The following is a 56,685-nucleotide window of genomic DNA, read 5'->3' as shown; positions in this document are numbered from 1 at the left end:
CTCCACGCGGCGATGATCCGCCCGATGTCCTTGCGGAAGTAGATCAGTACGGCCGCCTCCGTGCCGATCTGGGTGATCGCCGTGAAGGCGGCGCCCGGGTCCTCCCAGCCGGAGAACGCGGCGGTCAGCCGCAGGTGCGCGCTGGAGGAGACGGGGAGGAACTCGGTCAGCCCCTGGACGAGTCCGAGGATGAGGGATTCAAACCAAGACATGAGGTTACGGAGTCCAAGTGCCGATCGGAGAGGGGCGGCGGCGACGGCAGACGGCCGCGCCCGAAGATCAAGGGTGTGCAAAGGAAGGGTAGCGGTCCCGTAAGGCGGGTACCGCACAGGGGTTTGAGGAGCGGGCGCCCGGCCCCGCTCGCGAGACGCACACCGGGAGCCGGTCCGGGTCGCCGGGGCACGCCGCCGAGCCGTTCGTCCGGGGCGGGCGCGGTCGATCCGATGGCGCGCCGGGTCGCGCCGGGACGCGGTGCGCGAGGCTGACCGGCGGTGTTGCCGGGCCGACCGGGCCGCAGGTCCCGGCGCACGGACGGTTGACCGGTCGCCCGGCCGCCGCATACGTTGCTGCCGACGGGAAAGCGCTTGCTGTGCACAGGTGCCGCCGGTGCACGCGTACCGCCGCCGCACGGGTACCGCCGGTGCCGGGCGCCTCCCGCACGCTTGCCGGACCCGCCAGGTCCACGGCCGTACGTCGGAGGAGTGCTGATCACGCCCATGTCCCCCACCACTCCGCCGCCCGGTCCGCTCGACGGCCGGCGCATCCGGGCCGCCGTCGTCGGCGCCGGCGCGATCGCCCGCGACTCGCATCTGCCCGCCTTCCGGCAGCTCGCCGCGGAAGGCGAGACCGAGGTCGTGGCGGCCGTTGACATCGATGCCAACGCCGTGCGGGCGTTCTGCGCGGAGGGCGGCGTGCCGCACGCCTACACCGACCTGGACCGGATGCTGGCCGAGCAGCGGCCCGACCTGGTGACCATCTGCACCCCGCCCACCCTGCACCGCGAGCAGAGCGTGGCCGCGCTGCGGGCGGGCGCCTGGGTGTGGTGCGAGAAGCCGCCTGTGCCGACCCTGGCCGACTACGACGCCGTGGCGGCCGAGGAGGGGGATCCGGGAGGCCCGTACTCCTCGATCGTCTTCCAGCACCGCTTCGGGTCGGGAGCCCGGCACGTGCGCCGGCTGCTCGGCGACGGGGCCCTCGGCCGGCCGCTCGTCGCCCACTGCCAGACCACCTGGTACCGCGACACCGCCTACTACGCCGTGCCCTGGCGCGGTCGCTGGCGCACCGAGGGCGGCGGCCCGGCGATGGGCCACGGCATCCACCAGACGGACCTGCTGCTCGACCTCCTCGGCCCGTGGAGCGAGGTGCGGGCGATGGCCGGGCGGCTCGTGCACGACGTGGAGACGGAGGACGTGTCCACCGCCCTGCTCCGCTTCGAGAGCGGCGCCCTGGCCACGGTCGTCAACAGCGTCCTGAGCCCCGACGAGGTCAGCCGCATCCGGATCGACTGCGAACGCGCCACCGTCGAGCTCACCCACCTGTACGGCCACTCCAACGCGGACTGGCGCCTCACCCCGGCCCCGGGCGTCCCGGCCGACGAGGCGGCAGGCTGGCGGGACTTCGGCGCCGACGTCCCGAGTTCGCACCTGGCCCAGCTGCGCGAGCTGGTCGCCTCCCTGCGCGCCGGCCGGCGACCGCGCAGCAGCGGCGCCGACGGCCGCACCAGTCTGGAGCTGATCACCGCGCTGTACCGGTCGGCGTTCACGGACACGACCGTGCGGCGGGGCGAGATCGGTCCCGGCGACCCCTATTACACGGCGCTGCACGGCGGCGCTCCGGGATGGGCGCCGGCGGCCGCGCCCGCGGAGGTGCCCGCATGACCGCGGAGCTGCGGCTCGTGCACGTCCACGGCGACCGCGTCACGGTGACCGACCCAGGCACCGGCGTCGAACTCCTCTCCTACGTGTACCGGCCCGAGGCGGCCTGGGAAGCGCCCAAGCCGTACATCCACCCGCTGCGGACGCTCGCCGGGGACGTCGTCACCGACTACCGGCCCCACGACCACCGCTGGCACAAGGGGCTGTCCCTGACCGCCTCGCACCTTTCGGGCGCCAACCTGTGGGGCGGCAACTCGTACGTCCACGGCGAGGGGTACCTGGAACTGCCCGAGCGGGTCGGGTCGATGGCGCACGTCGGCTTCGACGAGGTCGCCGCGGGCGCGGGCCGGGCCGTCATCGCCGAACGGCTGACCTGGCATCCGGCCGGCGGTGAACTGTGGGCGGAGGAGTCGCGCCGCGTCGAGGTGCACGACGTCGAGCACGACTCCGGTTCCTGGGCGCTGACCTGGACCAGCGCCGTCACCAACCGCCGTGCCGAGCCGCTGCGTTTCGGGAGTCCGACCACCGCCGGGCGCGAGATGGCCGGATACACGGGCCTGTTCTGGCGCGGCCCGCGCGCTTTCCGGGACGGCCGGATCATCGGACCCGACGGCGAGGGGCCCGGTCTGATGGCCTCGCAGAGCCCGTGGCTCGCCCTCAGCGGGGAGCACGACGGCGCCGACGGCCACGCCACCGTCGTCTTCGAGCACGCCCCCGCGAACGACCACACCGGCGCGGGCGGGAGCCACCCCGCCCACTGGTTCGTGCGCAACGAGCCCTTCGCGGGCATCGCCCCGTCCTGGGCCTTCTTCGACGAGCTGGAGCTGGCGCCGGGTGACACGCTCACCCGCGGCTACCGGGTGGTGGTGGCCGACGGCGCGTGGGAGCGCGAGGAGATCGCCAAGTACCTGCGCACGCACCCGTGGTGAGCACGTACGGGGGACTCCCCGGCGGGGTCGCCGTCTCGCGCCTGCGCGTCTACGACTGGCCCGCCGCGGACGGTCTGCGCGGCGGAACACCCCATGTGCACCTGGCCTGTTCGGAGGGCTACGTCGTCACCGGCGGACGCGGGGCGGTGCACACCCTCACCCTCTCCGGCCATCGGGTGACGCCGCTGGCGCCCGGCGCCGTCGCCTGGTTCACCCCGGGCACGATCCACCGCCTGGTCAACGAGGACGAGCTGCGCATCACCGTCCTCATGCAGAACGGCGGGCTGCCCGAGGCGGGGGACGCGGTGCTCACCCTGCCGCCGGAGCACCTCGCCGACCCGGAGGCGTACGCCGCCGTGACCGCCATCCCCACCGACGCGCAGCCGGAGGAGCAGGCTCGGGCCGCCCGCGCGCGGCGCGACCTCGCGCTGGAGGGCTACCGGATGCTGCGCGCGGCGCCGGACCCCCGGGAGGCCCTGACCGCCTTCCACCGGGCCGCCGCGGCGCTCGTCCGGCCCCGGCTTGCCGAGTGGCGCGAACGCTGGGCGCACGGTGCGCGCGCGGCCGCCGAGGCCACCGGGGAGCAGCTCGACCGGCTGGCCGAGGGGGACGTCTCCCATCTCGCCGAGGCCGCGGTGCGGGCCGAGGGGCCGTCCGCGCGGGGGAGATTCGGCATGTGCGGACGGCTGGACGTGTACGCCTGACGCCCGGTCGCGGGTGAGCCCGGTCCCGGCTCGGCACCGCCGGCGCAGGCGGTCACCGCGGTGCGGGCGGAATCACGGCGGGCCGGTGCGGAGGCGGCGGCAGGGCCCGCCACCGTCCAGCCCGGCGTCCGCGGGCGGGCGCTCACGTCGTCGTGGCGCACCGCGTCCCCGCAGGACGTCGCCGCAGGACGCCGAGCAGATGACCACTCCGACGCGATGGTCCTGGAGTCCGTGCAGCCGACCGCCCCGAGGGCTTCCACGACCGCTCCGGCCCCCCGCTCCGGCTGCGGCCACGGCTCCCGCTCCGGCGCTCCCGGTGGACGCGCCGGACGACCGTGGACGGCAGGACGGCGGCGAACAGCCCTGGATGGATCCCGCGCATCGGCTGACGGCGGCTCGTCGGCGGCCGCGGCCGCCGACGGAGAGAGCCCCCGACGGCTACGGCCGGCGCAGGTGGTGGCGCTTGCGCCAGGCCACCGCCGCGCCGACCAGTGCCGGCAGGGCGATGCAGAACATCGCGATCAGGAAGGCCGGCGAGGTCGGGGAGGAGGCGCGGGCCCCGGCGACGACGTAGGCGGCGGTGTTGGGGATCGAGCCGAGCGCCGTCGCCAGCAGGAAGGACGGCCAGGTCATGCGGGAGACCGCGGCGCAGTAGTTCGCGGCCCAGAACGGCACCCCCGGGAACAGCCGGGCCGCCAGCATGGAGCGCAGGCCGTGCCGGCTGAGCTGGCCGTCCGCCGCCTTGAGGAGGCGGCCGCGCAGCAGGGGCCGCAGTGCCTCCTGGCCCAGTACGCGACCCAGTCCGAAGGAGATCCCCGCCCCCAGCACCGTGCCGGCCAGCGCCGCGCCGACGCCCCACTGGGAGCCGAACAGCGCGCCGGCCGCCAGGTTCAGCAGTGGTCTCGGCACGAAGGCCACCGTGCACAGCCCGTAGGCGGCCGCGAAGAGCGCGGCCGCCGACGCGCCGCCCGACTGGGACGGCCAGCCGTCCGCGAGGAGCTTCTGCGGCTCGAAGAGCAGCACGCTCGCCGCGGCCGTGGCCAGCAGCGCGACCAGCAGCGCCAGCCGTGCCCAGGGCGACAGCAGCACTCTGCCGCAGCGCGCGGCGAGGCCGCCGGGAACGGCAGCCGAGGCCGGGACGCGCGCGACGACGGAGGCGGCGAGGGGCGTGATCACGGGCAGGGGGGTGGGCGTGAGCAGCGGAACGACGAAGTCCGTGCCGGCGGCCCGGGGAGAGGCCGTGGCGGTGCCCCCAGAGCGGGTGGTGGCATCGAGCATCCCGTGACACTAACGGACGAACACATGTGATCGCCGTATGGTCCGTCTCATGACCGTCACCGGCGCGGGCCCGGCGGGCGCGCCGCACAGTCGTGCGCGAACGCGGCGGGTTCGCGCCCCTGACGGTCCGTGAGGCCCTGAAGGACATCGGCGCCGCCCCGGGCCGCTCCGACGGTGCGCACGGGACGCGGGGCGGACAGGTGAGGCCGGACAGCGGGCGCGAACCCGTGCGATCCGGCGAAAACCATTCGACACCTGACGAACCGTCGACGAGGATCGACCTCATGTTCCGGCAGTCCTTCCCTCTCGCAGCGCCCGCGGTCGCGGACGCGCCGAAGGCTGCCGTCCTGATCCTCGCGGCCACAGCCGGCGGCGCCCGAAGCTGACCCTCCCCGGACTGCCCGGCGGACCCCTCAGGGGGAGGGTCGGACCGTCCTCGGGGTCCCCCCTTCCACGGCATCTCTCCATGGGCTTCTCCATGGATCTCCCACGGACACGCTTCGAGGTACAGCCATGCCCAAGACCGCTTACGTGCGGACCAAGCCGCATCTCAACATCGGCACCATGGGTCACGTCGACCACGGCAAGACCACCCTGACCGCCGCCATCACCAAGGTTCTCGCCGACCGCGGAACCGGCTCCTTCGTGCCCTTCGACCGCATCGACCGCGCCCCCGAGGAGGTCGCGCGCGGGATCACCGTCAACATCGCCCACGTCGAGTACGAGACCGACACCCGGCACTACGCGCACGTCGACATGCCGGGCCACGCCGACTACGTCAAGAACATGGTCACCGGCGCCGCGCAGCTCGACGGGGCGATCCTCGTCGTCTCCGCGCTCGACGGGATCATGCCGCAGACCGCCGAACACGTCCTGCTGGCCCGGCAGGTGGGGGTGGACCACATCGTGGTCGCGCTCAACAAGGCCGACGCGGGCGACGAGGAGCTCGTGGACCTCGTCGAGCTGGAGGTCCGCGACCTGCTCACCGAGCACGGCTACGGCGGCGACACCGCGCCCGTGGTGCGGGTGTCGGGGCTGAGGGCCCTGGAGGGCGACCCCCGCTGGACCCGCGCCGTCGACGCCCTGCTCGACGCCGTGGACACCTACGTGCCCGTGCCCGAGCGCTACCTGGACGCGCCGTTCCTGCTCCCCGTGGAGAACGTGCTCACCATCACCGGCCGGGGGACCGTGGTCACCGGCGCCGTGGAGCGGGGCACCGTCCGCGTGGGCGACCGGGTCGACGTGCTCGGCGCGGGCCTGGAGAGCGTCGTCACGGGCCTGGAGACCTTCGGCAGGCCCATGACGGAGGCCCAGGCCGGCGACAGCGTGGCCCTGCTGCTGCGCGGCGTGCCGCGTGACGCCGTCCGCCGGGGGCACGTCGTGGCCGCGCCCGGAAGCGTGACGCCGCGGCGGCGGTTCGAGGCGCGGATGTACGTGCTGTCGACGCGGGAGGGCGGGCGTGCGACGCCGGTCTCCACCGGATACCGGCCGCAGTTCTACATCCGCACCGCGGACGTCGTCGGGGACGTGGACCTGGGCGAGATCCCGCTCGCGCGGCCCGGGGACACCGTCGCGGTGACCGTCGAACTCGGCCGCGACGTCGCGCTGGAGCCGGGCCTCGGCTTCGCCGTCCGCGAGGGCGGGCGGACCGTCGCCGCGGGCACCGTGACGGCCGTGCTGTAGGGCCGCGCCGTCACGCGGGGGGCGGGGGCGTGGCCCGGTGGGCGGGCCACGCCCGGCACAATGAGCGGGTGAACGACGAGCCCGTACCCGTCACCCGAGCCGTCGACCACGGCACCGCCAAGCTGATGCCCGACGTCGACCGGGACCGGGCGTGGCTGCTGACGGTCGACGGGGCGCCGCAGTCGTACGTCGACCTCGACGACCCCACGCACCTGGAGTTCGAGTACGCGCGCCGGCTCGGCCACGTCCTGGACGTCGTCGCCGAACCGGGCCGGCCCCTGGACGTGCTGCACCTCGGCGGCGGCGCGCTCACCCTGCCCCGGTACGTGGCCGCGACCCGGCCGGGTTCCCGGCAGGACGTCGTCGAGTTCGACCGCGCCCTGCTGGACCTGGTCGTCGAGCACCTGCCCCTGCCGTCGCGGGCCGGTGTCGCACTGCACGCGGCCGACGCGCGGGCCTGGCTGGAGGCGGCCCCCGACGACCGCGCCGACGTCCTCGTCGCCGACGTCTTCGGCGGCTCCCGGGTCCCCGCCCCGCTGACCTCCCTCGCCTACGCGCGCGAGGCGGCCCGCGTCCTGCGCGGCGACGGGGTCTACCTGGCGAACCTCGCCGACGCGGCGCCGTTCGCCTTCCTCAGGTCCCAGCTCGCCAACCTGGCCGAGGTGTTCGGGGAACTGGTGCTGATCGCGGAGCCGGCGGTGCTGCGCGGGCGGCGCTTCGGCAACGCGGTGCTGGCCGCCGCGCACCGCCCGCTCGACCTGCCGGCCCTGGCCCGCCGCACGGCCTCCGACGCGTTCCCGGCCCGGGTGGAGCACGGCCCGGGCCTGCGCCGTCTCATCGGCGACGCGCGCCCGGTCCGTGACGAGGACGCCGTGCCGTCGCCCGAACCGCCCGAGGGCGCGTTCGGCATCGGCTGAACGGCCGGCGAACGGCCGGGCGCGGACCCTAGTTGTGGGTGGGCGTACCGTGCAGCCGTACGGTGCTGAGGATCTGCATGATCGTGGCCTTCGGCAGCTCGTCCTTCACGCCCTTGGCCCCGTACAGGTTCCAGGACACGTAGTCGCTGTTGCCGTTCTTGAAACCGAAGGTGATCGCCTTGCCGTCGCTGTCGCACTTGCCCTTCTGGGGCGTGTTCGTCGACTGCGCCCAGGCGTAACTGCCCTTGATCCCGGAGGCCGTCGTGAAGGGCGTGGCCTTCTTGTCGAAGGTGAGGCTCTTCTTGTCGGGCTCGGTGTAGCCGCCGAACACCCACCACGCGGGCGTGTTGATCGCGATCTCGTCGGTGCTCTTGGCGCCCTCCGCGCCCTTGCTGCCGACCGTGGCCAGGGCGGTGTCCTCGACCTTGCCGTCCTTGTCGGAGTCCACCGAGCACCACTTCGACTTGTACTCGGCCGTGCCTCCCTGGAGGATCCGGTCGTAGCCGTCGGACTTCTTCTTGTCCTCCCACTCGAAGCCCTGGCTGAGCCCCGGCGACTGGACCTCCCAGTCGCCCGGCACGTCGAAGGCGATGCCCCACTTGGGGTTCACGACGACCTTCCAGCCGGCGACGGTCGGCTTCTCCGTCTCGCCGCTGCGCGGGTTGTCGTCCGTGCCGGCCGACGCGGACGCCGGCGCGGAGCCGGAGACCGAGGGGCTGGAGCTGCCCTTGCTCACCGGGGCCGGATCGTCGTCGTCGCCGCCCAGCACCAGGAATCCGGTGACTCCGGCGGCCACGACGACGGCCGAGGCCGCGATGATCGCGACCAGCTTGGTCCGGTTGCCCCCGCCGCCGGGCGGCGGTGTGGGCGCGCCCCACATCGGCTGCGTCGCATACGGGTTGGGCTGCTGCTGGTAGCCGGGTTGCTGATACGGATTCGGCTGCTGGTATCCCGGCTGCTGGTACGGATTGTTCTGCGCCTGCGGGTTCTGCTCTCCCCCGGGCGGCTGCTGTCCTGGCCACATGGCCAGAAACACTAGTGCCGTCCCGGACACGGTTCGGTCACCGCCCCCAGACAGGGATGTACCGAATCGGGGCCGGGCGGCGGCGATCCGCGCACAGTGCCCCGGTACTTCCGGAATGCGGGCGTCCGGTGCCGGGCCGCCGCCCGCGTCGCCGGACGGGGCCGTGGGGGAGGGCGGGCGGCCGTGCGGCGAGCGTCACATCGGCTGGTCAGTTGAAGCTACTCACAGGTAACCTCACGGCATGAGCGCAGACCAGATGTCCATCGGCGAGATGCTCGCCGCCACGGTGCCCATGGCCAGGACCCTGAACCTCGAGTTCATCGAGGCCGGCCCGGAACGGGCCGTGGTCGCGCTGCCGGACCAGGGCGACTTCCACAACCACGTCGGCGGCCCGCACGCCGGGGCGATGTTCACGCTGGGCGAGTCCGCCAGCGGCGCGATCGTCCTCGCGGCCTTCGGCGACCAGCTCTCGCGGGCCGTCCCGCTCGCCGTCGGCGCGGAGATCGCCTACCGGAAGCTGGCGATGGGCGTCGTCACCGCCACCGCGACCCTGGGGCGACCGGCCGCCGAGGTCGTCGCACAGCTCGACGCGGGGGAGCGCCCCGAGTTCCCGGTCGCCATCGAGATCCGCCGCGCCGACGGGGCCGTCACCGGCGAGATGACCGTGACGTGGACCCTGCGCCCCAACGGCTGACCCCGCGCCCCGTCCGCCCCCGCCCACGCCTGACGCGGGGGAGTCGGCCGTCGTCCGGGTCGTCCGGGTCGTCCCGTCAGGCGGCCGGCCGCCGGCGCCGCTCGGCGCCGCCCTCCTCCAGGCCCGCCACGAAGTCCTTGAGCCAGGCGGTGAACTCCGGTCCCAGGTCGGGCCGGTCGCAGGCCAGGCGGACGACCGTGCGCAGATAGTCGGCCTTGTCGCCGGTGTCGTACCGGCGACCCGAGAAGACCACCCCGCGCACCTCGCCCCGCGCCGCCAGCACCTGGAGCGCGTCGGTGAGCTGGATCTCGCCGCCGCGTCCCGGCCCCGTGCGCTCCAGGACGTCGAACACGGCCGGGTCGAGGACGTAGCGGCCGATGACGGCGTACCGGCTCGGCGCGTCCTCGCGCGCGGGCTTCTCCACGAGCCCGGTGACCCGCACGACGCCGTCCTCGCCGAACGGTTCCACGGCCGCGCAGCCATAGAGATGGACCTGCTCCGGCGCCACCTCCATCAGGGCGACCACGCTGCCGGCGTACCGGTCCCGGACGTCCAGCATCCGGCTCAGCAGCGTCTCGCGCGGGTCGATGAGATCGTCCCCGAGGAGGACGGCGAACGGCTGGTCGCCCACGTGGTTGCGGGCGCACAGCACCGCGTGCCCGAGACCGAGCGGGTCGCCCTGCCGGATGTGGTGGATGTGGGCGAGCCGGGCCGGGTCGCGCACCGCGTCGAGCCGCACGGTGTCCCCCTTCGCGGCGAGCGCCTGCTCCAGCTCGAAGGCGTGGTCGAAGTGGTCCTCGATGGCCCGCTTGTGCCGGCCGGTCACCATCAGCACGTCGTCCAGACCGGCGGCGGCCGCCTCCTCGACGACGTACTGGATGGCCGGCTTGTCGACGACCGGCAGCATCTCCTTCGGGGTCGCCTTGGTGGCGGGCAGGAAACGGGTGCCGAGACCGGCGGCCGGAACGACCGCTTTGCGGACGCGGTATGCGGAGTGGAGGGCGCTCATGCGGACGATGCTGGCCCGTGCGGATGGGAGTACGCCGGGAGCCGCATGGGAGTCTCCTGTGCGCCGCCGTGCTGCCCGCAGTGGCCAGTGGGCCGGTGAGTCGACCGGGGCACTGAGTCGGCCGAAGGGCCGGGGGGCCGAGGGCCGGTGGGTCGCTACGTCGGGGCCGGCCCCGTCGGTGCGGTGCGGGGGCGGCTGATTCGAATCGGAGCGGATGACGCGCGCGGGGCCGAACTCGGAGATTTTGTGCCTCATCCGGCTTTCCGTGTGCGTGAGTTGAGCCCGTCGCTCAGGGGCATTTTCGAATGCGGGTGCGGCTACCGCCGGTAACTTATCTGAAATTCCCTCGCTTTGAACTTGGGTCACTCGAACTCCTTGTTTCCTGTCAGGAGCGTGTGCAAAGGTGAGCCTCCCCTTACGGATGGGTCCGATCGGGTCAACGTGCCTGGTCAGACCAAAGGTACGCACCAATCCGGCACCTGCTTTCCGATGACGTGTTTTCCGTGCCGTTCGTCGGCTTGGAAGGAAATGGTTCCGTGCAATCCCCCAACCCCCCACGCCCGCCCCACCCGCCCCGCCCCGGCTGGACTCCCGGGGATTCCGACCCCGAACTCGTCGCACGGCTGGCCGACCCCGACGGCCGCGCCCATGCGATAGCGCTGCTCTTCGCCCGTCACTGGCGACCGGCCCACGACTACGCCACCGTCTGCCTGGCGGGCACCGAGGACACGGCGCGCCTCGTGGCCGCCGCCGCCTTCCACGACGTGCTCGGCCGACTGGCCGACGGGCGCACCGCAGGGGCCCTGCGCCCCCAACTCCTCGTCGCCGTACGGGAGACGGTGCGGGAATGGGCCGGCGAGGACAAGGTCGCGGACGTTCTGCCGGAACTGCGGAAAACCGTCGGCGGCCGCGGACTGCGCGCCGCGCGCACGGTGACCGCCGAAAGGCGGCAACTGGCGGAAAGGGCTTACCAGTTGCTGCCGTCCGCCTCGCAATGCCTTCTGTGGCACACCGAGGTGGAAGCGGAACCCATATCCGTACCGGCCGGTCTGTCGGGGATGGACGGCGTCGCCGCGCCCGCCGCTCTGGAGCAGGCGAGGGAACAATTGCGGGCGGGTTGTGTACGCGCCCACCGGGAACTCGCGCCGACGAGCGAATGCCGTTTCTACAACCGTCTCCTCGACGTTCCCCTGCGACGCGGGGGAACGCTGCTGCCCGACGTCCGCCGTCATCTCGCGCACTGCCGCTTCTGCCGCCACGCCGCCGAGCAGCTCAGCCATTTCGAGGGCGGACTGGACGTGCTGCTCGCCGAGACCGTGCTCGGCTGGGGCGCCCGCCGGTATCTCGACTCCCGACCCGCGCGCACGTCCGCGGACCCCGCCGACGCACCGGTGCGCCCGGCCGGGGCGCTCCGGCCCGCCGGCGGCGGCCGGCACCGCACCACCTCCGCGGGCCTGCTCGACCTGCCGGGCAGGCGTCCCCGGGCCGTGTTCGTCGGCGTGGGGCTGACCTCCCTGGCGCTGCTCGCGACCGTCTTCGTGACCAAGGGCTGGTCGGACGACGGCGCACCCGCTCCCGGCGCGACCTGGGGCGCGCCCATCGGCCGGACCAGCACCCCGGCCGACGGCGGGCAGCGGTTCCCCGGCGGCTCCCGCGACGCCCCGCCCTCGGGCTCCCCGTCGGCGGCCTCCGCCTCCCACAACGTCGAGATCGCGCTCGGCGGTCTGCGCGGCCCGGACTCGACGCTCTGCCTCGACGCCTCGGGCGGCCGGGCCGAGGCCGGTGTGGGGCTCGTCCTGGCGGACTGCTCGGCGGCCGCGACCCAGCAGTGGACGTTCCAGCACGACGGGCTGCTGCGCAGCGCCGCCGATCCCACCCTCTGTCTGGCCGCCGACCCGGGCCGGCGCACGACCGCCCTGGCCCCGTGCCTGGTGCACGCGGGCGAGACGTTCTTCGATCTGACCGTCCGGGGCGAGCTGTTGCTGCGCCGCGACGACGAACTCGCCGTCGCCCGGGACGCCGAAGGGGCCGGGGCGTCGGTCGTCGTCGCCGGCCGGGACGGCTCGGCCGGACAGCGGTGGGTCTTCGACACCGCCCGGACCGCGCCCGGCGCGCCCGGCGCCTCCGGCCCGCAGGTGCGCAGGCCCGATGACCCGCCGGCCGCGGATGCTCCGGACTCCTCGCGGCCCCCGGCCCGTCCGGTGGCCCCCGCGACGCCCGGCGGCGCCCCGACCGCGGCCCCCGGCGGCGCTCCCGCGCCCGACGGGTCGGCTCCGTCCGGTCCGGGGCTGCGGACCGGGATCGCCCAGGTCGGCTGCTGTGACTCCCCGGCCGGCCCGGCTTCCCCGGCGGTCCCGGCCGAGCCCGCCCGGCAGGTCGCCGCCGCCGTGGTGAACGCCCTCCCCGCGTCGGCCGCCGAAGCCGCCGGGGCCGTCACGACCGAGGCGTCCGGCGTGCTCGGCGGGATGGGCGGGGACGTGCGGAACGCGGGCGCCTTGCTGGGGCGCTGAACCGGCGACCGCCGTCAAGCCGAAGGAGGGGCCGCACGAGGGGATGGCCCCTCCTTCTTCCTTCGCCCGCCCCAGCCGTGGGCGGACGTCCGCCCTCCCCGCCGTCGGTGGCCGGCCCTTCCCCGGTCGCCAGTGGCCGGGCCTCGCGCCGCCGGTCTTCGCGCCGCGTCGCCGGTGACCGCCGGCACCGGAGGGCGGACCGGTCCGAGGCGACCCGGTAGGCTTCCCGGGAAGGGCAACAGGGCCGGGACGTCAAACGGGAGGAACCCGCGGTGCACGTGCAGGAATGGCTCGACACGGTGCCCGCTGCGGCCGTCTACGCCGTGGTCGCCCTGGTCATCGGCCTGGAGAGCCTCGGCATTCCGCTGCCCGGCGAGATCGTCCTCGTCTCGGCCGCGCTGCTGTCCTCCCAGCACGGCGGCGTGAACCCGGTCGTGCTGGGCGCGTGCGCCACCGCCGGCGCCGTGATCGGCGACTCCATCGGATACGCCATCGGCCGCAAGGGCGGACGACCGCTGCTGGCCTGGCTGGGCGCGAAGTTCCCCCGCCACTTCAGCGAAGGGCACATCGCCACCGCCGAGCGCTCCTTCGAGAAGTGGGGCATGTGGGCGGTCTTCTTCGGCCGCTTCGTCGCCCTGCTGCGCATCTTCGCCGGACCGCTCGCGGGCGTCCTGCACATGCCGTACTGGAAGTTCCTCACGGCCAACCTGCTCGGCGGCATCGCCTGGGCGGGCGGCACGACGGCCGTCATCTACTACGTCGGCGTCGTGGCGGAGTCCTGGCTGAAGCGGTTCTCGTGGCTGGGCCTGGTGCTGGCGGTCCTGATCGGCCTGACGTCGATGCTCGTCATCAAGCGCAAGGCCAAGCGCGCCGCGCAGGAGACCGCCGGAGCGGAGGCCGGGGCCGAGCCCGCGGTCGCCGCCGAGCAGTAGGCCGGGCACCGGACGGCGGGGGAGCGACGCAGGGCGCGGCGCCCCCCCCGGTGGTGCCCGCGCCCCGGCGACGCCGGCCCCTACTCGTGGATCTCCCCGTGGGCCTTGGCCAGGTCCGCATAGAACGTGCCGTTCAACGTCACGCCCTGCCGCTCCTCCTCGCTCAGCTCCCGCTTCACCCTGGCCGGCACCCCGGCCACCAGCGATCCCGGCGGGATCTGCATCCCCTGCGGCACGAGCGCCTGTGCGGCGACGAGTGAACCGGCCCCGATCACGGCCCCGTTGAGCACCGTCGCCCCCATGCCGACGAGGCAGTCGTCGCCCACGGTCGCGCCGTGCACCACGGCGTTGTGACCGACCGAGACCCGCTCGCCGATGGTCACCGGGAAGCCGGGGTCGGCATGCAGCGTCACGTTGTCCTGGATGTTGGCGTCCGTGCGGACGGTGATCCGTTCCACGTCCCCGCGCACGACCGCGCCGTACCAGACACTGGCCCCCGCCTCCAGGGTGACGTCCCCGATCACCGAGGCGGTCGGCGCCACGAACGCCTCCTCGTGGACCTGGGGTTCCCTGCCGCCGATGCCCACGATCAGCGCCCTGTGCGTCATCACCGTCTCCTCGCGCCCGACCCGCCGCGACCCGCCCCGACCCGACCCGCCGCGCGCGGGTCCGTCGATGTCCGGCCGGTTCCGTCGGTTCCGTCGTTTTCCCCGCACCGTACGCCACCGGGTGGGGTGAAGATCACAGGGCCTTCGGCCGTCGGCCGCGGTGCGCGCTGAGTACGGTGAGCGGGTGCCGAAGCGCAAGAACACGTTCTCATCATGGCGGCGCCGACAGGTGCAGCGCGCCGTCCACGCGGGCTGGTCCTGGGTGCAGCGCACGGCCTCCGTCACCGCCGAGCGGCCGGGGCGCCTGCGCTTCGGCTCGATCGGCGTCGGCACCCGGCTCGCCTTCCCCCTCGGCACGGTCTTCGGCGAGCCCTGGATCCACCTCGGCGCGCACTGCATCGTCGGCGAGCAGGTGACGCTGACCGCGGGTCTGATGCCCGATCTCGACCTCGGCCCCGACCCGATCCTGCGCCTCGGCGACGGAGTCGTCCTCGGCCGCGGCAGCCATGTCATCGCCGACACGACCGTCACCATCGGCAGCGACTGCTACTTCGGCCCGTACGTGTACGTCACCTCCACCAACCACTCCTACGACGATCCGCACGAGCCGATCGGCAAGCAGTGGCCCCGCATGGAGCCCGTGGAGATCGGTCCGGGGTGCTGGATCGGCACCGGCGCCGTGATCCTGCCGGGGGCGCGCATCGGGCGGAACGTCGTCGTCGCGGCCGGCGCGGTCGTGCGCGGGACCGTGCCCGACCACGCTGTCGTCGCGGGGGCGCCCGCCAGGGTCGTCCGGCGCTGGACGCCCGCCGACGGCTGGCAGCCGCCGCTGCGCAGTCCCGCCCCGGTGCCGATACCGGACGACGTGACGCCCGACCAGCTGGTCGCGCTCTCCGAGCTGGACGAGGAGACCGTGGCGAAGCTGGCCCGGCTGGAGCCCGGCAGCTGATCCGGGAGCCCGAGCGCGGCACCCCGGCGTGCATGCCGGCCTCGGTGGCCGTGCGGGCGGGCCCCGGACGGAGCACCTGGCTAGCCGGTGGCCAGCAGCAGGGTGCCGAGCAGGGCCAGCCCCGCGCCCGCCGCCTGGACCGCGCGCAGCCGCTCGCGCAGGAAACCGCGCGCCGCCAGCGCCGTCACCACCGGATACAGCGAGGCCAGCACGGCGGCCACCGTGACCGGCCCGTGCTGGGCGGCGACGGCGTAGGTGCCGTTCGCGGCGACGTCGGCGAGACCGACCAGCCCGTACGCCGGCAGCGAGGCCAGGGGCAGACCGCCCTCCGGCAGCGCGGGCGCCCCGCGCCGGACGGCGACGTACAGCGCGGCGCCGCCTGCCGCCACGTTGGTCACACGCTGCACGAACAGGGCGAGGAACAGCCCGGTGACGGTCGTGGAGGCCTCGGTGATCAGCACGAACACCGTGCCGAAGCCGAGCGCCGCGACCAGCGTGAGCAGCACGGCCCGGCGCTGCACCGGCGCTCCCCGCAGCTGCGGGCCGCCCGCGAGGACGATCCCGACGACGGCGACCGCGATGCCCGCGACCTGGACGAGGCCCGGCCGTTCGCCGAGGACCAGCCCGACCGAGACCGGCACGGCGACGCCGAGCGCGGCGAGCGGGGACACGACCCCCATGGGACCGAGCGCGAGCGCCTTGTAGAAGGAGAGCAGGGCGACCGGCCCGACCAGCCCGGCGGCGACCGCGAACCACAGCCGGGGACCGGCCTCGCTCCAGCCGCCGGTGACGACCACGACGCCGCCGAGGACCAGGGCCGGGATCGACTGCGAGACGACCACCACGATGAGGGCCGGGGCGCGCCGGGTCAGCAGACCGCCGCCGAAGTCGGCCAGACCCCACAGGAGGCTGGTGGCCAGGGCGAAGAGTGCTGTCACGGGTCCCTCGCAGTACAGTTCGGTGCACGATCTGGTGCACCACACCGTAGTTCAGGAAAGTGAACTCTGTCATCCATCATGTTGGACTCCGGTCTCCTGGCGGAACCGGACGGAAAAGGGCGGAACAGGAAGCCACGTGTCGGATCTCGACCTGCTGACCCAGTCCCTGGCGCGCAACCTCAAACGGTGGCGCACCGAGCGCGGCTTCACCCTCGACGCGCTCGCGGCGCGCGCCGGGGTCAGCCGCGGCATGCTGATCCAGATCGAGCAGGCCCGCACCAATCCCAGCCTCGGCACGGTCGTCAAGATCGGCGACGCGCTCGGGGTCAGCATCACCACCCTGCTCGACTACGAGCGCGGCCCGAAGGTCCGTATCGTCCCCGCCGACCAGGCCGTGCGGCTGTGGCACACCGACGCGGGCAGCTACAGCAGGCTCCTCGCGGGGGCGGAGGCGCCGGGTCCGCTGGAGATGTGGGACTGGCTGCTGATGCCCGGCGAGAGCAGCGGCTCGGACCCGCACCCGCTCGGCACCGTCGAGATCGCCCATGTCACCGCCGGCGAGCTGACGCTCACCGTCGACGGCACCGAGCACCGCGTCCCGGCCGGCGCGAGCGTCACGTTCGAGGCCAACGCCGCGCACCGGTACGCCAATCTGGGCGAGACCCCGATGCGGATGGTCCTGACGGTCTCGGTGCCCCCGCCGGCGCCCGCCCCGCACTAGACAGGCCGAGCGCTCACCCTCACGTCCGCGCGGCCGGCTCTCCTGGGCGCGCGGCGGGACGCGGACGGGGGCGATGACGATGACGAGGGCGGGGTGTCGGCCGGCTCGCGGGCGGGTCGTCAGGCCAGGCGGGGGATCTCGATCGCGGGGCAGCGGTCCATGACCATGTCCAGACCGGCGGCCCTGGTGCGGCTGTAGGCGGCCTCGTCGACGACGCCGAGCTGGAACCACACCGCCCGAGCGCCCGTGGCCACCGCCTCGTCGGCCACGGCTCCCGCGAGGTCGCTGTTGACGAAGACGTCGACGACGTCCACCGCGAAGGGGATGTCGGCGAGGGAGGCGTATCCCCGCTCGCCGTGCACGGTCTCCGCCTTCGGGTGGACGGGCACCACCCGCTTGCCGAAGCGCCGGAGCACCTCGGCGACCCCGTAGGCCGCGCGCCCGCGGTTGGTCGACAGGCCCACCACGGCCCAGGTGTCACCGGTTGCGGTGAGGATCTTCCGGATCGTCGCCTCGTCGCCGTACACCGGCAGCCTCCTTGGCAGTCTGGATGGGTTCGGCAGTCTGGATTGGTCAGAATCGGTCATGAACGATCGCGATAACTTCTGCATCGAACAGGATCCGACGCGGGCTTCAACAGTGTGCGACGGATCCTGATTCCTGACCCCGCCTTTGCGGCCCCTGCCTGCGGATTCGCCCGCGTCCGCCTAGGCTCGGGCACGTGCTGCGCCTCATCGACGCCCGAACCGGCGAACCCGCCCTCGCCGCCCCCGTCCGGCGGGGCCTCACCCGTGTCGAGGCGCACGCCTCGGGATACGGGGCCGCGTCGCTCAGGGTGCTGCTCGTCGCGGACCTGCTGGTGCGCGCGCTGGAACTGGGCGGCACGCCCGCCTGGCTCCTGCTCACCGGAGACCGCGACCAGGCCGAGCTGCGGGCCGGCGCCACCGCCCTCGGTATGCACCCCTTCGAGGACGGCCGGGACCTCGGAGCCGGTGTGGGCGAGGCGCAGATCCTGCGCGTGGTGGGCGAGGACGGCCCGAGCCCCGACGACGCGCTGCGCATCGCGGTCGCGCCGGCCGAGGGCGCCGTGCCCGGGGCCGCGGAGCGAAAGGCGGTACCGGACGCCGACCCGGCCGTCCTGCGTCTCGCGCTGCTCTCCGTGCGCCGCACACAGCCGCTCCGGCTCGACGCCACGGCACTGGCCGAGGCCCGTGACACCCTCGCACGCTGGCGGCGGACCGTCGCCGACTGGGCGCGGCAGCCGTCGCGACCGGTCCCCGAGGAGCTTCGCGCACGGCTGCGCGCCGCCTGGGAGGACGACCTCGACGTGCCCGAGGTGCTGCGCGTGCTGCGGTCGGTGCGCGACGCCGGCCCCGACCTCCCGGCGGGCGCCCGCTTCGAGACGTACGCCTACGCCGACCGCCTGCTCGGCCTGGAACTCACCCGCGACCTCGGATCCCCGGCGTGACCGCACCCGGCACCGGATCGCCGAACGGCGGCGCGCCGCGTCGGCTGGTCGTGCTGCGGCATGCCAAGTCGGCCTGGCCGCACGGCGTTCCGGACCACGAGCGGCCGCTCGCCCCGCGCGGCCTCAGGGACGCGCCGGCGGCCGGCCGCGCGCTCGACGAAGCCGGCTGCCGCCCGGATCTCGCCCTGTGCTCCACCGCCGTCCGCGTCGGCCGGACCTGGGAACTGGTCCACGCCCGCTGGGACCCGCCGCCCCCGGTGCGCTTCGACCCGCGGCTCTACGGAGCGGACGCGGCCGCCCTCCTGGACATCGTCCACGAGACGCCCGACGAGGTCGGCACCCTGCTGCTGGTCGGGCACAACCCCGGCCTGGCGGAACTCGTCCTCCACCTGGCGGGAGAGGCCGCCGGCGACACGCTCGACCAGGTACGGCTGAAGTTCCCCACGTCGGCCGTCGCCGTCCTGACCTGGCACGGCCCGCACTGGCGGGCCCTGACGCCCGGCGCGGCCCTGCTCACCTCGATGACCGTGCCCAGGGGCGCCTGACCGGCGTGCGAAGGCGCCGGCCGGGCCGCCCGCGGGCACGGCCGTCGTCGCGAGCGTCGCCGTCGGCCCCCCGTAGTGGCCCGCCCGGCACCGCGCGCGAGTCGGCGGTCCGGTCACCGCATAGTCTGACCGGATGCAGGACGAGTACCGCACCGTCGCCCGCGCGGGCGTGCACGAGAGCGAGGTCAACCGGTCCCGCTTCCTGTGCGCCCTCGCTCCGGCCGCCACCGAACGGGAGGCCCAGGACTTCCTCGCCTCCGTCCGCAGGGAGCACGCCGACGCCACCCACAACTGCTGGGCGTACGTCATCGGCGCCGACGCCGCCGTGCAGAAGGCGAGCGACGACGGCGAGCCCGGCGGCACGGCCGGCGTCCCGATGCTGCAGATGCTGCTGCGCCGCGACATGCGGTACGTCGTCGCCGTCGTCACCCGCTACTACGGCGGTGTCAAGCTCGGCGCGGGGGGCCTGATCCGGGCGTACGGCGGCGCGGTCGGCGAGGCGATCGACTCCCTCGGCGTCCTCACCCGCCGCCGCTTCCGGCTCGCCACGGTGACCGTCGACCACCAGCGCGCCGGCAAGGTGCACAACGACCTGCTCGCGACCGGACGCCAGGTGCGCGACGTCCGCTACGGCGAGGCGGTGGCCATCGAGATCGGCCTGCCGGACGCCGAGGTGGACGCCTTCCGCTCCTGGCTGGCCGACGCGACCGCGGGCACGGCCGGCTTCGCGCTGGGCGACGAGGCCTACGGGGACGTGTGAGCGGGACGGACCACGGGTGAGGGATGGCCGACCGGTGACGGGTGACGGGTGACGGGTGACCGGTGACGGGTGGTCTGCGGTCGGTGGTGCGTGTGTGAGGTGCGCCGCGTCCGGTGGCGGGATGAGTGAAATGTCCGTAAAGACCGTGTGTGGCGACTGTCGTGACGGTGCGATACGGGAGTAACCGCCCGTGCTGTCGGACCCGGCCGTTAGTCTCGGGGATCATGAGGCTCCTGCACACTTCCGACTGGCATCTCGGCCGGGCGTTCCACCGGGTGAACATGCTCGGCGCCCAGGCCGAGTTCATCGGTCACCTCGTCGCCACCGTGCGTGAGCGCGAGGTCGACGCGGTGGTCGTGTCGGGGGACGTGTACGACCGCGCGGTGCCTCCGCTGGCCGCGGTCGAGCTCTTCGACGACGCCCTGCACCGGCTGGCCGGTCTCGGGGTGCCCACGGTGATGATCTCCGGCAACCACGACTCCGCCCGCCGGCTCGGCGTCGGGGCCGGCCTCATCGGGCGCGCGGGCGTCCACCTGCGCACGGATCCGGCCGCCGCCGGCACGCCCGTGGTGCTGACGGACGCCTTCGGCGACGTCGCCTTCTACGGCCTGCCCTACCTCGAACCCGCGCTGGTGAAGGACGAGTTCGGTGTGGACACGGCCGCCCACGAGGCCGTCCTCGCCGCCGCGATGGACCGGGTCCGCGCCGACCTCGCCGCCCGCGCGCGGGGAACGCGCTCCGTCGTCCTCGCCCATGCCTTCGTCGCCGGCGGCGAGCCCAGCGACAGCGAACGCGACATCACCGTCGGCGGCGTCGCCTCCGTGCCCGCCGGAGTCTTCGCCGGAGTCGACTACACGGCGCTCGGCCATCTGCACGGCTGCCAGACGATCACCGAGCGGGTGCGCTACTCGGGCTCCCCGCTGCCCTACTCCTTCTCCGAGAGCGCGCACCGCAAGACCATGTGGCTGGTGGACCTCGGAGCCGGTGGGGAGATCACCGCCGAGCGCGTCGACTGCCCGGTGCCCCGAGCGCTTGCCCGCATCCGGGGAACACTGGAGGAACTCCTCGCCGACCCCGCGCTCGCCCGCCACGAGCAGGCGTGGGTCGAGGCCACGCTCACCGACGCCGTCCGCCCCGCCGACCCCATGGCCCGCCTCACCGAGCGGTTCCCGCACACGCTCAGCCTCGTCTTCGCGCCCGAGCGAGCACCCGACGACCCCGGCGTGTCCTACGCCCGCCGCCTCGCCGACCGCAGCGACCAGGAGATCGCCGAGGACTTCGTCGCCCACGTGCGGGGAGCGGGGCCCGACGCGCGCGAGCAGGGCGTGCTGCGCGACGCCTTCGACGCGGTCCGCGCGGACGACATGGCCGGGGAGGTGGCGCGATGAGGCTGCACCGGCTCGACCTGACCGCCTTCGGCCCCTTCGGCGGCGCCCAGAGCGTCGACTTCGACGAGCTCTCCGCCGCCGGCCTCTTCCTGCTGCACGGGCCCACGGGCGCGGGCAAGACCTCCGTCCTCGACGCCGTGTGCTACGCCCTGTACGGCTCGGTGCCGGGCGCCCGCCAGAACGGCCAGGGCACGAACCTGCGCAGCGACCACGCCGCGCCCGGCACGCGCACCGAGGTCACCCTGGAACTCACCGTCGCGGGACGTCGGCTGGAGATCGTCCGGCAGCCGCCCTGGGAGCGGCCCAAGAAGCGCGGCGCCGGCACCACGGTCGACAAGGCCCAGAGCCTGCTGCGCGAGTACGACACCGCGACCGGCGCCTGGAAGGACCTCAGCCGCTCCCACCAGGAGATCGGCGAGGAGGTCACCCAGCTGCTCGGGATGAGCCGGGAACAGTTCTGCCAGGTCGTGCTGCTGCCCCAGGGCGACTTCGCCCGCTTCCTGCGCGCCGACGCCGAGGCGCGCGGCCGGCTGCTGGGCCGTCTCTTCGACACCGGGCGGTTCGCCGAGGTCGAGAAGCGGCTGACCGAACGCCGGCGTGCCACCGAGGCACGCGTGCGCGAGGGCGACGCCGCGCTGCTCGCGGAGGCCCACCGGATGCAGCAGGCGGCCGGCGACGCCATGGAGCTGCCCGAGCTGGCCCCCGGCGAGCCGGGCCTGGCCGGCGCGGTGCTCGCCGCGGCGGCCGTCGCCCGCAGCACCGCGCGCGAGCTGCTGACGACCGCGCACTGCGGCCGCCTCGCCGCCGAGTCCGCGCAGGCCGCGGCCGAGCGGGAGCTGGCCGACGTCCGCGAACGCGACCGGCTCCAGCGGCGGTTCGCGCAGGCGCGCGAGCGGGCCGAGGCGCTGCGGGAGCGGGCCGGAGCCCACCGGGAGGCGCAGGCGCGCATGGAGCGGGCGCGCAAGGCGGAGACGGTGGCCCCGGCCCTGGACCTGCGCGAGGCCGCCGACGCCGAGCACCGGGACGCGGCGGCCCGCGCCGCCCGCGCGCGTGCCCTGCTCCCCGAGCCGTTCGCCGACTCCGGCGCCGCCGGGCTCGCCGCGGCCGCCCGCCGGGCCGCCGAGGAGCTGGGCGGTCTGGAGTCCGCCCGCCGGGGCGAACGGCGTCTCGCCGACCTCGCGGCCGAGCGGGCGGACCTGGACCGGCGGGAACGCGACGACGAGGACGTCCTGACCGAGGCCGAGACCTGGCTCGCCGGCTGGGACGCCGTCCGCACGGATCTGCGCGCCCGGATCGAACGCGCCCAGGAGGCCGCCGCCCGCGCCGAACAGCTCGACGGGCGGCGCGAGCCCGCGCGCCGGCGCCTGGAGGCCGCCCGGCGGCGCGACACGCTGACCGGCGACCTCGACACCGCACGACAGGCCGCCCTCGCCGCCCGCGAACGGACGCAGTCGGCCCGCGAGCACTGGCTCGACGTCAAGGAACAGCGCCTCAGGGGCATCGCCGCCGAACTGGCCGCCACCCTCGCCGACGGCGAGCCCTGCACGGTCTGCGGCGCCACCGAGCACCCCGCGCCCGCCCGCAAGGACGCCGGGCACGTAGGCCGCGAGGCCGAGGAGCGGGCGCTCGCCGCCTACCGGCGCGCCGAGGAGAGCCAGGCCGAGGAGGAGCGCGCGCACGGCCTCCTGCGGGAGGCGCTCGCCGCCGCCACGGCCGAGGCGGGCGACGCCCCGGCGGACCGGCTCGCCGCCGAGGCCCAGGAGGCGGAGCAGGTCTATGCGCAGGCCCGCGCGCAGGCCTCGGCGCTGCACCCCGCGCGCGAGGAACTGCGCCAGGCCGAGCAGGAGCACGAGCGCCGTGCGCACGCCCAGCGCGAGGCGGCCGTCAGATCCGCTTCCCGGGTGGGCCACCGCGAGCGCATGGAGCGCGAACGGCTCACCCTGGAGGAGGAGTTGACGTGGGCGCGCGGGACGGCGGACAGCGTCAGCGCGCGGGCCGCCGAACTGGAGCGCCGGGCTGCCCGGCTCACCGAGGCGGCCGAGGCGGCCCGCGCCGCGGAGGAGAGCGCCGCGCGGCTCAAGGCCGCCGACGGCCGCCTGGACGAGGCCGCCTTCCGGGCCGGCTTCGACACGCCGCAGGCCGCCGCCGACGCCCTCCTCGACGCGACCGCCCACCGCGAACTGCAACACCGCCTCGACGCCTGGCAGTCGGAGGAGGCCGCCGTACGGACCGCCCTCGCCGAACCCGACACGCTGGCGGCGGCCGGGCAGCCGCCCGCCGACCTCGCGGCCGCCGAACGCGCCGCGGCCGAGGCGGCCGAACGCCTCCGCGCGGCCGCCTCCGCCCAGGACGCCGCCGCCCGCCGCTGCGCCCAGCTCGACGAGCTGTCCGCGCGCGCGGAGAGCGGCGTCCGCCGGCTCGCCCCGCTGCGCGAGGAGTACGACCGGGTGGCCCGGCTGGCCGGTCTCGCCGCGGGCACCTCCGCGGACAACGAGCGCAAGATGCGCCTGGAGGCGTACGTCCTGGCGGCCCGGCTCGAACAGGTCGCCGCCGCCGCGACCGCCCGGCTTCAGCGCATGTCCTCCGGGCGCTACACCCTGGTCCACTCCGACGACCGGGCCGGGCGCGGCCGCAGCGGGCTCGGACTGCACGTCGTCGACGCCTGGACCGGCCGGGAGCGGGACACGGCCACGCTCTCGGGCGGCGAGACGTTCTTCGCCTCGCTCGCGCTGGCGCTGGGCCTCGCGGACGTCGTCACCGACGAGGCCGGAGGCGTCCGGCTCGACACCCTCTTCATCGACGAGGGCTTCGGCAGCCTCGACGACCAGACGCTCGACGAGGTCCTCGACGTCCTGGACTCCCTGCGCGAACGCGACCGCAGCGTCGGCATCGTCAGCCACGTGGGCGACCTGCGCCGTCGCATCCACGCCCAGCTGGAGGTCGTCAAGGGCCGCTCGGGGTCCACCGTGCGGCTGCGCCCCTAGCGGCCGAGCGGGCGGCGGGGGAGCGGCGAGGAGTAGACCACGCTCGTGGTGACCGACCCGAGCGCGCCGATCCGGCCCGACACCTCCTCCAGGTGGCGCATCGACCGCGCGGTCACCTTGATCACGAAGCAGTCGTCGCCCGTCACGTGGTGGGCTTCCAGGATCTCGGGCGTCACGGCCACCAGGTCGTGGAACGGCTTGTAGTTCCCGTTGGGGTAGCGCAGCCGCACGAACGCCAGGATCGGCAGGCCCAGCCGCTCGGGGTCCACGACGGCCGCGTACCCCTGGATGACGCCCGCCTCCTCCAGCCGTCGCACCCGCTCGGTGACGGCGCTCGCCGACATCGCCACGGCACGCGCCAGGTCGGCGAAACTGGCCCGTCCCTCGCGCTGGAGGACCTCGAGAATGCGCCAGTCGGTGGCGTCCGGGGAATACGCGGTCATCCCCGATGAGTAGCAGGGGATTCCCCGGTCCGGCAAGGTCCACGCCGGGGAACGCCCCTTCAGGGAGCCGGTCGGCGACCGTAGATTTCCGGTCGTCGACCACCACCACCGACGGAAGAGGCCCCGCGATGACCGCCGCCCCCAGCGTGACCGACGTCAACCCCGTCCTGCGCGTGGCTCCCGCGTCCCCCGCCCGGGCCGCCGCCCACTTCCGGGCGAGCCTCGCCTTCCACGCCGACGTCTCCGACGTGGCCGCGGCCCTGGCGGCCGGCGGCGACCCCGGCTTCGTCGCCCTGGACTCCCGCTCCACCGAAGCCTGGGACCAGGGCCATGTCCCCGGCGCCGTGCACCTGCCCACCGCCCTCATCCCCGAGCAGGCCGGGCGGCTCCTCGACAAGGACGTGCCGGTGGTGACGTACTGCTGGGGCCCCGGCTGCAACGGCGCCACCCGCGCCGCCCTCGCGCTCGCCGAACTCGGCTACCGGGTCAAGGAGATGCTCGGCGGCTTCGAGTACTGGGCGCGCGAGGGCTTCGCCTACGAGACGTGGCAGGGCCGCGAGCGGCGTGACGCCGACCCGCTCACGGCCCCCGTGGACGCGGCGGACTGCGGCTGCTGACCGCCGCGGCCCCGCCCGCCCCGCCCGGCCCCGTCAGCCCCGTACGACCGCGGGGGACCGGCCGCGGGAAGCGCCGGTCCGCCGCCGCGAAGCAGCCCTCGGGGCGGGACGCGTGCGGGCCGGCCGCCACGGGCCGCCCCGCCCGCCCGGCGGCGGGGTCAGAGCCGGGCCAGCTCGTCCACCAGGTCGTCGAGGCCCAGCGAGCCCTGCGAAAGGGCCGCCATGTGCCAGGACTTGAGGTCGAAGGCGTCCCCCCGGCGCTCGCGGGCCTTCTCCCGGCCCAGCAGCCAGGCCCGTTCGCCGAGCTTGTAGCCGATCGCCTGGCCGGGGATGGACAGATAGCGGGTCAGCTCGCTCTCGACGAAGTCCGCCGGACGGCTGCTGTGCCCGCCGAAGAACTCCTGGGCCAGGTCCGGCGTCCAGCGCTCGCCCGGGTGGAACGGCGAGTCCGCCGGGATCTCCAGCTCCAGGTGCATGCCGATGTCGACGATGACCCGCACCGCGCGCATCATCTGCGCGTCCAGGTACCCCAGCCGCTGCTCGGCGTCCGTGAGGAAGCCCAGCTCGTCCATCAGCCGCTCCGCGTACAGCGCCCAGCCCTCGGCGTTGGCGCTGACGATGCCGACCGTGGCCTGGTAGCGGGAGAGGTCGCCGGCGACGTGCGCCCACTGCGCCAGCTGGAGGTGATGGCCGGGGACGCCCTCGTGGTACCAGGTGGAGACGAGGTCGTACACCGGGAACCGGGTCTCGCCCATGGTGGGCAGCCAGGTGCGGCCCGGCCGGGAGAAGTCCTCCGAGGGGCCCGTGTAGTAGGGGGCGGCCGCACTGCCCGCCGGGGCGATCCTCGACTCCACCTTGCGCACCCGCTCGGCGAGTTCGAAGTGGGTGCCGTCGAGCGACTCGATGGCCTGGTCCATCAGGCCCTGGAGCCAGTCCCGCACCTCGTCGACGCCCTCGATGTGGCGGCCGTGCCCGTCGAGGTGCGCGAGCGCCTCCCACGGCGTCCGGGCCCCCGGCAGGATCTTCTCGGCCTCCTTGCGCATCTCGCCGAGCAGCCGGTGGTACTCGGCCCAGCCGTACGCGTACGCCTCGTCCAGGTCGAGGTCGGTGCCGTTGTAGAAGCGCGCCCAACGGGCGTACCGCTCCCGGCCCACGGTCTCCGGCGCGCCCTCGGCGGTCGGCGCGTACACGTCGCGCAGCCAGTCCCGCAGCTCCACGACCGCCGCGGTGGCCCCGCGCGCCGCCTCGTCCAGCTCGGCGCGGCGCGCCTTCGGCCCCGGGGCGACGAAGCCCTCGAACCAGGCGCGGCCCTCGTCGTCCGGGTCCGACCACTGCGTGAGCTGCTCGACGAACGTGGCGGTCGGCCGCGGGGCCGCGTACAGCTTGCGCTCCAGGCCGAGCGCCAGGGACTCCCGGTAGCCCGCGAGCGCCGCGGGCACCGCGCGCAGCCGCTCGGCGATCGCCGCCCAGTCCTCGTCGGTCTGCGTGGGCGTCACCGTGAACACCTCGCGCACATGGTGCGCCGGCGTGGCCATGTTGCCGACGGCGCGCAGCCCCTCGTCCGCCTCGTGCACCGCGAGTTCGGCGGTCAGGCGCTCGCGCAGCAGGCGGGCGCACCGGCGCTCGATGTCACTGTCCGCGCCGGGCCCGCGCTCCGCCTCGTCGAGCCCGGCCAGGGTGTCCCGCGCGAGTCGCGCGAGCGCCTCCTGCCCCGTGGGCGAGTAGTCGGGCAGACGGCTCGAACTCTCCTGCACGCCGAGATAGGTGCCGGTCACCGGGTCGAGGGCGATGAGATCGTCGACGTAGGCGTCGGCGATCTCGCGGGGCAGCGGGTTGTTGGTCTGTGACATGCGCCCCATCCTCGTACGGGCCGGCGGCGCACGTCACGGCGTTTGTCCTGAAGCCGTCGGCGGCGCGCGTCAGGGCGTCGGCCGCGACGCCGTGGACGGCAGCAGCGGCCCGCAGTCCCACTGCTGGAATATCAGCCGCGTCTCGACCCGGGCCACCTCCCGCTGCGAGGTGAACTCGTCGAGGACGAGCCGTTGCAGATCGGCCATGTCCGCGACGGCGACATGGACGAGATAGTCGTCGGGCCCGGTGAGGTGGAAGACCGTCAGCGCCTCCGGCAGCGCCCTGATCCGCTCCACGAACGGCCCCACCAGCTCCCGGCGGTGCGGCCTGACCTGCACGGACAGCAGCGCCTGGAGCCCGCGCCCCAGCTTGGCCGGATCGAGCCGCAGCTGATGCCCGAGGATCACCCCGCTGCGGCGCAGCCGCGTCACCCGGTCCAGGCACGTCGACGGCGCGACGCCGACCTGCGCGGCGAGGTCGCGGTAGGTGGTCCGGGCGTCGTTCTGCAGCAGCCGCAGCAGCTGGAGATCGACCGGGTCGAGTACGACGGATTCGGCCATCGGCCGAACGTAGCACGGCGGATGCGCCACGCGACCCGTGCGATGTTCACCCTGCGGTCCATGGACACATCCGCTGCGAGCACGCACGCGTACGACGGCGTACGCACGTCTGGAGCGCCCCGCGCACTGGCCACCGAGGCCGTGCACGCCGGCCGGGACGACCTGGCCCGCCAGGGCCTGCACGCCCCGCCCATCGACCTGTCGACCACCTACCCCTCGTACGACAGCCGCGCCGAGGCGGCCCGGATCGACGCCTTCGCCGAGACCGGCGCGGAACCGGACGGACCGCCCGTCTACGGCAGGCTGGGCAATCCGACGGTCGCCCGGTTCGAGACGGCGCTGGCCCGGCTCGAAGGCGCCGAGAGCGCGGTCGCCTTCGCCAGCGGCATGGCGGCGCTCACCGCGGTGCTGCTGGCGCGCGCCTCGGCGGGGCTGCGGCACGTGGTCGCCGTCCGCCCCCTCTACGGCTGTAGCGACCATCTGCTGACGGCGGGACTGCTCGGCTCCGAGGTCACCTGGACCGACCCCGCCGGGATCGCGGACGCGCTGCGGCCGGACACCGGGCTGGTCATGGTCGAGACGCCGGCCAATCCCACGCTGGCCGAGGTCGACCTGCGGGCCGTCGCGCACGCCTGCGGCTCGGTCCCGCTGCTCGCCGACAACACCTTCGCCACGCCCGTGCTGCAACGCCCCGTCGAACAGGGCGCGCGGCTCGTCCTGCACAGCGCCACCAAGTACCTCGGCGGCCACGGGGACGTGCTGGGCGGCGTGGTCGCCTGCGACGAGGAGTTCGCCGGGGTGCTGCGGCGGATACGGTTCGCCACCGGCGGCGTCCTCCACCCGCTGGCCGGCTATCTGCTGCTGCGCGGCCTGTCCACGCTCCCGGTGCGGGTGCGGGCCGCCTCCGCGACGGCCGCCGAACTGGCCCGGCGGCTGACCGAGGACCCGCGCGTGGCGCGCGTGCACTATCCGCGCATCGGCGGCGCGATGATCGCCTTCGAGGTGCACGGCGACCCGCACGACGTGATCGCGGGCGTCCGCCTGATCACCCCGGCCGTCAGCCTCGGCAGCGTCGACACGCTCATCCAGCACCCGGCGTCCATCAGCCACCGCATCGTCGACGCGCACGAGCGTCGGGGCGCGGGCGTGAGCGACCGGCTGCTGCGGCTGTCGGTGGGCCTGGAGGACGTCGACGACCTGTGGGCCGACCTGCGGGAGGCGCTCGGCGCGACGACGGGCACGAACGTGAACGCACGTGCGGGCGTGGGCACGGGGGCAGGGACGGGGACGGGCGCTGCCGCGGCCGGTTCCGGAGAAGTGATCCCCTCGCCGGCGCGCGGAACCGCCTCCGTCTGACCCCGGCGAGCGGGCGCCGGAAGGCCGGAAGAACGGAGGCCCGGAAGGCCGGAGGTTCGGAAGGCCGGATGTTCGGAAGGCCGGATGTTCGGAAGGCCGGAGGAATCCGGAACGCCGGAGGGATCCGGGCGGCGGAGGAATCCGGAACGGCGGCGGAAGGCGGGAGGGCCCGGCGATGTGACGTGACGCGCATCGACCCACAGCGTCATGTGACGTCGCCGGGCCCGCCCCCCTGCGGCCGCCGTCGTCCCGGTCGTCTCAGCCGCGTGCGACCCGCTCGTCGCGGCGGGGCGAAGCCGTCCTGGCCGTCGGAGCCCCCTGCGCCGTCCTCGCCGTCTCCAGCCGGGCGGTGACGACCAGGGTGCCCTCCTCGATCTGGTAGTCGAGCGGCAGGCCGAGGCCGCGCATGGCGGCGACCATGCCGGTGTTGGAGGCCTGCGTCACGGCGTACACGCTCTCGCACCCCGCCTCGACGGCCATCGCCACCAGCCGGCCGAGCAGTTCGGCGCCCACCCCGCGCCGCTGCCACCGGTCCTCGACCAGCAGCGCGATCTCGGTCTCGTCGCCGTCCCAGAGGAGATGGCCGAGGGCGACGAGGCGGCCGGACGCGGTCCGCACGGCGAGGGTGCGGCCGAAGCGCGGGCTGAGCAGATGGCCGAGATAGCGGTCCACGTCGCCGACCGGCCCGTGGTAGCGCATGGAGAGCGTGCGGGCCGAGCACCGGTCGTGCATCGCCCTGGCCGCCGCCAGATCACCGGTGTCGGCCCGCCGCACGGTGATGTCGCCGCCCTCGGGCAGCGTCAGCGCGTCCTGTCCGCGCGGGATCCGCGGTCCGAGCCGGGCGTCCAGCTCCACCAGGGCACGCGCGCGGGCGAACTCGGTCGGCGTGAAGGGCAGATGGGGCCGCTCCACGGTGATCACGCCGCCCTCCGGCGCCCGCAGCCGCATCACGGTGTCCTCCAGGACGCCCTCCACGGGCACGCCCTCCGGGCCGCGGCCCCCGGCGCCCGGCGCGGCGGGCAGCGAGCGGATCGTGCAGCGGCCCAGCAACTGCCTCAGCGCCAGGGGAAGTTCGGCGGCGTCCAGTGCGGTGCGGGTGGCCAGGCCGAGGACCCGGGTGGGCACGTCCACCAGGTCGTGGGCGTCGGCGCGCTCGATCCAGGTGCGGCCGCCGCCGGCCAGGGAGACGGCCCGGCTGATCCCGGCGGCCGCGAGGGAGCCCGGCGCGCGCAGCAGGAACTCGTCCACCGTGTCCTCGCCCAGCGGATGTGTCTGCAGGCTGAGGATGTCCACGCGGTGGGCGGCGAGCGCGGCGCAGAGCGCGGCCAGCGACCCCGGGGCGTCCTTCACCGTCGTCCGCATCCGCCACAGGGCGCTGCCCTCGTCGGCCTCCGGGGACAGTTCCGACGTCCCGGCCTGCGGCTCCCCGGAGTGCGGCCGGGCGCCGGTATCCCCGGCGGGCGGCGCGTGCCCGTGGCGCCGTGCCCACCAGGTGTGGAACCCGGCCGTGGCGACGAGCAGGGCGGCGGAGACGCTCAGCAGCACGGGCCCGTCCGGCCCGTGTCCCACCAGGTTGGCCACGCCGTCGGCGACCGCGACGGCGGTGAAGAGCGCGGCCAGCTCCACCACGTCCCGCCGCCAGTGGTGCACGGGGCGTCCGTTCCGGGCGCGCTTCATGTCGGAGATGTCTCGGGTCATGCGGCCACTGTGGAGGAATCGTGTTGCGTGATCACGAACGGGTTGTGACTGATGGGTAAAGGCTACGAATGCCCGCTTTGTTGACCCTTCCACGACCCGGTCGGGTCCCGGCCGCGACGACCGTGCCGCGCACCGGGGGATGACGCCGGTGCGCGGCACGGTGACGAGGGTACGGGACGCCGGACCACTGCCCGACGCGTCCGGCCGGACCACTTCGGTGACCAGCACGGTGCCGTCGTGCTCGCACCGACGCACCGTCAGCTCCCGGCGGACGCCGTCACACCTGGGGGGCGCCGCGGCGGGCACGCGAACCGCAGGTGAACAACCGCCGCGCCGAAGGGTCCGGCGGCGCCGTCACTTCCCGGCGGCCTCCCTCATCAGCCGCACGCCCTCCCGGACGCGCGCGGGCGACAGGTGCGCGTAGCCGAGCACGAGACGCGGTCCCGCCCCTGCCTCCTCGCGTCCGGCACGCGCGTGTGCGTAGTCGGCCAGCGCGCGCACCCCGACGCCGGCCGCGGCCGCCCGCTCCAGGAACCGGGGCTGCGGCCCGTACCGGGGCGGAAGCTCGGCGATGACGTGGAGGCCCGCGGCGATCCCCGACACCCGCGCCCCCGGGAAGTGCTCGGTCAGGGCCGCCACGAGGGCGTCACGCCGCTCGCGGTAGGCGCGTTGGCACCGGCGCAGCTGGCGGTCGTAGTCGCCGCGCTCCACGAACCGGGCGAACAGCGCCTGGTCGAGGGCGGGATGGCCGAGGTCCGACGTCCGCTTGCGTTCGACGACGTGCTCGGCCAGCGCCTCGGGGACGAGCAGCCAGCCGAGCCGCAGCCCCGGCGCGAGGGACTTGCTGACCGACCCCGTGTAGGCCACGCGCTCCGGGTCCAGGCCCTGGAGCGCGCCCACGGGGGCGCGGTCGTAGCGGAAGTCGCCGTCGTAGTCGTCCTCGATCACGAAGCCGTCCACCGACCGCGCCCAGTCGAGCAGTTCGGCACGCCGTCGCGCGGAGTACGCGATGCCGGTGGGGAACTGGTGAGCCGGCGTCGTCGTCACGGCCCGTACGCCGGACGCGCGCAGCGCCGCCAGGTCGGTCCCCTCGCCGTCCAGCGGCAGCGGGACGGCCCGCACGCCCGCCGCCGCGTACAGCGCGCCGTGCTGCGGACTGCCGGGGTCCTCGACGCCCACGGCGTCCGCTCCGCGCGCGTGCAGCGCGAGCCCGAGCAGCGCGGTCGCCTGGGCGACGCCGGAGACGATCACGAGGCGCTCGGGGTCGGCGACCACGCCCCGGCGGCGGGCGAGGAGTTCGGCGAGCACCGTGCGCAGCCGCGGCAGCCCGCGCGGGTCGGGGTAGCCCAGCTCGTGGTGGGGCAGTTCGGCGAGCACGCCCCGCTGCGCAGCCGCCCACGCCGCGCGCGGGAAGAGCGACAGGTCCGGCGTGCCCGGCACGAAGTCGGTCCGGGCGCCCGGCGGGCGCGGAGCGAGGTCGCGCGCCGGGGGACGGGCGGCCCGTGCGGCGCCGCCCACCCAGGTCCCGGCGCCACGGCCGCTGCGCAGATACCCCTCGGCGGTGAGCTGCTCGTACGCCTCGGTCACCAGACCGCGCGACACGCCCAGATCGGCGGCCAGGTCCCGGCTCGACGGCAGCCGGGTGCCCTGGGCGAGCCGCCCGGAACGCACCGCCTCGCGCAGCGCGGCCTGGAGCGCGCGGCCACGCGTGCGCGGCGGGGCGGCGGCCGCCGGCAGCAGCACCTCCCAGGCCGCCGTCCCGGACGGCCGCGCGGAATTGGTCTCCGATGACGTCATGGAAGTGGACCTTAAACCGGGCCGCCGCCGCTCCTAGCGTCGCCCTCATGAACACCACCGTCCTGCGCGGCTCCCTGCTCTGCGCGCTCGCCTGTGTCCTCGTCGGCGGGTCCTTCACCGCCAACAGCGTCCTCGGCGCCTACCCGTACGCCGGCGGGCAGACCCTGCGCTACGGCCTGGCCTGTCTGCTCCTCGTGCCCCTGGCGGGGGCCGGCGCCGGAGCCCGGCTGCGCGCGCTGAGCCAGCGTGCGTGGGCGCGTCTGGCGCTGCTCGCGGCCGTCGGGATGGTCGGCTTCAACCTGGCGGTGCTGTCCGCCGAGCGCTCCGCGGAACCGGCCGTCCCCGGCGTCCTCGTGGGCTGCGCCCCCGTCGTGGCGGCGGTCGTCGTCCCGTTCGCGGCGGGACGGCGGCCCCGGCGCGCGGTGCTGTACGGGGCCTCGCTGGTCGCCGTCGGCGCGTTCACCGTGCAGGGGTGGGGCCGGTCGGACGGCGCGGGCATCGCCTGGTCGGTCTGCGCGCTGGCCGGTGAGGTCGGCTTCGCGGTGCTGGCCGTGCCCGTCCTGCGCCCGCTGGGCCCGCGGCTGCTGTCCGCAACGGTGTGCGGGCTCGCCGCCGCCGAGTCCGCGATCGTCGGCCTGCTGTCGGACGGCGGCGGGTGGCTGCGCCGGCCCGACGGGGCGGAGACCGCCGCCCTGCTGTGGCAGGCGGCGGTCGTCACCGTCGTCGGCTTCGTGTGCTGGTACATGGGCATGCAGCGGATCGGCGCGGAGCGGGCCACGCTCTTCTCCGGCCTCATCCCCGTCGCCGCCGCCTGCACCGCGCCGCTCGTGGGCACCGGCTCCTACGGCCCCGCCCAGGCCGTGGGCAGCGCCCTCGTCGGGGTCGGCGTCGTCCTCGGAGCGTGGGCCGGGACAGGCGCGGGTGCGGGGGCGCCGGACCGTGCGGCCGCCTCAGCGGCTGCCGTCGAGGATCACGCGGGCGACGAGCGCCGGGTCGTCGTTCATCGGGCAGTGGCCGCAGCCGGGCAGCCGCACCAGGCGCGCGGCCGGAATGACCTGCTTCACGCGGACGCCCTGGCGGCGCACGAGCAGCCAGTCGCGGGTGCCCCAGCCGACGGTCACGGGCACGCCGGGCAGGTCCTCGGTGAAGCGGATCGAGATGCCGGCCCTGAGGGTCTGGTCGAACCCGGTGGCGCGGGCCAGGGCCAGCGTCTCGGCGACCACCGCCTCGGGTGAACGGCGGGCGGGGCGTGCGTAGATGGTGCTGGTGAGGGCGGTGCGACCGGCCGCGGTGCTCGCCAGCCGCTCGACGAGGGGGAGCGGCAGCCGGCGGGAGATCCCCCGCATGGCGGCCAGGACGCCGAAGGCGTAGCGGCGTTCCGCCTCCGACCAGAACCCGGCCGGGGACAGCGCGGTGACGGTCCGCGCCAGCTTCTCGCGGCCGAGTTCCAGGGCGAGCAGTCCGCCCAGGGAGTTGCCCGCCACATGGGGCCGGTCCAGCTCCATCGCCTCGCAGAAGGCCCCGAACACCGCCGTCGTCGTGGGCAGGTCGTAGGCGAGGCCGTCCGGCAGGGCGGGGGACGCGCCGAAGCCCGGCAGGTCCACGGCGATCACGTCGCGTTCGGCGGCCAGGATGCCGGTCACCGGGTCCCACGCCTGGCGGTGGTGGCCGATGCCGTGCAGCAGGAGCAGCGGTTCGCCCCGGCCCGCGCGCGTGTAGGACACGGTGACCGGCAGCGGGCCGCCGGGGGAGGGGACCGTGAAGGAGACGGTGGCGGACATGGGAACTCCTCGTCTGGACAGGCCGGTGGACGCCGTAGACAGCTTGTCAGCAATTACTACCAGCGGGTAGCCCCCGGCCGGGCGAACCCCGCGAGCGCCCGCCCCGCGCCTTCCTCCCCGCCGCCCGTCCGGCTCAACGGGCCCTGCGCAGCTCCAGGTTGAAGTCGGCGTGACCGAACCGGCGCATGAGATCGAGCCAGAGCGGCAGCCACATCTCCACACCGCGCGCCGCCCGGATCCCGCCCAGGTCGATCACCCGGCCGGCGGGCCATCCGAACTCCCCGAGCAGCGCGGTGACGCGGCTCTTGGCGTCCTCGTCGTCCCCGCACACGAACACCTGGTGCTCCCCGGGCACGCGCGCGGGATCCACCATCACCCGGCAGTTGACCGTGTTGAGGGACTTGACCACGCGCGCCCGAGGGAACGCCCGCTGGATCTGCTCGCCCACGCTGTCCGACTCCACGGGCGACAACCGCGCCTCGCCGTCCTCGAAGGCCAGCGGGTTGGACACGTCGAGCACGACCTTGCCGTCCAGGTGGGTCGCCCCGGCCGACCGCAGCGCCGCCACGGCCACCCGCCCGGACACGGCGTTCACGACGGCCTCGGAGGCCGCGGCCGCCTCCGCGAACGTTCCCGTGCTCGCTCCCGCCCCCGCCGCGCGCGCCCACTCCGCGGCCGCCGGATTGTCCTTCGTGCGCGACCCCAGGACCACCGAGTGCCCCAGCCGCACCAGCGCGCCGCCCAGCGTGCGCCCGACCTCGCCCGTACCCAGCACCGCGTACCGCACAGCGGACCTCCCGTGTCGCCGGACCCGGCGCAGCGCCGGACCCGGCCACCGTAGTTCCCGCCGGGCGCACGGGGCCGCCTTGACGGCGGGAGCGTTCCGGGAGTGTCACGCGGGCACCCGTGCCCGAAACTTTCGTAAACGCTTTCCCCCAAGAGCCACTTGGGTCGACGGGGTCCCCGGATTGGTATTGACCAAGGATGGGGGGCGTCCTATGGTCGCAGAGAAGTGCAACAACCTTTAATAAACAAGGGCACGAAAAAAGCGCTGCCGACCACGGCGATCGCGGAGGACAGGGTGGGGACCACGCAACTGGAATCGGTATCCGAGCCGAAGTACTGGCATCTGAGGACGGTGCTCAGCGAAGCGCTCGACTCGGAGTTCACCGTGGGCGAGATCCTGCCCAACGAGCGCGAGCTGGCCGCTCGCTTCGGAGTCGCCCGCGCGACGCTGCGCCAGGCCCTGGACCAGCTCGAGCTGGAAGGCAGGTTGCAGCGCCGCCGCGGCGTCGGCACGACCGTGGCGCCGCCGCGGACGGGCGTCGCCGTCGGCACCGAGCGGCAGTCGTGGCCCGGCACGGGCGACGACGCCTGGCAGCCCGTCGACAGCACCCTCGCGGCTCCGCCCGCGGCCGTCGCCACCGCCCTGGAGACCGCCCGCGACCAGGTCGTGCACATCGTGCGCAGGTCGCGCGTGTCGGACGGCCGGCCCGTCGCCGCGGAACTGCTCTACGTCCCCCTGAGGTCGGCCCCCGAGGCGACCGGGAGCGACGCCCACGGCGACGCGGCACGCGCGCGTGCGGTGCTCGGCGAACTCCAGCGCCTCGAACTCCAGGGCCAGGACCGCTCGGTGGAGCTGGGCTCGGCCGGCGCGGACGACGCCAGGGAGCTGGACCGGCTGCCCGGCGCACCCGTCCTCGTGGTCACCACCCGCTTCTTCGCCGAGGGCCGCACCGCGGCGCTCTCCGTCGCGACGTACCGCGCCGACACCTGCCGGCTGACGTTCGGCACGTCGGGCGGCGTGGAGATACACCACGGCCCCCAGGGGTGAGCGGCCTCCCGGACGTCCGTCCGTGACCGGCCGCGAGGGGCGGCCGCGAGGGGCGGGCTCCCGAACGGCCCGCACCCCGCCGCACGCGCGCCGGACACTCCGGGCGGACGGCCCGCGCCGCGGCCCGGAACTCCTCCAAGGCGGCCGCGCGTTCCCCCCGGTGACGGCCTCTCCGCGCCGCCGCGCGTTCCCGCGGTGACGGGCCTCACCGCCGCGCCGTGACCGTGCCCTCCACCGCGAACAACTGCTCCTCCACATGGTCGAGGGCCAGCCGCAGCGCCCCGGTCGCCACCGCCGCCTCGCCGAGCATCGACAGGGCCACCCTCGGCGGCCGCAGGCAGTAGCGGGCCAGCTCGTCGCGCAGCGGCTCCAGCACACCGTCCAGACCGGCCGCCCAGCCGCCGACCACCACCAGCTCCGGATCGACGGCCAGCACCAGCGCCGCCACGTCGTGGACGAGCCGCTGGATGAAGCGGTCCACCGCGGCCCGGGCCCGCCGGTCGCCCTCCCGCGCCTGCGCGAACACCGCGGCGACCGCCTGCTCGTCCAGCGGATGCAACGGCTCGTCCGTGGTGGACAGCAGCGTCTCCGGCGTCACCTCGCGCCCCAGCAGGTGCAGCGCGCCGATCTCCCCGGCCGCCCCGCCGAAACCCCGGTGCAGACGGCCGCCGATCAGCGAGCCGGCGCCCGGACTGAGCCCGGCCAGCACGAAGACCACGTCGTCGGACTCGGTGGCGGAGCCCTTCCAGTGCTCGGCCACGGCCGCCGCGTTGGCGTCGTTCTCCACCAGGACCGGGCACTTGAAGGAACGGCTCAGCCGCTCGCCCAGCCGCAGCCCCGTCCACTCCGGCAGCGCGGTGCCCAGCCGCACCGTGCCGTCCGCCTCGACGATCCCCGGCGTGCCGACCCCGACCGCCCGCAGCGAACTGCGCGGCACGTCCGCCCGGCGCAGCAGCTCCGCGACCGCGCCGCGCAGCCGCTCCAGCCGGTCGTCGGCCGGCGCGGACTCCTCCACCACCCTGGACTGCGCGCCCAGCACCCGCCCGTCCAGATCCGCCAGCAGCGCGGCCACCCGGTGCGAGCCGATCTCCAGGCCCAGCAGATGACCGGCCTCGGCCCGGAACCGGAACCGCCGCGCGGGCCGCCCCTGCCGTCGGGCCACGCTCACGTCGGCCGCCTTCTCCACGACGAGCCCCGCCCCGATGAGGTCCTCCACGACCCCCTCCACGGTCGGCCGGGACAGGCCCGTCACGCGGGTGATCTCCGTGAGCGTCGCGCAGTCCGCCGCACGCAGCGCGTGCAGCACCACCGCGGAGTTGATCCTTCGCAACAACGAGGGATCCCCGCCCGTCAACCGCCCCAAGGTGCGTCCTTCCAGCTCGAGCCCGTGCTGGGGCGGATCGTACTCGGCGGGGCGGACCCGGGCGAGTGCCGCCTTCGTACCGAAGTCGTCACGCACCGTTCACCCAGGGGCCACGAACCCCGATTCGTACGCGGTGATCACCGCCTGGGTGCGGTCCCGCGCCCCCAGTTTCGTCAGCACCGCGCTCACATGCGACTTCACGGTCTCGGCCCCCACGAGGAGCCCGGCGGCGATCTCCGCGTTGGACAGCCCGCGCGCCATCAGCCGCAGCACCTCGGCCTCCCGGCCGGTCAGCCGGGCCCGCTCCAGCACGTCGCGCGCCGCTTGGTTCGCCGCCCCGCCCCCGCCGCCGTACTCGGCGGCCAGCCGTCGCACCGAGGCCGGGAACAGCAGCGACTCGCCTTCGGCGATCAGGCGCACGGCGTGCACGATCTCGGCGGGCCGGGCCCGCTTCAGCAGGAACCCGTCCGCGCCCGCGCGCAGCGCCTCGTACACGTACTCGTCGTTCTCGAAGGTCGTCACGACCAGGATCTTGGGCGGCCTGTCCACCGTGCGCAGCACCGCGCGCGTGGCCTCGATGCCGTCCATCAGCGGCATCCGGACGTCCATCGCGACGACGTCGGGCCGCAACCGCCGCACCAGCGGGATCACCGCCGCCCCGTCCGCCGCCTCGCCGACCACCTCGATGCCTGACTGCGCCTCCAGCACCGCCCGCAGGCCCGCGCGCACCAGGGGTTCGTCGTCGACGAGAAGCACGGTCACCGGCATCCGTCCACCCTAGGTGTATGGCCGTGATCGCAAGGGGTCACCGGCTCTGGGTCAACTCGGCGGGCAACTCCGCGTGGACCTGCCAGTCGCCCGCGTCCGGCCCCGTCGAGGCCCGGCCGCCGAGCAGCGCCGCGCGCTCCCGTATGCCCCGCAGCCCGCTGCCCCGCCCGGGGCCGGGCACGGGACCGGAGAGCCGGTTGCGCACCTCCAGGCGGAGGACGCCGTCGGCGACCCCGACGCGCACCCGGACCGGAACGGGCCCCGCATGCCGCAGCACGTTCGTCAACGACTCCTGGAGGATGCGGTATCCCTCACGCGACACCGGCCCCGGAACCCGCTCCAGCGGGCCCGTCACCTCGGCGTCGATCTCCGCGCCCGAGGCCCGCGCCGAGTGCAGCAGGCGGTCGGCCTCCGCCAGCGTCGGCCGACGGCTCAAGGGCCGCTCGGCCTCCCGCAGCACGCCCAGCACCCGCTCCAGGTCCTCCAGGGCGGCCCGGCCGGTCTCCTCGATCGCCCCGAGCGCCCGGTCGGTGAACGCCGGATCGCCCGCCGCCCGGGCCGCGCCCGCCTGCACCACCGCCACGGTGAGCGCGTGCCCGATCGAGTCGTGCAGCTCCCGGGCGATCCGGTTGCGCTCCAAGAGCTGCTCGGTGCGCGACTCCAGGGCGGCGAGCCGTTCCGCGGCCGACGGGCCCAGGAGCCGCCGCGCGAGGGAGGTGGCCGCCTCGCCCAGCGCGACGACCAGTGCGTACAGGACGAGCAGCGGAAGCGGCGTCAGGAGCGCCGACCACCAGTGCGCCCCCAGCGCGGGAAGGCCCGGGACGCCGGCGCCCGCACCACCGCGCGCGCTGCGGACCAGTTCGACCACCGCGACCGGCAGCCAGACGCAGGCGAACGCGGTCACCACGCCGAACGCCATGCGCACTTCCAGCCACAGCACCGTACGGAGCCGGTCCCGCCAGGTCGCCGACGGAGCCACCGAGAACCCCGGCTCCCGCTCGTCCGGCGTGAGCAGCAACTGCGCCTGCACCCCCTCGCCCCTGCGCACGGCGGGAACGAGCCCGACCGGGACGAGCGCGAGAGCGGGCACCCAGGGCCGCTCGGGCGCGACGAACATCCAGACGCTCACGACCAGCATCGGCACCCACAGGTGCAGCAGTCGTGTGTACGTCTTCCCCCGCAGCAGCGGGCTCAACAGGCGGCCCATGCGGACATGGTGGCAGGCCCCGCCGACAACGGGCCTCCCCCGGGCGGGGGAGAGGAACTCCACGCGCGGGGGAGGCCCCCGCCCCGGCCGGCGGCCAGGGTGATGGACATGACCAGCATCGACGTCCACCGGCTCACCAAGGAGTACGGCCCCCGGCGGGCCGTGGACCGGCTCACCTTCCAGGTCCTGCCCGGCCGCGTCACCGGCTTCCTCGGCCCCAACGGCGCGGGCAAGTCCACCACCTTGCGTCTCCTGCTCGGCCTCGACCGGCCGACCGCCGGTACCGCCACCCTGGCGGGCCGCCCCTACGCCACCCTCACCGAACCCCTCCGCCACGTCGGCGCCCTGCTCGACGCCGGGGCCGCCCACGGCTCACGGACCGGGCGCGACCACCTGCTCGCCCTCGCCGCGAGCAACCGCCTGCCCGCCGGCCGGGTCGACCGGGTGCTGGAGGAGACCGGACTGGCCCCGGCCGCCCGGCGCCGGGTCAGGACGTACTCCCTCGGCATGCGCCAGCGGCTCGGCATCGCCGCCGCCCTGCTCGGCGACCCCGCCGTCGTCCTGCTCGACGAACCCGCCAACGGCCTGGACCCCGAAGGCATCGTCTGGATCCGGGGGTTGCTGCGCCGGCTCGCCGGAGAGGGCCGCACCGTGCTGGTCTCCAGCCACCTCATGAACGAGACCGCGTCCTTCGCGGACCACCTCGTCGTCCTCGGCCGGGGCCGCCTGCTCGCCGACACCCCCCTGCGCGAGTTCATCGACACGCGCGTGCAGCCGGGCGTCCGCATCCGCACGACGGATCCGGCCGCCCTGAAGAACGCCCTCGCCCGGCACGGCCACACCGCCGTCCACCATCCCGACGGGCACTGGACCGTGCGCCACGCGCGCGTGGACGACATCGGCCCGCTCGTCTCCGCGGCGGGTGTCCCGCTGCTCGAACTCTCGGCGCAGGAAGGCACGCTCGAGCAGGCCTACCTCGCTCTCACCGCCGCCGACGCCGAGTTCGCGTCCCGGCCCCACGAGGAGGCCCGAGCATGAGTTCCCCGGCGTTCCCGCCCGCACTCCACGCCGAGTGGATCAAGATCCGCACACTGCGCGCGCAGATCGGCGCCCTGGCCGCCCTGCCGCTCGCCACGGCAGCGTTCTCCGCACTGGCCGGACTCGACGAGGGCGGCGACGACGCCCTGTTCTCGGCGTTCTTCGGCGTGACCCTCGGTCAGATCGCGGCGATCGCCTTCGGCACCACGGCCGTGTCCGCCGAGTTCCGTGCCGGAGCCCTGCGCCTGTCGCTGGCCGCGGTGCCCCGCCGGGGCCGCTGGTTCGCCGCCAAGCTGACGGCGATCGGCCTTGCGGTGTTCGCCGTCGGCCTCGTCACGGGCCTGGCCGCCCTGACCGTCGCAGCGGCGGCCGCGGGGCCGGGGGAGCAGGAGGCGACCCCGGCGGAGTGGGCGCGCGGGACGGTCGGCTGCGCCGTCTACCTGACGCTGATGGCCCTGCTCGCGGCCGGCCTCACCACGGTCCTGCGCAGCGGGGTCGGGACCCTGAGCATCCTCGTGCCCTTCCTCCTGGTCGTGTCCTTCGTCATCGGCGACGTGAACGGCAACGCCGCCGACCTGCTGCCCGACCGGGCCGGTCAAGTCGTCCTGCACAGCAGGTGGGACGGCCTTCTGGGGCCGTGGACCGGGCTCGCGGTGACCGCCCTGTGGACGGCGGCGGCGGTCGCCGTCGGCGCGTGGCGGGTGCGGGCGCGGGACGCCTGAGCGGGCCGGCGTGCTGACGGGCCGCCAATTGTCAGTGGCGGCCGGTTTACTGGATCACATGGACATCGCCCATGGTCTGGCCGCCGTCGACCTGCTGAGCGTCCGGGCGCTGCCCGCGGAGGGGTATCTCGTGGCGGAGTTGCAGACCAGCGGCGACTTCTTCGACGAGGGCCGCAGCGCGAGGGAGGCGACGGAGGAGCAGTACGAGGCCGACCGGGACGGGCTCACGCAGCGGCTGACCGACCGCTGGGGGCCGCCGCACCTCGTCAGTCTGGCGAGCACGCTGGAACGCTCCCTGGAGGGCGAGGACATACCCGAGCCGTGGGCCTCGCTCAGCGGTCACGTTCCGGACCTGCACCTGTGGCAGGTGCCCGGCACCCCGCGCTGGCTGGCCCTCGGCGTCTCCCAGTGGGACCCGGAACTGCCCTTCCAGCTCCTGCTGGTGGTGACGGAGACCGGCCCGCCCTGACCGTCGCGCCGACCGCGGTCAGCCCCGCGTCGCCGTCAGTCCTGCGCCGCCGCCCGCAGCCGGGCGAACTCCTGCGCCATCGTCGCCGTCGTCCAGTGCGCGTTCAGACCGCTGGGGTTCGGCAGCACCCACACGCGGGTGTCCCCGATGAGCCGCTCCTGCGGCCCCACCGCGGCCCTGCGGTCGTCGAAAGCGGCCCGGTAGGCGGTCACTCCGACCACCGCCAGCCAACGCGGCTTCAGCGCCGTCACCTTCCGCTCCAGCAGCCGGCCGCCCTCTCGGTACTCCTCGGCGCTCAGCTCGTCCGCCCGGGCCGTCGCCCGCGCCACCACGTTGGTGATGCCGAGCCCGAAGCCCGGCAGCTCCCCCTGCTCGGCCGGCTTCAGCAGCCTCGGCGTGAAGCCGGACAGGTGCAGCACGGGCCAGAAGCGGTTGCCGGGGCGGGCGAAGTGGTGGCCGGTCGCCGCCGTCATCAGGCCCGGGTTGATGCCGCAGAACAACACGCGCAGGCCGTCCGCGACGACGTCCGGGACGAGACGGTCGCGGGCGGCCTCCAGCTCCGCCTGGGTGAAGCGCGTCAGAGGATCGCTCCCGGCGTGTAACCGGCGGCCTCGGGCCGCTGCTTGACGATCTCCTCGATCCGGCCGACCACGACGGCGACCTGCGCGGACGCGGCGCCTGTGAACGACAGCTTGTCGGCCATCAGCGCGTCGAGCTGCGCCCGGTCGAGCGGCAGGCGCTCGTCCGCCGCCAGCTTGTCCAGCAGCTCGTTGCGCTCGGCGCCCCGCTCGCGCATCGCCAGCGCCGAGGCCACGGCGTTCTCCTTGATGGCCTCGTGCGCGACCTCGCGGCCGACGCCCGCGCGCACCGCGCCCATCAGCACCTTGGTGGTGGCGAGGAACGGCAGGTAGCGGTCGAGCTCGCGGGCGACGACGGCCGGGAAGGCGCCGAACTCGTCGAGGACCGTCAGGAACGTCTCCAGCAGGCCGTCGAGCGCGAAGAACGCGTCCGGCAGCGCGACCCGGCGCACCACCGAGCAGGACACGTCGCCCTCGTTCCACTGGTCGCCCGCCAGCTCGCCGGTCATCGACGCGTAGCCGCGCAGGACGACCATCAGGCCGTTGACGCGTTCGCAGGAGCGGGTGTTCATCTTGTGCGGCATGGCGGAGGAGCCGACCTGGCCGGGCTTGAAGCCCTCGGTGACCAGCTCGTGCCCGGCCATCAGCCGGATCGTCTTCGCCAGCGAGGAGGGGGCCGCGGCGAGCTGCACCAGGGCCGTCACCACCTCGTAGTCCAGCGAGCGCGGGTAGACCTGGCCGACCGAGGTGAACGCCTGCGAGAAGCCCAGGTGACCGGCGATCCGGTCCTCCAGCTCGGCCAGCTTGGCGGCGTCCCCGCCCAGCAGGTCCAGCATGTCCTGAGCGGTGCCCACGGGGCCCTTGACGCCGCGCAGCGGGTAGCGGCCGAGCAGTTCCTCGACCCGGCCGTAGGCGACGAGGAGCTCGTCGGCGGCGGTCGCGAACCGCTTGCCCAGGGTCGTGGCCTGCGCGGCCACGTTGTGCGAGCGGCCGGCCATGACCAGCTCGCCGTACTCGCCGGCCAGCCGGCCCAGGCGGGCCAGCACGGCGACCGTGCGGTCGCGGACCAGTTCCAGCGAGAGGCGGATCTGGAGCTGCTCGACGTTCTCCGTCAGGTCGCGGGACGTCATGCCCTTGTGGACCTGCTCGTGCCCGGCGAGGTCGTTGAACTCCTCGATGCGGGCCTTGACGTCGTGCCGGGTGACCTTCTCGCGCTCGGCGATCGAGGCCAGGTCCACGGTGTCGAGGACGCGCTCGTAGTCGGCGATCGCCGCGTCCGGCACCTCGATCCCGAGGTCCTTCTGAGCCCTCAGCACGGCGAGCCAGAGCTGACGCTCCAGCTTCACCTTCTGCTCGGGCGACCAGAGCGTGGCGAGCTCGGTCGAGGCGTAGCGTCCGGCGAGGACGTTCGGGATGCGGGGCTTGGCGGCAGCGGAAGTCACGTGACCGGATTCTACTGGCGCTTCGTGCAGGCCGGCGCCGCGGTCCCGTTCGGCGGAACCTACGAGACCGACGTCACGCGGCACAGCAGCCCCGGCCGCGCGACCCCGCCCCGGTCGTGCGGCCCCGCGACCGGCCGTGTGAACCCGGCTCGGTCGTGCGGCCCCCGCCCGGCCGTGCGGTCTCCGCGCCCGGTCATGTGGGCCCCGCCTCGGTCGTGCGGCCCCCCGCCCTGCGTGCGGGAGCGTCGGACCGTCGGGCCGGTCGTGTTGGCCCCCGACCGGATGTGCGGTCTCACGCCCGGCGTGCGGGAGCGTCAGACTGTCGGGTCCTCGTACGGCAGCAGGTCGGGCCGCTTGGGCGGCAGGCCGTCGCCCGAGGAGCGGCCGGTGAGGCGGCGGGCGATCCAGGGCAGCAGGTGCTGCCGGGCGAACCGCGCGTCGGCGACCCGGCGGGCGGCCCACCCCGGGGGCGGCGTCGCGGCCATCGGCACGTGCCATTGCGTGCCGTCCGGGTCCTGCGGATCGTGCCCGAGGGTCTGCCAGACGGCCTCGGCGACCCGGCGGTGCCCCTCCGCCGTCAGGTGCAGCCGGTCGACGTCCCACATGCGCGGGTCGCTCAGCGACGGAGCGCCGTACAGGTCGACGACGAGCGCGTCGTGGCGCGCGCCCAGCTCCTCGACGCACGCGAACAGCTCCTCCATGCGCGGGCGGAACCGCTCCAGGACGGGACCGCTGCGCCCCGGGCTGCGCATGAGGACCAGCTGCTTGCAGGACGGCGCCAGCCGCTCCACGGCCTCCGTGAGCAGCCCCTTGACCCGGCCCATGTCGCACTTGGGCCGCAGGGTGTCGTTGAGGCCGCCGACCAGGGTGATCACGTCCGCGCCCATCGCGGCCGCCACCGGCACCTGCTCCTCGACGATCTGCCCGATCAGCTTGCCGCGCACCGCCAGGTTGGCGTACCGGAAGCCGGGGGCGCGGGCGGCCATCCGCGCGGCGAGGAGGTCCGCCCAGCCCCGGTAGGTGCCGTCGGGCAGCAGGTCGGACATGCCCTCGGTGAAGGAGTCGCCGACGGCGACCAGGCTGGTGTGTGCGGGGTTCGTCTGCATGGCGACACAGATGGTAGCCCGAGTCGCATACCCGGCGGTCGGTCGCCTCCGCCGGGCGCGCGACACCGCCGGGCGCCGCTCGGCACCCGCTCCCGTCGGTCCGCCGTCAGGCCCGCTGCCCGAACAGCTCGCGCAGCACGTCCTCCATGGTCACCAGGCCGGCCAGCCGGCCGTCGGAGCCCAGGACGGCCGCCAGATGGGTGCGGCTGCCGCGCATGGCGGTCAGGACGTCGTCCAGCGGGGTCGTCCCCCGCACGCGCGCGATGGCCCGCATGTCCTCCGGCCGGAACGGGACGTCCCGGGGCGAGGCGTCCAGCGCGTCCTTCACGTGCAGGTAGCCGACGATGCGCCGGCCCTCGTCCACCACTGGGAACCGGGAGAACCCGGACTCGGCCGCGAGCCTCTCCAGGCCCTCGGGAGTGACGCCCACGCGCGCGTGGACGACCCGCTCCAGCGGCAGGACGACGTCGCGCACCGGGCGGCGGCCCAGCTCCAGGGCGTCGTGCAGCCGCTCCTGGGCGCGGTCGTCGATCAGCCCGGCCTCGCCCGCGTCGCGGACGATCTGCGCCAGTTCCGCGTCCGAGAAGGTCGCCGTGACCTCGTCCTTCGTCTCGATCCGCAGCAGCTTCAGCAGGCCGTTCGCGAAGGCGTTGATCGCGAAGATCACCGGCCGCAGTCCCCGGGCGACGGCGACCAGCGGCGGGCCCAGCAGCAGCGCGGCGCGCACCGGCTCGGCGAGCGCGAGGTTCTTGGGGACCATCTCGCCGAGCAGCATGTGCAGATAGGTGGCGAGGACCAGCGCGATCACGAAGGACACCGCGTGACCGGCGCTCTCGGGCACTCCCACGGCGTGGAACACCGGCTCCAGCAGGTGCGCGATGGCGGGCTCGGCGACCACGCCGAGGAGCAGCGTGCACAGGGTGATGCCGAGCTGGGCGGCCGCCAGCAGGGCCGACACGTGCTGTAGCCCCCACAGCACGCTGCGGGCGCGCCGGTCGCCCTGCTCGGCGTGGGGATCGATCTGGGAGCGGCGTACGGAGATCAGCGCGAACTCGGCGCCGACGAAGAAGGCGTTGACGACGAGGGTCGCCAGGGCGATGAGCAACTGGACGGCGATCACGTGTCGGCCCCTTCCGCGGGGGTGTCTGCGAGCGGTGCGTGGAGCAGCACCCGGGCGGCCCGGCGGCCGGAGGCGTCCACGACGTCCATGCGCCAGCCGGCGACCTCCAGGGTGTCGCCGACGGCCGGTATCCGGCCCAGCTCGGCGGCGACCAGACCGGCCAGCGTCTCGTAGGGGCCCTCCGGGGCCCGCAGGCCGACGCGGGCGAGCTGGTCGGTGCGGGCGGAGCCGTCGGCCGAGTACAGGGTGCGGCCGTCGTCGTCGGAGCCGGCGGGGGCGAGGTCGGGCGTCTCGTGCGGGTCGTGCTCGTCGCGGACCTCGCCGACGACCTCCTCGACGATGTCCTCCAGCGTCGCCACGCCCGCCGTGCCGCCGTACTCGTCGATGACGACGGCCATGGTCCGCTTGCCGGACAGCCGGTCCAGCAGCCGGTCCACGGTGAGGGACTCGGGCACCAGCAGGGGTTCGCGCATGATCTCCGCGACCGGCACGCGCGGGCGCCGTCCGGCCGGGACCGCCAGCGCGTCCTTGATGTGCGCCGTGCCGACGACGGCGTCGAGGCCGCCGCGGTACACGGGGAAGCGGGACAGCCCCGTGGCCCGGGTGGCGTTGGCGACGTCCTCGCAGGTCGCCGACGCCTCCAGCGCGACGACCTGCACGCGCGGGGTCATCACGTTCTCGGCGGTCAGATCGGCCAGGTTCAGGGTGCGCACGAACAGCTCGGCGGTGTCCGCCTCCAGCGCGCCCTCCCTCGCGGAGTGCCGGGCGAGCGCCACGAGTTCCTGGGGGCTGCGCGCGGCGGCCAGTTCCTCGGTGGGCTCCACGCCGAAGAGGCGCACGATCCGGTTGGCGGTCTCGTTGAGATGGCTGATGAAGGGCCGGAAGGCGGCGCTGAACCAGCGCTGCGCGTTGCCCACGCCCTTGGCGACCGTCAGCGGGGAGGAGATAGCCCAGTTCTTGGGCACGAGTTCGCCGACGACCATCAGGAACACGGTCGACAGGGCCGTGCCCAGCACCAGCGCCACGGAGCCGGCGGCGGTGTCCGACAGGCCGAGCGACTCCAGCGGCCCGGAGATCAGCTTGGCGATCGACGGCTCGGACAGCATGCCGACCACCAGGTTGGTGACCGTGATGCCCAGTTGGGCGCCCGAGAGCTGGAAGGTGAGGTTGCGGACGGCCTTGAGCGCCCCGGCCGCGCCGCGCTCACCGCGCTCCACCGCCCGTTCGAGTTCGCCGCGTTCGACGGTGGTCAGGGAGAACTCGGCGGCCACGAACGCGCCGCACGCCAACGACAGCAGGATCGCCACCAGGAGCAGCAGCACTTCGGTCATCGGGTCACCTCCGTCCCAGGATCGGGCAGGGCGGGCGGCAGCGCGCGATGTCGCGTGCGGGTACGGGTGCGGGTACGGGGAGGCTCGCCCATGGGCGGACGCTCACACCTTTCATGGCGTCGTGGGGGCCGCGCGGTGATCCACGCGACCCCTCCAGGGTAAAGGATCGGCAAAGCGGAGCCGGCGGGCTCTCGATCAGTCGGCGAGCGGCTTCACCCAGCGCCGCCACTTCTCCTCGGGCGCGTACCCCGCCGCGCGCCAGGCATGATGCGCCGTCTCGTTGCGGGTGAGCACCATCGCGTCACCGCGCCGGCCGCCCAGCCGCACGAACCGCTCCTCCGCCGCCGCGAGCAGCGCCGAGCCGACGCCCCGGCGCCGCCGCGCGGGGTGCACGGCCAGCCGGTACAGATGGCACCGCCATCCGTCGAAACCGGCGATGACCGTCCCGACCAGCTCGCCGTCCTGCTCGGCCAGGATCAGCGCCCGGGGGTCGCGGGCGACGAGGCGCTCCACCCCGGCGCGGTCGTCGCTGATGCTCGTGCCCTCGGCGGCCGACTTCCAGAAGGCCAGCACGGTGTCCAGGTCATCGGGTGTCGCGGCCCGTATCCGCAGATCAGACATGCGCCGATCCCACCACGGGGCGGCCGCCCGGACGCGGGATTCCGCCATCCGGACGGCCGCCGTCCGTCCGCCCCGGCCGGGGGCCGGGACCGTCAGTCGTGCGCGATCGCGGCCAGCACGTTCAGCCGGGAGGCGCGCAGCGCGGGCAGCAGCGCCGCGACGACGCCGACGACCGCCGACCCCACCACGACCGCCACGATCGTGCCCCACGGCACGGCCAGGGCCTTCATGCCCTGCAACTCCAGGACCTGCTGGATGCACACGCCCCACACCAGGCCGAGCGCCAGCCCCAGCACCGCGCCGAACACCGCGATCACCACCGACTCCAGCCGGATCATCCGGCGCAACTGCCGCCGGCCCAGCCCGATGGCCCGCAGCAGCCCGATCTCCCGGGTCCGCTCCACCACCGACAGCGCCAGCGTGTTGACGACGCCGAGCACCGCGATGACGATCGCCAGCCCGAGCAGCGCGTACACCAGGTAGAGCAGCACGGCGATCTGGTCGTGGACGAGCTTCTTGTAGTCGGCCTGGTCGCGGACCTGCACCTGCGGGTACGCGTCCAGGGTCTTCTCCAGCCGCGGGCGCAGCCCGTCCGCGTCGGTGCCCGGGCGCGCGTTGACGTAGAGCGCGATGTCCTGCCCGCCGGGCACGTACTTCTCGACGGTCGCGATCCCGAAGAACAGCCCGCCCTGCGTGCCGAACCCGCCGCCCCCGTCCTGGTCGGTGAGCGCGCCGACCTTCAGCTTCGCCGTCCGGTCGCCGGGGAACTCCACCGGCAGCACGCTGCCGAGCCGCACCCCGTGGTCGCGGGCGAAGTCCACGTCCATGCCGACGGCGCCGTCCGCCAGCGCGGCCGCGGTGTCGCCCTCGGCGTAGACGACGTGCGCGACGTCGTCGACCCGGTCGTCGTAGCCGCTCGCGGTCGTCTCCACGCGCTTGCCGTCCGGCAGCCGCACGGCGACCGGCGCGAACCGCTGCCGTACGACCAGCCCGACGCCGTCGGTGCCGCGCACCGCGTCGGTGACCTCCGCGGAGAACGGGACGTAGTTGGAGCTCTGGACGACGTAGTCGGCGCCCAGGGTCTTGTCGATCTGCTGATCGAACGACTTCGACATCGAGGCGCTCGCCACCGACATCCCGCCCACCAGCGCCAGGCCGACCATCAGCGCGGCGGCCGTGGCGCCGGTGCGGCGCGGGTTGCGCAGGGCGTTGCGCTGGCTCATCCGGCCGACGGTCCCGAACAGCGCGGGGAAGGCGCCGCCCAGGACCCTGATCACCGGCCGGACCAGGAGCGGCCCCGCGATGACGGTGGCGATCAGCGTGAGCACCACGCCCAGGCCCAGCAGGGACGCCGCCGACGACGTCTTCGAGGAGGCCGCGCAGCCGGCGAGCGCGGCCGCGCCGAGCGCTCCCACGACCGCGCCCACCACGGCGCGCACCCGCAGCGGCCGGCCGGTCCCGGCGACGTCCGCGTCGGCCAGGGCCGCCATCGGCGACACGGTCGCCGCGCGCCGGGCGGGCAGATAGGCCGCCACGAAGGTCACGCCGACGCCGACGACGTACGACGCCACCGGGGTGCCCCAGCCGACGACCATCTCCGTGGTCTTCAGGTTCATGCCGAAGGCGCTCATCAGCTTGATCAACCCGGCCGCGAGGCCGATGCCGGCGGCCAGGCCGAGCGTGGAGCCGACCAGGCCCAGCAGCACCGCCTCGGTGAGCACCGAGCGGCGCACCTGGCGGCGGTCGGCGCCCAGCGCGCGCAGCAGGCCCAGTTCCCGGGTGCGCTGGGCGATCAGCATCGAGAACGTGTTGACGATCAGGAACACCCCGACGAGCACGGCGATGCCGGCGAAGCCGAGCATCACGTACTTGATGACGTCGAGGAAGCCGCCGAGCGCCTCCGCGGACGACTTCGCCTGCTCGTCGGCCGTCTTCACCTCGTAGGGACCCGCGCCGACGGCGGCGGCGACGCGCTTCTTGAGCACCGCGTCGCTCGTGCCCGCGGCCGCGTCGACGGAGATGCTCGTGGCCTTGCCGGCCGCGCCCAGCAGCTTCGCGGCGGCCGTCTCGGGGGCAAGGTAGACCAGGGCGGCGCCGGGGTTGGTGGTGGTGAAGGTGGCGATGCCCACGACCTCGACCCTGAACGAGCCCGGCTGGGCCATCACGGTGAGCGTGTCGCCGATCGCCACGTGCTTGTGGTCGGCGGTGTCGGCGTCCAGCATGGCCTCGCCCGCGCCCCGCGGGGCGTGTCCGGAGGTCAGCTTCACCGGGCTGCGGTGGGTGACGAACCAGTCCGTGGCGATGGTCGGCGCGCCCGTGGTCGGCCCCACGGACTTGTTCGCGGAGTCGACGACGGTGATGTTCTGGACGCTGACGTCCGCGTGGGCCGCGGCCACGCCGGGCACGCCGGCCAGCCGCCGCGCCAGCGAGGCGGGCACGGTCTGCACCGCGCCGGTCGGCACGGACGAGGTCAGGTCCTCCTTCGGCTGCACCGTGACGTCCGGGGCCGTCGACGCGAAGAGCCGGTCGAAGGTGCGGGTCACCGTGTCGGAGAAGATCAGGCTGCCCGCGACGAACGCCACCGACAGGACGACGGCGAGCGCGGACAGCAGCAGCCGTCCCTTGTGCGCGAGGAAGCTTCTGAGCGTGGCCTTCAGCACCGGATCACTTCTCCCCGGAGCCGGCGCCGACGGCGGCGGGACCGCTGCCGTCCCCGCCCTCGGCGTCGGACTGCGCGCGGATCACGTCGAACCGTTTCATCCGCTCCAGCACCGCCTCCGCCGTCGGCTGCCGCATCTCGTCCACGATCCGCCCGTCGGCGAGGAAGAGCACCAGGTCGGAGTGGGCGGCGGCGCCCGGGTCGTGGGTGACCATGACGACGGTCTGGCCCAGCGTGTCGACGGCCTCGCGCAGGAACGCGAGGACCTCCAGCCCGGCCCGCGAGTCCAGGTTGCCGGTCGGCTCGTCGGCGAAGATCAGCTCGGGGCGGGAGGCGAGCGCGCGGGCGCAGGCCACACGCTGCTGCTGGCCGCCGGACAGCTGGGAGGGCCGGTGCTTGAGCCGGTCCCGCAGCCCGAGGGTGTCGATGACCTGGTCCAGCCAGGCCTGGTCGGGCTTCTGGCCCGCGATGTCCATCGGCAGGGTGATGTTCTCCGCCGCGTTCAGCGTCGGGATCAGGTTGAACGACTGGAACATGAACCCGATCCGGTCGCGCCGCAGCCGGGTCAGCTCCCGGTCCTTCAGCCCCGTGATCTCGGTCTCGCCCAGCCACACCTGACCGGCCGAAACGTTGTCGAGCCCCGCCAGGCAGTGCATCAGCGTGGACTTGCCGGACCCGGACGGGCCCATGACGGCGGTGAAGCGGCCGCGCGCGACGTCCACGTCCACGGCGTCCAGGGCCAGCACCGTCGTCTCGCCGGAGCCGTACGCCTTGGTCAGACCCCGGGCGCGGGCCGCGATCCCGCCGGCCGCGGTCAGGCCGGGGACGTGCTCCGCAGCAGGTGTGGACAAGGCTGCCTCCTCGCTCGATGGACGTACGACTGCGGTCGGTGACCGTGACCGCCGAGCGTAGTGTGACCCGGCGCACAGCCGGTATCCCTTTTCGGCTCCGACCGCCCTTGCCGCTGCTAGCGCTTCGGCGCTAGCTTCGAGGTATGGCGAAGACCCAGCTGAACGTACGCGTGGACGAGGGCACGGCCCAGGCCGCCCGCGAGCGCGCCACGGCCCGCGGCATGAGCGTCAACCGCTACATAGAAGAGCTGGTCAGACAGGATGCCGGGGAGATCGGCCACACGTTCGTGGAGGCCGCCGGTGACTTCATGAAGCAGTACGAGGCGCTCTTCGCCGAGGAGTTCGGCGCGGAACGCGAGGGCCGCCGGGGCGCGGCGAGCGAGACCGGCACGCGCGAAGGTCGCCGCTGATCCCTTGAGCGACCTCCGGATCGACCTCGCCTGGCTCCTCATGCTCGCCGAACAGAACACTCCGGGGGACCCCCAGGTCACCGACTGGGGCGCGCTGGTCGCGGCCGTGGCGCGCCACCGGGCCGAGATATTCGACGTCCCCGTCTACGACGACCCGCAGGCACGCGCCGCCGCGCTGCTGCAACTCCTCATCCACGTCCCGGCGCTGGAACGCTCCAACGCCCTGTTCGCGTGCGCCGTCGCCTACGCCTACCTGGTGGCCAGCGGGCTGAAGATCGCCACCTCGCCCGAACAGGTCCGCGATCTCGCCCGGCTGGTCAAGAACGGGGACGCGTCGGTGTCGGACATCGCGGGCGAGCTGCGCCGCTGGAGCCTGTGACGCGTCCGCTCCCCGGCTCGGGTCACGCCCGGCCGGGCTCCGCGGGCCGCCAGGCGGCGCCCGTCACGCAGTAGGAGAACGGCAGCCGCGGGCCGCGTTCCGGCAGCGTCGTGCGCCGGTAGGGGCCCAGCTCGAACCCGGCGTCCCGCAGCGCGCCGACGGTGTCGCGGGTGAGCCGGCAGCCGCCGGCCAGACGCGGCCACACCGTGCGGTCCAGCGCCCGCTGAGCCAGGAGCATCGCCGGGCCGCCGCCGGGCCCGTGCTCGAAGAACCGCAGCTCGCCGCCGGGCCGCAGCACCCGCCGTAGCTCGGCCAGGGAGCGTTCCACGTCCCGCACGCTGCACAGCACCAGCGAGAGCACCGCCGCGTCGAAGGCCTCGCTCTTGACCGGCAGGGCCTCCGCAGCCCCCGGCACCACGTCCACGGGCACCTCGGCGCGCAGGGCCGCCTCCCGCGCCCATCGGCGGAGCTCGCGTTCCGGTTCGATGGCGACGACCTCGGCCACGCCGGCCGGATAGTGCGCGAAGTTCAGTCCACTGCCCGCGCCGATCTCCACGACCCGGCCGGACAGCCCGGCGAGCAGCCGCTCGCGCACCCCGGCGAGGCCCGCACGGGTCTCCGCGGCCGCGCCCAGCCGGGCGTAGCAGCGGGCGAACAGCGGATGGCGGACCTCGTCGCCGCGCACCGAGCCGGATCCGGAGCCCCCGCCCTCCGCGCCGAGGCCGTACCCCGGCCCCGGAGCGGCACCGGGAGCAGGGCCGGGCGCAGGGCCGGGCGCAGCGCGGGGCGCTGAGCTGGAGCTGGAGTCGTGGGGCCGTGACGACATGGCGACCTCCGGGGCCGGGCGGCGACGGGCCTACCGGGATTCTCCCCCGCGCGGACCCGTCGCACCCCCGCGGACGACCGGCGACGGTGTCCTTCGCGTCCGCCGCGTCCGCCCCGCGCCTCACCGCACGAAGTCGCGCACCTGCTCGTAGACGCCGTGGTCGTTGTTCATGGCGTCGTGGGAGACGCACCCCACGCCGACGTTGACGGCGCCGCTCAGCAGCGCCGAGGAGTCCGGGTCGATCGCCGCGTCGCAGTTCGACCAGTACGCGGCGTAGTTCACCGCGCCGGGCGTCTCGTCACCGGAGTTGAGCGCGGTGAGGAACGAGCTGCCGGGCACCATCTGGGCGCAGGAGGTGTACAGCCAGCTGCACAGCGACGCCACCGAGGTGCCGTGGTTGACGCCCGCGACGGAGACGAAGTCGTCCACGAACGCCGTCCCGCCGAGGTTCTTGAGGTAGTAGCGGGAGCTCAGCGCCCCCATCGAGTGCACGATCACGTCGACCTTGCTCGCGCCGGTCCTCGCCAGCACGTTCTTGATCTCGGTGTTCAACCGGGCGGCGGTGGTGGCGTTGGACTGGGTCCAGCTGTAGGTCCAGGCGTCCAGTTCGGAGGCCGAGTAGCCGTCGGCCTCGAAGTCGGCGACCCAGTCGTCCCAGCTGCCGCCGTCGCTGCTGAGACCGTGGACGAAGACGATCGGGTCGTGGGCCGCCGCGTGGGCCGCGGGGGCGGTGAACGACAGTGACAGAAGGAGCGAAGAGGCCGCGGCCGTGAGGACCGCGGCGATGCGACGCTTGTGGCGCTGCATGGTGCCTCCTGAAACGGGTGGGGTTGCCAGGAGTGTCCGCGTCGGCCCCCGCGCGCCGCATCGGTGAAGTCGCCGGTCTTTACGGTTCAAGTAACCCGCCAGTAACGTCAGTTGGGTGGTGACCCCGGTGAACCCCCCACCCCTCGGCGGCACTTCGCCACCGGCGCTCGCCGGCCCCGGCCCGCGCCCGGTCGCCGCGCTGCCCGACGGCGTCCGGGTCCGCGTGCTGCGCCTCGTCCACGGCGACCCGCGGGCCGCCGTCGAAGCCGCGGGCCGGCTCACCGAACGGCAGGCCGCCGGCCTCGACCCGCTGCCGACCGAACCCGTCGACCTCGCCCCCGGGCGGCTGTCCGCCCACCGCCGGGAGGTGCGCGCACTGCCCGAGGACACGCGCCTGGTGCTGCTGCTGGCCGCGGCCGACCAGTACCCGGTGGCCACCCACGCCTTCCAGCGGGCCGTCGCCGCCGTGCGCCTCGACATCCGCTCGCTGGAGGCCGCGGAGGCGGCGGGCCTCGCGTACGCGACGGCGGGCGGAGTCGGCTTTCGGGACGCCTGGACCCGCATCGCCGTCTACGAGACGGCCGCGCCGGCCGACCGGCGCGACGCCCACCGCCTGCTCGCCCGCGTGCTGCACGGCCCGGCCGAGGCGCCACGGCGCGCCTGGCACCGGGGCGCGGGAGCGCTCGGCCCGAGCGCCCGGCTGGCCGCGGAACTGACGGCGGCCGCCGCCGGGGCCCGGTCCGCGGGCGACCCGGCCCTCGCCCGCGCCCTCGCCGAACGCGCCGCCGCGCTCGGCGCCGACGCGCGCGCCCGCCCCGCGCTGTTGGCCCGCGCCGCCGCCGACGCCTGGCTCGCCGGCGAGGCCGACCGCGCCCGCGCCCTGGCCGCCCGCACCGACGCCGATGCCGACGCCGTCACCGGAGTCCTCGCGCTGCGCACGGGTCAGGCGGGGGAGGCGTTCGACGCCCTGCTGGCCGGGGCGGTACGGGCCGCCGGCGCCCGCACCGCCCCGTCCGGGTCGGCCGCCTCCGCCGCCCACCTCCTCGCGCGGGCCGCCGAAGCGGCCGTCCACACCGGCGATCTGCGCCGCTGCCGGGAAGCGGTGCTGGCGGCCTGGCAGTGGGGGATCGATCCGCCCGGCGTGCTGGGCGGGCTCGCCGCGGCCGTCGACGGGCGCTACGAGGACGCCCGCGACCTGCTGGAGGCCACCGCCGGACGGTGCGGGCCGGGCGGCGACCCCACGGACCTGCTCCACGCGGGCATCGCCGCCCTCATGCTCGGCGACCACACCAGGGCCGCCACCGCCGCCGTGCGGGCCGCGGCCGCCGCCCGCGCCCGGGGCGTCACCGTCCTCGTGCCCCAGGCCATGGAGTACCGCGCCTACGCCGACTTCTGGACCGGCCGCCCGCACGCCGCCGAGGCCGCCGCCCTGGACGCCCTGCGCCAGGCGTACGCCACCGGACAGGACAACGGCGCCTGCCATCTGCAGGCCGCCCTCGCGATGTTCGCCGCCCTCACCGGCGACGGGGAGCTGTGCCGGGAGCGGGCCGCGGCCGCCCGCTCCCACGCCCTCGCCCACGGCCTGGGCCTGCCCGCGGCGCTGGCGCAGTGGGCGCTCGCCTTCCTCGACCTCGTCACCGGCCGCTACGACACCGCCGCGGCCCGGCTGCGCGCCCTCGCCGCCGCCGGGCCCGGCCACGGCCACCGGGCCGTCCGTCACCTCGCCACCCCGCACTACGTGGAGGCGGCCGTCCGCACCGGCGACACCCGCGTCGCGCGCGCCGCGCACGCCGACTACGACCGCTGGGCCCGCGCCGTGGACAGCCCCGACGACCTGGCCCTCAGCGCCAGGTGCCGGGCCCTGCTCACCCCCGGAGCCGACGCCCTCCCGCACTACGCCGCGGCCCTCGACCTGCACGCCGACGGCGACCGCGCCTTCGAACGCGCCCGCACGGAACTGCTGTTCGGCAGCGCGCTGCGCAGGCTGCGCCGCCGCACGGAGGCACGCGACCGGCTGCACAGCGCCCTTCAGGCGTTCGAGTCGTTCGGGGCCCCGCACTGCGCGGAGGGCGCCCGCGCCGAACTGCGCGCCCTCGGCGCGCCGCCCGGCCGGGCGCCGGCGGACGCCCGCCCGACGAACCGCCTCACCGCCCAGCAACTGCTCATCGCGCGGATGGCCGCCGACGGCGCGACGAACCGGGAGATCGCCGCCCGCCTGGCCCTCAGCCCGCGCACCGTCGACCATCACCTCCGGGGCGTCTTCACCCGCCTCGACATCCGCTCCCGGATCGCCCTGGTGCGCCTGCTGGCGGACACCGAGGGGCCCTGAGCCCCCGCGCGGCCGCCCGCCGTCGTCCCCGACGGACCCGGGACCGGGCGGGCGCCGCCATGACACCCGAGGGAGGGGAGCCCGCTAGGTTCCCGAGCCGGTCCGTTCCCGGATCGCCTTGGTGTGCCTGCTGGCGGACACCGACGGGCCCGGCCGTGACCCTCTGGCGGCCGCCCGCCGTCGTCCCTGACGGACCCGGAGACCGGGCGGGGGCCGCCATGACACCCGAGGGAGGGGAGCCCGCCAGGTTCCCGAGCCGGTCCGTTCCCGGATCGCCTTGGTGTGCCTGCTGGCGGACACCGACGGGCCCGGCCGTGACCCTCCGGCGGCCGCCCGCCGTCGTCCCTGGCGGACCGGGAGACCGGGTGGCGCCGCTAGGACGCCGGAGGGAGGGGAGCCCTCCGGGTTCCCGCCGGTCCGTTCCCGGATCGCCCTGGTGTGCCTGCTGGCGGACACCGACGGGCCCGGCCGTGACCCTCCGGCGGCCGCCCGCCGTCGTCCCTGGCGGACCGGGAGACCGGGCGGGCGCCGCTATGACGCCGGAGGGAGGGGAGCCCGCTAGGTTCCCGAGCCGGTCCGTTCGCGGAAGGCGTCCGCCTCCCATGTGCCGTCCAGCCGCGGCGCCAGCCAGCCGCGGGCCGCGACGCGGAAGGCGGCCGGGGGCAGCGCGCCGCAGCCCGCGGGCAGCGCCCCCAGCAGCGGGGCCCCGGCCACCTCGGGCAGGTCGGTGACGTTGCAGCGCGACGCCAGGTCCGGGGCGTCGGGCCAGCTGCCGATGACGACGCCCAGCAACTCCAGCCCCCGGCC

52 protein-coding genes and 1 pseudogene (2 of these 53 running past the window's edge) are annotated in these 56,685 nt (G+C 75.0%); 25 read left to right on the top strand and 28 right to left on the bottom strand.

From position 1 onward, the window contains the following. Positions 1 to 212, bottom strand: the 5' portion of a protein-coding gene (locus tag OG802_RS05290) for an undecaprenyl-diphosphate phosphatase (protein ID WP_329407654.1). The gene continues 664 nt to the left of window position 1, outside the view; the window shows 212 of its 876 coding nt (coding positions 1–212); its start codon is at positions 210 to 212; its stop codon lies beyond the left edge, outside the window. A 504-nt stretch (positions 213 to 716) separates the two neighbouring features. On the opposite strand from OG802_RS05290, the gene OG802_RS05285 reads away from it, so the two are divergent. The 3 genes from OG802_RS05285 to OG802_RS05275 are packed head-to-tail and all read left to right on the top strand — an operon-like array spanning position 717 to position 3,507. After that, positions 717 to 1,877 (top strand): Gfo/Idh/MocA family protein, encoded by a 1,161-nt coding sequence (locus tag OG802_RS05285; RefSeq protein WP_329407652.1) that lies wholly within the window; start codon positions 717 to 719, stop codon positions 1,875 to 1,877. After that, positions 1,874 to 2,803, top strand: a complete 930-nt coding sequence (locus OG802_RS05280; protein ID WP_329407650.1) for a PmoA family protein — start codon at positions 1,874 to 1,876, stop codon at positions 2,801 to 2,803. Before OG802_RS05285 ends, OG802_RS05280 begins: the two co-directional genes overlap by 4 nt. Next, positions 2,797 to 3,507, top strand: a complete 711-nt coding sequence (locus OG802_RS05275; protein WP_329407649.1) for a cupin domain-containing protein — start codon at positions 2,797 to 2,799, stop codon at positions 3,505 to 3,507. Before OG802_RS05280 ends, OG802_RS05275 begins: the two co-directional genes overlap by 7 nt. A gap of 438 nt (positions 3,508 to 3,945) precedes the next feature. Here OG802_RS05275 and OG802_RS05270 read toward each other — a convergent pair whose 3' ends face one another. Beyond that, on the bottom strand, positions 3,946 to 4,785 hold the full coding sequence (locus OG802_RS05270) for a TVP38/TMEM64 family protein (RefSeq protein WP_329407648.1): 840 nt from the start codon (positions 4,783 to 4,785) through the stop codon (positions 3,946 to 3,948). Positions 4,786 to 5,298: 513 nt separating this feature from the next. On the opposite strand from OG802_RS05270, the gene tuf reads away from it, so the two are divergent. After that, positions 5,299 to 6,468 carry an elongation factor Tu gene (gene tuf / locus OG802_RS05265; RefSeq protein ID WP_329407647.1) on the top strand — a complete coding sequence of 390 codons (1,170 nt, stop codon included), beginning with the start codon at positions 5,299 to 5,301 and terminating at the stop codon, positions 6,466 to 6,468. Positions 6,469 to 6,593: 125 nt separating this feature from the next. After that, positions 6,594 to 7,385, top strand: a complete 792-nt coding sequence (locus OG802_RS05260) for a spermidine synthase (RefSeq protein ID WP_329416942.1) — start codon at positions 6,594 to 6,596, stop codon at positions 7,383 to 7,385. 28 nt (positions 7,386 to 7,413) lie between these two features. Here the strand turns inward: OG802_RS05260 and OG802_RS05255 are convergent, their stop codons facing one another. Next, positions 7,414 to 8,409, bottom strand: coding sequence for a hypothetical protein (locus OG802_RS05255; RefSeq protein WP_329407645.1), 996 nt, complete (start codon positions 8,407 to 8,409; stop codon positions 7,414 to 7,416). Positions 8,410 to 8,665: 256 nt separating this feature from the next. On the opposite strand from OG802_RS05255, the gene OG802_RS05250 reads away from it, so the two are divergent. Next, positions 8,666 to 9,103, top strand: coding sequence for a DUF4442 domain-containing protein (locus tag OG802_RS05250; protein ID WP_329416941.1), 438 nt, complete (start codon positions 8,666 to 8,668; stop codon positions 9,101 to 9,103). 76 nt (positions 9,104 to 9,179) lie between these two features. Here the strand turns inward: OG802_RS05250 and galU are convergent, their stop codons facing one another. Further along, a complete protein-coding gene (gene galU, locus OG802_RS05245; protein ID WP_329407643.1) occupies positions 9,180 to 10,112 on the bottom strand; it encodes a UTP--glucose-1-phosphate uridylyltransferase GalU in 933 nt (310 codons plus the stop codon). Positions 10,113 to 10,648: 536 nt separating this feature from the next. On the opposite strand from galU, the gene OG802_RS05240 reads away from it, so the two are divergent. Next, the gene (locus OG802_RS05240) at positions 10,649 to 12,622 is read left to right on the top strand and encodes an RICIN domain-containing protein (protein WP_329407641.1); all 1,974 of its coding nucleotides are present in this window, start codon (positions 10,649 to 10,651) and stop codon (positions 12,620 to 12,622) included. Between the two features lie 272 nt (positions 12,623 to 12,894). Beyond that, the gene (locus OG802_RS05235) at positions 12,895 to 13,554 is read left to right on the top strand and encodes a DedA family protein (protein ID WP_329407640.1); all 660 of its coding nucleotides are present in this window, start codon (positions 12,895 to 12,897) and stop codon (positions 13,552 to 13,554) included. An 80-nt stretch (positions 13,555 to 13,634) separates the two neighbouring features. Here OG802_RS05235 and OG802_RS05230 read toward each other — a convergent pair whose 3' ends face one another. Then, positions 13,635 to 14,162, bottom strand: coding sequence for a gamma carbonic anhydrase family protein (locus OG802_RS05230; RefSeq protein WP_329407638.1), 528 nt, complete (start codon positions 14,160 to 14,162; stop codon positions 13,635 to 13,637). 184 nt (positions 14,163 to 14,346) lie between these two features. Here OG802_RS05230 and OG802_RS05225 point away from each other — a divergent pair, with 184 nt between their 5' ends. Further along, positions 14,347 to 15,111, top strand: a complete 765-nt coding sequence (locus OG802_RS05225; RefSeq protein ID WP_329407636.1) for an acyltransferase — start codon at positions 14,347 to 14,349, stop codon at positions 15,109 to 15,111. Positions 15,112 to 15,191: 80 nt separating this feature from the next. On the opposite strand, the gene OG802_RS05220 is transcribed toward OG802_RS05225, so the two are convergent. Continuing rightward, positions 15,192 to 16,049 carry a DMT family transporter gene (locus OG802_RS05220; RefSeq protein ID WP_329407634.1) on the bottom strand — a complete coding sequence of 286 codons (858 nt, stop codon included), beginning with the start codon at positions 16,047 to 16,049 and terminating at the stop codon, positions 15,192 to 15,194. Between the two features lie 136 nt (positions 16,050 to 16,185). Between OG802_RS05220 and OG802_RS05215 the strand changes: the two genes are divergently transcribed. Then, the gene (locus OG802_RS05215) at positions 16,186 to 16,770 is read left to right on the top strand and encodes a helix-turn-helix domain-containing protein (protein ID WP_329407632.1); all 585 of its coding nucleotides are present in this window, start codon (positions 16,186 to 16,188) and stop codon (positions 16,768 to 16,770) included. A 119-nt stretch (positions 16,771 to 16,889) separates the two neighbouring features. On the opposite strand, the gene OG802_RS05210 is transcribed toward OG802_RS05215, so the two are convergent. Further along, positions 16,890 to 17,297, bottom strand: coding sequence for a CoA-binding protein (locus tag OG802_RS05210; protein WP_329407631.1), 408 nt, complete (start codon positions 17,295 to 17,297; stop codon positions 16,890 to 16,892). Between the two features lie 194 nt (positions 17,298 to 17,491). Between OG802_RS05210 and OG802_RS05205 the strand changes: the two genes are divergently transcribed. From OG802_RS05205 to OG802_RS05185, 5 genes are all read left to right on the top strand, one after another. Further along, positions 17,492 to 18,238, top strand: a complete 747-nt coding sequence (locus OG802_RS05205; RefSeq protein ID WP_329407629.1) for a hypothetical protein — start codon at positions 17,492 to 17,494, stop codon at positions 18,236 to 18,238. Next, positions 18,235 to 18,783 (top strand): SixA phosphatase family protein, encoded by a 549-nt coding sequence (locus OG802_RS05200; protein WP_329407628.1) that lies wholly within the window; start codon positions 18,235 to 18,237, stop codon positions 18,781 to 18,783. Before OG802_RS05205 ends, OG802_RS05200 begins: the two co-directional genes overlap by 4 nt. Before the next feature lie 133 nt (positions 18,784 to 18,916). Further along, a complete protein-coding gene (locus OG802_RS05195; protein WP_329407626.1) occupies positions 18,917 to 19,543 on the top strand; it encodes a YigZ family protein in 627 nt (208 codons plus the stop codon). Positions 19,544 to 19,767: 224 nt separating this feature from the next. Beyond that, positions 19,768 to 20,931, top strand: a complete 1,164-nt coding sequence (locus OG802_RS05190; RefSeq protein WP_329407625.1) for an exonuclease SbcCD subunit D — start codon at positions 19,768 to 19,770, stop codon at positions 20,929 to 20,931. Beyond that, positions 20,928 to 23,915, top strand: a complete 2,988-nt coding sequence (locus OG802_RS05185; protein WP_329407624.1) for an SMC family ATPase — start codon at positions 20,928 to 20,930, stop codon at positions 23,913 to 23,915. The genes OG802_RS05190 and OG802_RS05185 overlap by 4 nt, the downstream gene beginning before the upstream one ends. Here the strand turns inward: OG802_RS05185 and OG802_RS05180 are convergent. Beyond that, positions 23,912 to 24,358, bottom strand: coding sequence for an Lrp/AsnC family transcriptional regulator (locus OG802_RS05180; protein ID WP_329407623.1), 447 nt, complete (start codon positions 24,356 to 24,358; stop codon positions 23,912 to 23,914). The two genes, OG802_RS05185 and OG802_RS05180, sit on opposite strands and share 4 nt — an antisense overlap. Positions 24,359 to 24,486: 128 nt before the next feature. Between OG802_RS05180 and OG802_RS05175 the strand changes: the two genes are divergently transcribed. Further along, positions 24,487 to 24,975 (top strand): rhodanese-like domain-containing protein, encoded by a 489-nt coding sequence (locus OG802_RS05175; RefSeq protein ID WP_329407621.1) that lies wholly within the window; start codon positions 24,487 to 24,489, stop codon positions 24,973 to 24,975. Between the two features lie 158 nt (positions 24,976 to 25,133). Here OG802_RS05175 and OG802_RS05170 read toward each other — a convergent pair whose 3' ends face one another. Then, the gene (locus tag OG802_RS05170; RefSeq protein ID WP_329407619.1) at positions 25,134 to 26,825 is read right to left on the bottom strand and encodes a DUF885 domain-containing protein; all 1,692 of its coding nucleotides are present in this window, start codon (positions 26,823 to 26,825) and stop codon (positions 25,134 to 25,136) included. A 69-nt stretch (positions 26,826 to 26,894) separates the two neighbouring features. Next, positions 26,895 to 27,386, bottom strand: coding sequence for an Lrp/AsnC family transcriptional regulator (locus OG802_RS05165; protein WP_329407617.1), 492 nt, complete (start codon positions 27,384 to 27,386; stop codon positions 26,895 to 26,897). Positions 27,387 to 27,446: 60 nt separating this feature from the next. Between OG802_RS05165 and OG802_RS05160 the strand changes: the two genes are divergently transcribed. Then, on the top strand, positions 27,447 to 28,742 hold the full coding sequence (locus tag OG802_RS05160) for a trans-sulfuration enzyme family protein (RefSeq protein ID WP_329407616.1): 1,296 nt from the start codon (positions 27,447 to 27,449) through the stop codon (positions 28,740 to 28,742). Positions 28,743 to 29,000: 258 nt separating this feature from the next. On the opposite strand, the gene OG802_RS05155 is transcribed toward OG802_RS05160, so the two are convergent. Next, positions 29,001 to 30,440 carry a GNAT family N-acetyltransferase gene (locus OG802_RS05155; RefSeq protein WP_329407613.1) on the bottom strand — a complete coding sequence of 480 codons (1,440 nt, stop codon included), beginning with the start codon at positions 30,438 to 30,440 and terminating at the stop codon, positions 29,001 to 29,003. A gap of 354 nt (positions 30,441 to 30,794) precedes the next feature. Next, positions 30,795 to 32,237: a MocR-like pyridoxine biosynthesis transcription factor PdxR gene (gene pdxR / locus OG802_RS05150; RefSeq protein WP_329407611.1), complete on the bottom strand. Its 1,443-nt coding sequence runs from the start codon at positions 32,235 to 32,237 to the stop codon at positions 30,795 to 30,797. Between pdxR and OG802_RS05145 the strand changes: the two are divergent. Beyond that, positions 32,228 to 33,073: pseudogene (locus tag OG802_RS05145) on the top strand (EamA family transporter); the annotation flags it as partial. The gene pdxR and the pseudogene OG802_RS05145 sit on opposite strands and share 10 nt — an antisense overlap. Before the next feature lie 114 nt (positions 33,074 to 33,187). Here OG802_RS05145 and OG802_RS05140 read toward each other — a convergent pair. Together OG802_RS05140 and OG802_RS05135 are read right to left on the bottom strand one after the other, a co-directional pair. Beyond that, positions 33,188 to 34,018, bottom strand: coding sequence for an alpha/beta fold hydrolase (locus tag OG802_RS05140; RefSeq protein ID WP_329407609.1), 831 nt, complete (start codon positions 34,016 to 34,018; stop codon positions 33,188 to 33,190). Between the two features lie 133 nt (positions 34,019 to 34,151). Continuing rightward, positions 34,152 to 34,805, bottom strand: coding sequence for an NADPH-dependent F420 reductase (locus tag OG802_RS05135; RefSeq protein ID WP_329407608.1), 654 nt, complete (start codon positions 34,803 to 34,805; stop codon positions 34,152 to 34,154). A gap of 294 nt (positions 34,806 to 35,099) precedes the next feature. Here OG802_RS05135 and OG802_RS05130 point away from each other — a divergent pair, with 294 nt between their 5' ends. Next, entirely contained in the window at positions 35,100 to 35,852 is a 753-nt protein-coding gene (locus OG802_RS05130; RefSeq protein ID WP_329407607.1) for a GntR family transcriptional regulator, read from the top strand. A gap of 205 nt (positions 35,853 to 36,057) precedes the next feature. Here OG802_RS05130 and OG802_RS05125 read toward each other — a convergent pair whose 3' ends face one another. From OG802_RS05125 to OG802_RS05115, 3 genes are all read right to left on the bottom strand, one after another. After that, a complete protein-coding gene (locus OG802_RS05125; protein ID WP_329416940.1) occupies positions 36,058 to 37,215 on the bottom strand; it encodes an ROK family transcriptional regulator in 1,158 nt (385 codons plus the stop codon). Between the two features lie 99 nt (positions 37,216 to 37,314). Beyond that, positions 37,315 to 37,983, bottom strand: coding sequence for a response regulator transcription factor (locus OG802_RS05120; protein WP_329407606.1), 669 nt, complete (start codon positions 37,981 to 37,983; stop codon positions 37,315 to 37,317). Positions 37,984 to 38,020: 37 nt separating this feature from the next. Next, on the bottom strand, positions 38,021 to 39,190 hold the full coding sequence (locus tag OG802_RS05115; RefSeq protein WP_329407604.1) for a sensor histidine kinase: 1,170 nt from the start codon (positions 39,188 to 39,190) through the stop codon (positions 38,021 to 38,023). A gap of 108 nt (positions 39,191 to 39,298) precedes the next feature. Between OG802_RS05115 and OG802_RS05110 the strand changes: the two genes are divergently transcribed. From OG802_RS05110 to OG802_RS05100, 3 genes are read left to right on the top strand one after another with little or no spacing between them, the layout of a single operon-like run. Continuing rightward, complete coding sequence (locus OG802_RS05110) at positions 39,299 to 40,228, top strand: ABC transporter ATP-binding protein (protein ID WP_329407602.1); 930 nt, start codon at positions 39,299 to 39,301, stop codon at positions 40,226 to 40,228. Beyond that, positions 40,225 to 40,950: an ABC transporter permease gene (locus OG802_RS05105; RefSeq protein ID WP_329407601.1), complete on the top strand. Its 726-nt coding sequence runs from the start codon at positions 40,225 to 40,227 to the stop codon at positions 40,948 to 40,950. The genes OG802_RS05110 and OG802_RS05105 overlap by 4 nt, the downstream gene beginning before the upstream one ends. 58 nt (positions 40,951 to 41,008) lie before the next feature. Beyond that, complete coding sequence (locus OG802_RS05100; RefSeq protein WP_329407600.1) at positions 41,009 to 41,419, top strand: hypothetical protein; 411 nt, start codon at positions 41,009 to 41,011, stop codon at positions 41,417 to 41,419. A 35-nt stretch (positions 41,420 to 41,454) separates the two neighbouring features. On the opposite strand, the gene mug is transcribed toward OG802_RS05100, so the two are convergent. From mug to OG802_RS05060, 8 genes are all read right to left on the bottom strand, one after another. Further along, positions 41,455 to 42,000 (bottom strand): G/U mismatch-specific DNA glycosylase, encoded by a 546-nt coding sequence (mug, locus tag OG802_RS05095; protein ID WP_329416939.1) that lies wholly within the window; start codon positions 41,998 to 42,000, stop codon positions 41,455 to 41,457. Beyond that, entirely contained in the window at positions 41,997 to 43,439 is a 1,443-nt protein-coding gene (gene purB / locus OG802_RS05090) for an adenylosuccinate lyase (protein WP_329407598.1), read from the bottom strand. The genes mug and purB overlap by 4 nt, the downstream gene beginning before the upstream one ends. A gap of 314 nt (positions 43,440 to 43,753) precedes the next feature. Then, positions 43,754 to 44,545, bottom strand: a complete 792-nt coding sequence (locus OG802_RS05085) for an SGNH/GDSL hydrolase family protein (protein ID WP_329407596.1) — start codon at positions 44,543 to 44,545, stop codon at positions 43,754 to 43,756. Positions 44,546 to 44,651: 106 nt separating this feature from the next. Then, positions 44,652 to 45,665, bottom strand: a complete 1,014-nt coding sequence (locus OG802_RS05080) for a hemolysin family protein (RefSeq protein ID WP_329407594.1) — start codon at positions 45,663 to 45,665, stop codon at positions 44,652 to 44,654. Next, positions 45,662 to 46,996 (bottom strand): hemolysin family protein, encoded by a 1,335-nt coding sequence (locus OG802_RS05075; protein ID WP_329407592.1) that lies wholly within the window; start codon positions 46,994 to 46,996, stop codon positions 45,662 to 45,664. The genes OG802_RS05080 and OG802_RS05075 overlap by 4 nt, the downstream gene beginning before the upstream one ends. Positions 46,997 to 47,191: 195 nt before the next feature. Beyond that, positions 47,192 to 47,617: a GNAT family N-acetyltransferase gene (locus OG802_RS05070; protein WP_329407591.1), complete on the bottom strand. Its 426-nt coding sequence runs from the start codon at positions 47,615 to 47,617 to the stop codon at positions 47,192 to 47,194. 92 nt (positions 47,618 to 47,709) lie between these two features. Beyond that, entirely contained in the window at positions 47,710 to 50,277 is a 2,568-nt protein-coding gene (locus OG802_RS05065; RefSeq protein ID WP_329407589.1) for an ABC transporter permease, read from the bottom strand. A gap of 4 nt (positions 50,278 to 50,281) precedes the next feature. After that, complete coding sequence (locus OG802_RS05060; protein WP_329407587.1) at positions 50,282 to 51,127, bottom strand: ABC transporter ATP-binding protein; 846 nt, start codon at positions 51,125 to 51,127, stop codon at positions 50,282 to 50,284. A gap of 143 nt (positions 51,128 to 51,270) precedes the next feature. Between OG802_RS05060 and OG802_RS05055 the strand changes: the two genes are divergently transcribed. Both OG802_RS05055 and OG802_RS05050 read left to right on the top strand, forming a co-directional pair. Further along, positions 51,271 to 51,537 (top strand): antitoxin, encoded by a 267-nt coding sequence (locus OG802_RS05055; protein WP_329407585.1) that lies wholly within the window; start codon positions 51,271 to 51,273, stop codon positions 51,535 to 51,537. A gap of 4 nt (positions 51,538 to 51,541) precedes the next feature. Then, a complete protein-coding gene (locus tag OG802_RS05050) occupies positions 51,542 to 51,916 on the top strand; it encodes a fic family toxin-antitoxin system, toxin component (RefSeq protein WP_329407583.1) in 375 nt (124 codons plus the stop codon). Positions 51,917 to 51,938: 22 nt separating this feature from the next. Here the strand turns inward: OG802_RS05050 and OG802_RS05045 are convergent, their stop codons facing one another. Then, on the bottom strand, positions 51,939 to 52,601 hold the full coding sequence (locus OG802_RS05045) for a class I SAM-dependent methyltransferase (RefSeq protein ID WP_329407582.1): 663 nt from the start codon (positions 52,599 to 52,601) through the stop codon (positions 51,939 to 51,941). Positions 52,602 to 52,862: 261 nt separating this feature from the next. Then, a complete protein-coding gene (locus OG802_RS05040; protein ID WP_329407580.1) occupies positions 52,863 to 53,549 on the bottom strand; it encodes an esterase/lipase family protein in 687 nt (228 codons plus the stop codon). A gap of 127 nt (positions 53,550 to 53,676) precedes the next feature. Here OG802_RS05040 and OG802_RS05035 point away from each other — a divergent pair, with 127 nt between their 5' ends. Continuing rightward, positions 53,677 to 55,878: a helix-turn-helix transcriptional regulator gene (locus tag OG802_RS05035; protein WP_329407579.1), complete on the top strand. Its 2,202-nt coding sequence runs from the start codon at positions 53,677 to 53,679 to the stop codon at positions 55,876 to 55,878. A gap of 558 nt (positions 55,879 to 56,436) precedes the next feature. Here OG802_RS05035 and bioD read toward each other — a convergent pair. Next, positions 56,437 to 56,685, bottom strand: partial view of a dethiobiotin synthase gene (gene bioD / locus OG802_RS05030; RefSeq protein ID WP_329416938.1) — the 3' portion only. 474 nt of this gene lie beyond the right edge of the window; the window shows 249 of its 723 coding nt (coding positions 475–723); the start codon falls outside the window, past its right edge; the stop codon is at positions 56,437 to 56,439.

This window comes from Streptomyces sp. NBC_00704 (assembly GCF_036226605.1).
Lineage (GTDB): Bacteria > Actinomycetota > Actinomycetes > Streptomycetales > Streptomycetaceae > Streptomyces.
This window is presented reverse-complemented; position numbering and strand designations above follow the sequence as displayed.

Bases quoted from the DNA above. Each gene is read 5' to 3' on its own strand.
- OG802_RS05285 (WP_329407652.1), top strand. From the start codon at position 717: ATGTCCCCCACCACTCCGCCGCCCGGTCCGCTCGACGGCCGGCGCATC.
- OG802_RS05280 (WP_329407650.1), top strand. From the start codon at position 1,874: ATGACCGCGGAGCTGCGGCTCGTGCACGTCCACGGCGACCGCGTCACG.
- OG802_RS05270 (WP_329407648.1), bottom strand. From the start codon at position 4,785: ATGCTCGATGCCACCACCCGCTCTGGGGGCACCGCCACGGCCTCTCCC.
- tuf (WP_329407647.1), top strand. From the start codon at position 5,299: ATGCCCAAGACCGCTTACGTGCGGACCAAGCCGCATCTCAACATCGGC.
- OG802_RS05260 (WP_329416942.1), top strand. From the start codon at position 6,594: ATGCCCGACGTCGACCGGGACCGGGCGTGGCTGCTGACGGTCGACGGG.
- OG802_RS05255 (WP_329407645.1), bottom strand. From the start codon at position 8,409: ATGTGGCCAGGACAGCAGCCGCCCGGGGGAGAGCAGAACCCGCAGGCG.
- OG802_RS05250 (WP_329416941.1), top strand. From the start codon at position 8,666: ATGTCCATCGGCGAGATGCTCGCCGCCACGGTGCCCATGGCCAGGACC.
- galU (WP_329407643.1), bottom strand. From the start codon at position 10,112: ATGAGCGCCCTCCACTCCGCATACCGCGTCCGCAAAGCGGTCGTTCCG.
- OG802_RS05230 (WP_329407638.1), bottom strand. From the start codon at position 14,162: ATGACGCACAGGGCGCTGATCGTGGGCATCGGCGGCAGGGAACCCCAG.
- OG802_RS05195 (WP_329407626.1), top strand. From the start codon at position 18,917: ATGCAGGACGAGTACCGCACCGTCGCCCGCGCGGGCGTGCACGAGAGC.
- OG802_RS05190 (WP_329407625.1), top strand. From the start codon at position 19,768: ATGAGGCTCCTGCACACTTCCGACTGGCATCTCGGCCGGGCGTTCCAC.
- OG802_RS05185 (WP_329407624.1), top strand. From the start codon at position 20,928: ATGAGGCTGCACCGGCTCGACCTGACCGCCTTCGGCCCCTTCGGCGGC.
- OG802_RS05180 (WP_329407623.1), bottom strand. From the start codon at position 24,358: ATGACCGCGTATTCCCCGGACGCCACCGACTGGCGCATTCTCGAGGTC.
- OG802_RS05175 (WP_329407621.1), top strand. From the start codon at position 24,487: ATGACCGCCGCCCCCAGCGTGACCGACGTCAACCCCGTCCTGCGCGTG.
- OG802_RS05170 (WP_329407619.1), bottom strand. From the start codon at position 26,825: ATGTCACAGACCAACAACCCGCTGCCCCGCGAGATCGCCGACGCCTAC.
- OG802_RS05165 (WP_329407617.1), bottom strand. From the start codon at position 27,386: ATGGCCGAATCCGTCGTACTCGACCCGGTCGATCTCCAGCTGCTGCGG.
- OG802_RS05160 (WP_329407616.1), top strand. From the start codon at position 27,447: ATGGACACATCCGCTGCGAGCACGCACGCGTACGACGGCGTACGCACG.
- OG802_RS05155 (WP_329407613.1), bottom strand. From the start codon at position 30,440: ATGACCCGAGACATCTCCGACATGAAGCGCGCCCGGAACGGACGCCCC.
- pdxR (WP_329407611.1), bottom strand. From the start codon at position 32,237: ATGACGTCATCGGAGACCAATTCCGCGCGGCCGTCCGGGACGGCGGCC.
- OG802_RS05140 (WP_329407609.1), bottom strand. From the start codon at position 34,018: ATGTCCGCCACCGTCTCCTTCACGGTCCCCTCCCCCGGCGGCCCGCTG.
- OG802_RS05120 (WP_329407606.1), bottom strand. From the start codon at position 37,983: ATGCCGGTGACCGTGCTTCTCGTCGACGACGAACCCCTGGTGCGCGCG.
- OG802_RS05115 (WP_329407604.1), bottom strand. From the start codon at position 39,190: ATGGGCCGCCTGTTGAGCCCGCTGCTGCGGGGGAAGACGTACACACGA.
- OG802_RS05110 (WP_329407602.1), top strand. From the start codon at position 39,299: ATGACCAGCATCGACGTCCACCGGCTCACCAAGGAGTACGGCCCCCGG.
- OG802_RS05105 (WP_329407601.1), top strand. From the start codon at position 40,225: ATGAGTTCCCCGGCGTTCCCGCCCGCACTCCACGCCGAGTGGATCAAG.
- OG802_RS05100 (WP_329407600.1), top strand. From the start codon at position 41,009: ATGGACATCGCCCATGGTCTGGCCGCCGTCGACCTGCTGAGCGTCCGG.
- OG802_RS05085 (WP_329407596.1), bottom strand. From the start codon at position 44,545: ATGCAGACGAACCCCGCACACACCAGCCTGGTCGCCGTCGGCGACTCC.
- OG802_RS05075 (WP_329407592.1), bottom strand. From the start codon at position 46,996: ATGACCGAAGTGCTGCTGCTCCTGGTGGCGATCCTGCTGTCGTTGGCG.
- OG802_RS05070 (WP_329407591.1), bottom strand. From the start codon at position 47,617: ATGTCTGATCTGCGGATACGGGCCGCGACACCCGATGACCTGGACACC.
- OG802_RS05055 (WP_329407585.1), top strand. From the start codon at position 51,271: ATGGCGAAGACCCAGCTGAACGTACGCGTGGACGAGGGCACGGCCCAG.
- OG802_RS05040 (WP_329407580.1), bottom strand. From the start codon at position 53,549: ATGCAGCGCCACAAGCGTCGCATCGCCGCGGTCCTCACGGCCGCGGCC.